The sequence below is a fragment of the Phyllobacterium sp. 1468 genome, from assembly GCF_031455525.1.
GTDB lineage: Bacteria > Pseudomonadota > Alphaproteobacteria > Rhizobiales > Rhizobiaceae > Phyllobacterium.
This window is the reverse complement of the sequence record NZ_JAVDSX010000002.1, coordinates 278,454-336,124: the sequence shown is the minus strand read 5'-3', so window position 1 is coordinate 336,124 and position 57,671 is coordinate 278,454. Positions and strand designations below refer to the sequence as shown.

Genomic DNA, 57,671 nt, shown 5'->3' with positions numbered 1-57,671 from the left:
GGCCCATGCCGATGGCAGTTTCAACTATTGCGCGATTCGCGGGCCCCTGACTGCCGTTGTCACCGATTATGCGAAACGCGACCTCGTATATTGTCCTGAATTTTATGTCCGGCCTACGTCGCGCACGACACTGCTATTGGAAGGGAGTGTTTCATCCATTGCGGCGCGTTGGCGTACAGCGGTGGACGTTGCCGAACGGATTCGGCTGTCCAAGCTGCGTTATTCTTTTCTCATTCAAAACAGCAATTCTGTTGCGACAGCCGTTACCGAAGGCATGGGACTAAAACCGCCATCGGCCGCCGTCGGTCGTGTCAAAGCACCGGGAAGCCATCGCCACCTGGTACTTGATGCGGCTTAAGTCGAATTGACCATCGAACCAGTATTCAAATAACAGGTCCAACGCACTTAATCGACGTTGATGGGGGCGTTGTTTAATTTGCCTTTCTTCTCGGCTCAATCCCGCCATTATTGCAGGGCTAATGACGCCGTCCCAATTTCATGGTGAAATCGACAATACTTCAATCCGTTTCTGGCTTCGGAACCCCTTATGACGTCCATTCCTGACAACGAAAAACAAACACGCAGGATTGAAGCGCGCGCGCAGTCAAAACTGCCGTGGGGCAAGAAGACAAAATCCGCGTTGTTCGCATTTTTCGGAATTGCCGTTGCCGTGATCGGCCTGCTGGTTCTGGATCACCTTTCCAGCGGCATTTCGATCCGTGATGTCAAGCAGTCCCTCCATGCCATACCAGGCAGCGTCCTGTTGACTGCGCTTTTCTTTACATTTGTGAGTTTCGCCGCCGTTGCGCTTTATGACGTGGTTGCCGTTGAAACGATCGCACCGGGGCGGGTGCCTTATCACATATCGGCGATGGCGGGTGGTGCCGGATATGCAATCTCGAACGCCCTTGGATTTTCCCTGCTTACCGGCGGTGCACTTCGCTATCGTGTCTATGCTGCAGAAGGGATCGATATTGCCGATATTGGCCGGATTATCGGTACCTCCTGGATGGCGATCTGGTTTGCTTTCACCATCTTGATTGCAGTGGCGCTCGTCATCGATCCCTCACGGATACCTTGGATACTATCGTTCGGACCGGTTCTTGATCAACTGATCGGCATATTGATTCTCCTTGCTGTGGCGGTCTTGTTGTACTGGCTTTCGCGCCGTGAGCGCACGCTTAACATCGGCCGACTATCTGTTCGCTTGCCCTCGTCGCAGGGCGCTCTGCTGCAGATTTTGGCCGGTCTGGTCGATGTGGCTGCGGCGGCCGCGACGCTCTATGTCCTGCTTCCGGCGGGCTCCGTGAACAGTGTTCCTGCGTTTGCTCTTGTCTATGTGGTCGCTGTTGCTCTTGGTATCATCAGCCATGCACCCGGCGGCATCGGTGCATTTGAAGCAACCATTGTTGCGGGGCTTGGGTTGGGGCAAAACCCCGACGCCATAGCGGCGCTTGTCGCATACCGCGTCATCTATACCCTCATTCCGTTTCTGTTGGCGATAGCAGGTTTCGTCGTTTCTGAAGTCTTGCGCCGCCGCCATCTCATCGCCGGTCCAACCATTTCCGCTGTGCGAATGTTTGAGCCGCTGATCCCGCCGCTCTCGGCTGGTATTGCCTTTCTGGGCGGTATTGTCCTGCTGATTTCGGCGGTCATTCCCGACCTTCACCACCGGCTGGAAATGCTTGCTGACATATTGCCGATGCCATTTCTGGAAATGTCGCATCTTGGCGCGAGTTTCGTCGGGTTGGCCTTGCTGATCGTCGCGCGGGGCCTCGCACGGCGTCTCTGGCGCGCCTGGTTCCTTGCGCTGATCCTCTTCAGCTTCGGGGCGGTCTTCGCACTGACCAAGGCCCTAGCCTGGGAAGAAGCGCTCATGCTTGCCTTGATGGCCGGCACGCTTCTACTGTTTCGCGATTCATTCTATCGCAAACCCCTGGGGGAGCATTTCAGCTTGTCCTGGGGGTGGCTGGCCAGCGTCGGTACAACGGCGTTTGCCATTCTCTGGCTCGGACTTTTCGCCTATCGGCATGTCGAATATGCGAATGAACTGTGGTGGGAGTTTGCTTGGGATGCGCAGGCATCGCGTTTCCTTCGCGTCTCCGTACTCGTCCTGACCGTTCTCGCGGCGATAACAATCAATACGATCATCAATGGCGTTGGCCGGAGCAAACTGCGCGCTCAGCCCATTCCGGAACAAGTGCCCGATATCGTTGGTATGTCTCCGAACGCTTCGGATGCGCTCGCTTTACTTGGTGATAAACGCTTCCTGATGGATCCCAAAGGCAGAGGCTTTGTCATGTATGCCCGTTCGGGCGGAAGCCTGGTTTCAATGGGGGAACCAGTGGGCAGCGATGATGTGATTGCCGATCTGGCCTGGGCTTTTCGAGGACTGGCGGATCGCACCGGTACAAGAACGGTGTTCTATGGGGTGGGGCCGGAAAGACTGCCTCTATTCCTGGACATGGGCTTGACTGCTCTGAAGCTCGGCGAAGTTGCACGCGTCGATCTCAGCGATTTCTCGCTTGAGGGCTCCAAGCGCCAGCCCCTGCGCTATGCCGCCCGGCGCTTGGAAAAGGAAGGGATCAGCTTCGAAATCCTGCCAAAGGGCCAAACCGCGGATAGCATGGATGAACTTCGCGCCGTGTCCGATGCCTGGCTCGAAATGAAATCCGGTTCCGAGAAGCGTTTCTCGCTCGGTTCGTTCGAAAATGCCTATCTTTCACACTTCGACATCGCAGTCCTGCGCAAGGAAGGCGCGATCGTGGCCTTTGCCAATGTGTGGCGCGGTGCAGGTAATCAGGAAATTGCCGTCGATCTGATGCGACATCTGCCTGATGCGTCCAGCGTCATCATGGATGGGTTGTTCGCCAATCTGCTGATGGCTGCGAAGGGCGAAGGCTACCGCTGGTTCAATCTCGGCGCAGCGCCCCTGTCAGGCCTTTCCGATAGCCATCTTGCCTCCCGGTGGAACCGTATCGGTTCCTTCATCTACCGCCGCGGCGCCGAATTTTACCGGTTTGACGGACTGCGCGCTTTCAAGGATAAGTTCGGCCCGAAATGGACTCCCTATTATCTGATTTGCCCCCCGGGCCTCGCGACACCTCGTTCGCTGATCGATGCGACAAACTTGGTGAGCGGCAGCCCCTTCGAGGTCTTTAAACGATGAAATTCATTCGCAGGCCCTACTTCTTCGCCATACTTGCACTTGTTCTCGTTAGCGTGGGTCTCTCCGCAGCGCTCCATTTTTTGCCTCGATTTGGTTTTGAGTCTTCGGGCAGCCGAATTCTCATTTCGTCGGAGCGTCTTACCGACGTCCCGCTTTTGAAACCGTCTGGCAAGCCGACTGGCATAGCTATCCTGGTGTCGCAGAAAGGTGGACTTGGCGCTGATGATGAAACCTTGACGAAACTGCTGCTGGATCGCGATTTTCTCGTACTGACCGTTGATCTGGAGAAATGGCGCAAGGAACTCGATCAGGACACGGGCGATTGCACCTATTTTGTTTCCGATCTCGAAGGGATAGCAAAGGAAGCCCAGCGTCAGATTGCCGTCGATACCTATATGCATCCGGTGGTTATCGGTATTGGCGAGGGTGGTGTCATGGCTTACGCTTCGATGTCCGATGCTCCGGCCGCCACGCTTGCCGGCGCGGTCTCAGTCGATCCGTCAGTAGCGCTCAAAACGAAGCTTCCCTCATGCGAAGGGGCGGACTACGAAGCCGTTGCGGGCGAGGGGTTCAGCTACTCCTATGACGCAGATCTACCCAATCCGGCGACGATTGTGCGGGAGAAGCCTGATACTGATCCCAAGGGTCCTCCGAGCGCCGGATTTTTTCTAGCGCAGGAAAAAATTGGTGCCACCAAAGCTGAGCGGTTTGTGATAGCGGCTGATGCAGCGGTCGATATTGCCAAGGAAGATGCTTCAGCGGAGGCCCTGCCCACCATCGACGTTCCAGCCGTTGATGGCCAGGCTAAATATCTCGCGGTATTCTTCTCCGGTGATGGCGGCTGGCGTGACATCGACAAGTCCGTTGGCGATATCATCGCGAAAAAGAGTGTGCACGTCGTCGGCGTCGATTCGCTCCGCTATTTCTGGTCGCTGCGCAAACCGGAAGATATTGCCAAGGACATTACGAGGATTGTCGCCAAGGCTGATCCCTCGGGCAAATTGCCCGTGGTTTTGCTCGGCTATTCCTTCGGCGCCAATACGATCCCTTTCTCTTGGCCCTTTTTGCCGAAACAGCTGCAAGACCGCATTAGTCTTGTCGGCTTGATCGGCACGGAAGAGACCACGCCGTTCCAGGTTTCGGTTGGTGCGTGGCTTGGCTTGGGCGGCGATAATGAGGTAGCACCGGCAGTTGCGAAGCTGCCGCTGGACAAGGTCCTGTGCGTTTATGGTTCGGAAGAGGATGACACGGCGTGCACGGCTCCATCGCTTTCTGCTGTTCAGAAGATCGAGCTTGCCGGCGACCATCATTATGACGAGAAATATGAGATGCTTGCTGGCAAGCTGATGGAGGCTGTTGCATCGCGGCAGCCAAAGTAACAATCGGGTCGCGGCCTCGGCTTCTGCCTGTGGGCCGCGACGCTACATTTCGCTCAATCCGCTAAAAACCAGACCTGTCATGCATTCCTTTGCCGAAGCCTTGATGGCGGCGATTGACGCGCTAACGCGGTTTACGTCGACCTGCATATGGCCTTGCGTGATTTCCAGTACCGCGACGCTGCAGCGCATCAGCGGGAATAGACGTTGGCCGCCAGTCCTGTCATGGGCGAGGATGACACCGGCGGCGCGGTCTTCCGGGCTGTAAAGTTCGCGAACTTTGGCGCTGAAATCTAGCAATAGTTGTGTCAGAACTGGTTCCAGCTCGCCGCGTGTTCCTCCTGTTATGCCGACAAAAAAGTCATCGCCACCGACATGGCCCAGGAATTTATCTTCTCCGACGAAATGGTGTCTGAGCAAAGAGGCGAAAAGAGCAATGGCGAGATCGCCCTTCTGAAAGCCATAGTGATCGTTGAAGGGCTTGAAATTGTCGAAGTCGAAATAGCAGAAATAGCGCGCGTCGGAACCGTCGCGCATGACATCCTGGACATAGTCGCGGATGGATCTGTTACCTGGAAGGCTGGTTAGCGGATTCTGGTCCTGGGCCGTCTTGAGTAGCTTTTCGTTGATAATTTTCAAAAGCGAAGACGCTGAAAGCACGCCCGCATAACGAAGACTTTCTGTCAGGATCACGCAATCGCTGCCGTTCATGCCAGCGAAGATTTTGAGCATTTGCTCCGCGGGCGTGTTGATATCTGCAATGGGGGCCTCGGTAACGAAGTGTGCGATCCCGCGCTGATAGATGCGGTTCTTCAACAGGTCACGACCGAATGGGTGATAAATTCTCCCCTTGACGTGATGCTCGTGCAGTACGCCGCGTGGCTCGTCATTAGCACCGAGGATGGGGAAGAAGCTTTGTAGCGGGTTGTTGCGGAAAAGCTCGAAGACCTTGTCTAGATCGTCATTTTCTCGCACGGCAGGCAGGCGCTGTACCTGCGCTCTGATCAGGATGCTGTCCAGCGTTGTGGTCTGCCTGCGTAAGGATCCCGCCTGTCCGAGATGAGGATACGAATCCTGCAGTTCTCCAAAATGCGTGGTAGGGCGTGCGATGAAATATCCCTGCACCAGATCACAGCCAAGGTCCCGGCAGATTACAAATTCTGCTTCGGTTTCGACTCCTTCAGCGATGATCCTGGCGCCAAGCATATGGGCGGTTTGAACGATCTGTTTGACGATGTGCCGTTTGCGCGGTGTCGAGTCCAGCTTTGACACGAAATGACGATCAATTTTGACATAGTCCGTTGCATAGTCGCAAAGCAGCTTAAGGCCATTGAAGCCGACACCAAAATCATCGATGGCCAGCTTGAAACCGGAATGGCGGAGCTTTTTGATGAATTCAGAAAATGCCGGATCCTCTGCGTTGTCGAAGCGTTCGGACAGTTCGAAGCAGATTGATGAGGGGCGTATCCCCGCTTTGGCTAAATGATTGGTGAGTCGTTCCACGATATCGCTGCCGAGGCCAACGAGCCTTGCATCCATGTTGATAAACAGCATTCGCTGGCTATGACCGGGAAGTCCGCCGAACTCGGCAAAGGCGCGACTGTTTACCATTTGCTCAAGCTCTAGCAATTGATTGACCTCGTGAGCTTTGTCCAGGATTTCCAAAGGCGATTGGAAGCCGAGCCGGTCATAGCCGCGCATCAACGATTCATAGCCAAATGTTGCGCCGCTTGCCGCTTCAACAACGGGCTGAAAGGCGGTTTCGACAGCTAGTTTTGCGAGCGTAACGAGCTGATCATCGCCAAAACGACGCAAAACCAACATTTCGGCTGGACGAAAACTCATGGGGAAACTCCGGAGCAGAGGTAATCATTTGGATTTATATTTTCCCTTGACCCTTCAATTTTCCGTTTCCCAAATATGACAGTTTTATGAAGTTACGGGCGCAGGCGCGCCATAGCCGCGCACCGGGAAGGTCGCGCGCAGGCTTATTTTGACATGCTCCACGCAGAGGCTTCATGGTGGCTGTTGCCCAGAACCAGCAGTTCTTCAAAGTGGTTCATGTCTTTGAAACTGCAAAAGGCGGGCGGGTGAATTTCGATAATGGGCGCTATCCTCTCAAGATAGAGCAGACACTCGTCCAACAGCTTTTGCCAAGCGGGAAGGCGGTCATCATCCAACCAGTCAACGGGATAAGCGAAGGTGACGTGAAAGACATAGGCATCGTGATCCGGATGGCGGTAGCCGAACGGAACGGCGAGAGCGTCGCGCCATTTCTTTATGACGGCGTCGTCTTCCGAAGTTGCCCCGCTGACGGTCAGACCCACAGGAGTAACGTCGATGACCTTGATTTGGAACGACCCGAGGCTTTCGAATTGTCTGAGACGATCCAGGTACAGCCCTGTCATCTCGTCAATGCCGGTATTGAGAGGTACATCCAGCGGCCAATATGGCAGCGCGCGACGATATTCGATGATTCCCTGAAACAAAGTCATGTGCAGGCTGGATACGGGTGTGAACGTCAGTTTGCCGGAATCGGGCATCGACAGCATGCGGTTTCGCACCTCAATCACAGCACGTTGGGAGGCCGAGCCGTTCACCAGATGGCAGACAACGGTATTTCCTGGCTCTGGCAGGAAGGTGCCCTGCCAATCATAGCGTGTTCCCAAATGTCGAGGAATGTCGAAATTATGGATGGCCGCGTATCGGGCGAGGGACGGTTTGATGAATTGAGACATAGTAAATTCCGTGGCATGCAGGCCGCATTGAGCGGGTGCGTTTCGGTCGAAGCCCGTGCGAATCGCACAGTGAACGGAATTTGCCCGATGTATTTATCAGCGATATGACCGCAATCCGGTGGAACAAAAACCGCTGGTGCATGCCACTCGGCAACCGTCTCGACGCGATATAAGTTGACAATTTTCATCATAAATGATTATCGGGAAAGCAAGTGTAGCTGTCCAAGCCGCATGCTCATAAGAAACGGAGGTCGCCATGAAATTCTCTCTATCGTCCCTGGCCGGAGTCGTGGCTTTTGCCACCGGTCTTGCCGGCTCAACAATGCTGGCAACGGCGCAGAGTGAGTCGGAAGGCATTGTTGTCTACAACGCACAACACGAAAGCCTGACCGAAGCCTGGGCCGCTGGCTTCACCAAGGAAACGGGAATCAAGGTAACCTTGCGCAATGGTGGCGACATGGAATTCGCCAACCAGCTTGTCCAGGAAGGTGCTGCCTCACCTGCGGATGTATACTTGACCGAAAATTCACCAGGGATGGCGCTCGTCGACAACGCCAATCTGTTCGAGCCGCTAAACGCTGATACGCTCGCTCAGGTGCCCGAAAATTATCGTCCGGCCAATGGTCATTGGGTCGGTGTTGCAGCCCGCTCTACCGTTTTCGTTTACGACAAGAACAAGCTGACCGAGGACAAGCTGCCGAAATCGTTGCTGGATCTCGCAGAGTCCAGTTGGAAAGGCCGTTGGGCTGCATCACCATCAGGCGCTGATTTCCAGGCAATCGTTGGCGCTCTTCTCCAGCTCAAGGGCGAAGAAGCGACTGCTGCATGGCTGAAGGCGATGAAGGAAAATTTCACTCCCTACAAGGGCAACAGCACAGCCATGAAGGCCGTCAATGCCGGCGAGGTCGAGGGTGCGGTTATCTACCACTATTATTACTTTGGTGATCAGGCCAAGACCGGAGAGAACAGCAAAAACATCGCCTCACACTACTTCAAGAATGAAGATCCGGGCGCATTCGTAAGCGTCTCGGGTGGCGGCGTTTTGGCCTCCAGCAAGCACAAGGAGCAGGCACAGGCATTCGTAAAGTGGGTTACCGGCAAAGGCGGCCAGGAGATCCTGCGAGACGGCACCTCCTTCGAATATGCCGTAGGTGAGGGAGCTGCATCCAACCCCAAACTGGTTCCGCTTGCTGATCTGCAAGCCCCTAGAGTAGAGCCGTCGAAGCTCGATAGTAAAAAGGTCACCGAACTGATGACCGCTGCTGGTTTGCTCTAGCCGTAACACGCTGGTCGAGCTAACAGTTCGCTAACGGCATCCCCGGTGCATCCATTGGGGATGTCGTTCAATTCCAGGCAGCTACAGTCGCTTGTTAACTGAACTGTAGCTGCAACGATGAAAGCAATTCAAGTTGCCGCCAAGCCAGTCACTTTACCAGCCAGGCGAACTTCTCCAAGCTTCCCACCCGCTTATCGGGCGCCGTTGGATGTCGAACGCGCCTGTGGTTCTGGCAGCAGCGATCGTTTCGCTTGTCTCACTGCTCCCCGTCGGGTTCGTCATCTGGATTGGGATACAGACTGGCTGGGAAACGGTTTCGGCTCTAATTTTTCGCCCGCGAGTAGGCGAGCTTCTGATCAATACCGCACTGCTGCTCACGGTCACGATCCCGATATCCATCATCCTTTCAGTCACTCTTGCATGGCTCACGGAGCGCACCGACCTGCGCGGAGCGCGCATCTGGTCGTGGTTGGCAGTGGCGCCACTTGCAGTCCCAGCTTTTGTGCAAAGCTACGCATGGGTCAGCCTGATACCCGGCCTGCATGGGCTTTTCGGCGGTGTTCTGGTGTCGGTTTTGGCGTACTTTCCATTCTTGTATCTGCCGGTCTCGGCCCAGCTTCGTCGGCTGGATCCGGCAATTGAGGACGCAGCCGCTTCGCTGGGCAACGGTCCATGGCGTGTCTTCTTTTTCGCAGTGTTACCCCAATTGCGTCTTGCTATTTGCGGGGGCTCCCTGCTCATCGGGCTTCATCTCCTTGCCGAATATGGTCTCTACGTCATGATACGTTTCGATACGTTCACGACGGCCATCGTCGATCAGTTTCAGTCAGCCTTTAATGGTCCAGCCGCCAATATGCTCGGTGGCGTGTTGGTAGTTTGCTGCTTCGGCCTTTTGGGCCTTGAAGCACTTTTGCGAGGCAATGAGCGCTACGCCCGGGTCGGCTCGGGTGCTGCACGCGACCCGGTCAAACACAGATTGGGTTTGCTGGCGATACCCGCCTTTCTGATCTGCCTGATCACAGCCGGGCTGTCACTCGGCGTTCCATTCATTACTCTCACCCGTTGGCTGTCTCTCGGCGGCATAGGCAGCTGGCGCTTGGACTTGATTGGCATGGCTCTTGGCCAAACCATCGTGTTTGCGGTCGCGGGCGCTCTCCTGACCACGATCATCACAGTGCCAATGGCTTGGCTTTCAGTTCGAGCGCCGGGTCCGTTTCAACGGATTATGGAGGCGTGCCACTACTATGTCGGATCTTTGCCGGGAGTGGTGGTGGCATTGGCACTGGTGACTGTAACCGTACGCGTCGCGCTTCCTCTTTATCAGACAGCCTTCACGCTCCTGCTCGCCTACGCCCTGCTATTTCTCCCCAGGTCCCTCGTTGGTCTGCGCGCCAGTCTTGCCCAGGTGCCGGTCGAGCTTGAGCAGGCCGCCATGGCGCTTGGACGGTCACCCGCGCAGGCAGTCTGGCAGATTACCATGCGCCTTGCTGCTCCTGGCGTTGCGGTCAGTATGGCGCTGGTAGGCCTGGGAATAACCAACGAATTGACAGCGACGCTGATGCTGGCACCAAACGGCACCCGGACGCTTGCGACGCAGTTCTGGTCGCTCACCAGCGAAATTGATTATGTGGGTGCAGCACCCTACGCGCTTATGATGGTGCTCTTGTCCTTGCCCATGACGCTTCTGCTCTACGCACAATCGAAAAGAATGGGCGGACGATGACATTTCTGACGGTCACTGGCATGAGCAAACGCTACGGAAAAGTTGTTGCTCTCGACGATGTCACAATCGAAGTCCCAGCGGGCAGTCGCACCGCTGTTGTCGGCTCCTCCGGGTCTGGCAAAACGACGTTGCTGCGTTTGATCGCCGGGTTCGAAGTACCTGATACCGGTCGGGTCACATTGGACGGAAGTGTTCTGGCGAACGGACCGTCCGTGGTGCCTGCACATCGACGCAGTATCGGCATCGTCGCACAACATGGTGCCTTATTTCCGCATTTGACTGTCAGCGACAATATCGGGTTTGGACTCGAACGAAATACTCCGCTACGCGATAAACGCATTCTGGCCCTGATGGATCTGGTCGAACTCGCACCGGCTATGCGGGATAGACGCCCGCATCAATTGTCAGGAGGTCAGCAACAACGTGTTGCACTTGCTCGCGCACTGGCCAGACAGCCGAAACTAATGCTTTTCGATGAGCCGTTTTCTGCTCTTGATGCAGGTCTGCGTGAAGGTATCAGGACATCGGTAGCCGAGGTGCTGCGCACTCAGAACATTACCGCCATATTGGTGACCCACGATCAGGCCGAAGCTCTCTCGTTTGCTGATCAGGTGGCCATTTTGCGGGAGGGCAAGCTTCTGCAAGTAGGTTCACCCGAAGATCTCTATATGAATCCCCGCGATCCATACACTGCCGCCTTTTTGGGTGACGTCATCATTATGGATGCGAAGCTCAACGATGGCTGGGCCGTTTGCCCACTCGGCCGCATAGAATCGAGTTCACTTCACTCCGGTCCTGCGAAGATCATGCTCCGGCCGGAGCAGGTGGTTCTTTCTCCGGTGTCTGCTGACGCCAAGGATGATTCGGGTTTTTACGGAAATATCGTCCGGACTGAATTCGGCGGTGCTTCATGTTCTATCGCCATCTCACTGGCCAGCAGGAGTCACGATACGCTGGATAAGCCTTTACTGGTAATCAAGACGACGAGTATCAATTTGCCGGCGGTGGGGAGTCGTGTTCAGATAGTCGTGCTTGGTAAGGCACATGTCTTCGAATAAACAGAAGTGCGAGATCTGAATCTATGGGCAATTTATTCAGCTGGTTGAATGAACCGGCGGCCGTCAGCGGTGATGCCGACGAACTGCACCTCGCGACCAAAGAAAAGACCGACTTCTGGCAGCAGACGTTTTACGGTTTCGAACGTGACAATGGCCATGCTTATTTGACGCCGGTCAGCGGTGATTTTACAGCCAGCGTTACGGTTTGCGGTGATTATCAACAGCTCTATGATCAAGCAGGGCTGATGCTGCGCATCGACCCGCACCGTTGGATCAAGACCGGTATCGAATACACGGATGGTCTGATGCATTTCAGCGTCGTCGTCACTAACCGCACGTCGGATTGGTCCGTCATCCCCCTTCATGGTTCGAATACTAGTGATGAGATCAACGTGCGACTGACGCGTCACGGGGATGCAGTGCGCGTGCAGTTCTCGCTCAACGGTGGAGCATGGCAACTCGCCCGTCTAGCCCCGTTTTCATCGGGTGACGCTTCGGTAGGTATCATGGCGTGCTCACCCGAGAGGGGTGGTTTCGAGGTGACGTTTCGCGATCTGACTGTCGGTTCTGCCATTTCGCGCAATCTTCACGACTAGCTCCCAAACAGTTCCGGGCGCTTATTTCTGAGATGCAAGAGCATTTTGCCCATCTGGGCTATATGTGCTTCCATTGTCTTGGCAGCCTTGTCGGCGTCCCCGTCGGCGATGGCCGAGATGATCGCCTCGTGCTCTGCCAATGTCTCGATCATCCGGGTTTCGTAGTGAAGCAAAAGTCTTCTGACGCGATCGATTTGACTGCGTTCCTTTGAAGCGATCTCTCTCAATCCCACTAGTCCTGCAGCATCGCAAATAAGGTCATGCAGCGCTTCGTCGAGTTCGTAGAACTGTTCAAAATCCTGCTTTTCGGCGGCTTTGCGCTGACGCTCCAGATTTTGCCGAAAACCAGTGATGATTTCAGGGGTTGCGCGTTCCACAGTGCGGCGAATCGCGGCCGTCTCGAGCGCGACACGGACGAATTGCGCCGTTTCGATCTTGTCGAGCCATAGTCGTGCGACGAAGGTACCGGTCTGAGGGTAGATCTCAACAAGGCCTTCGTCCGCGAGCCGATTTATGGCATCGCTGACCGGAGTACGGGAAACACCTAACTGCGCGGCAACAAGCTCCTTGCGAATTGTTTCGCCCGGTGACAACTGCGACGAAATGATCGCCTGTCTCAATATTGTGTAAACTTGGTCCTTGCGTGTGACCGAGACAACCTTTTGCTCTTTGAAGTTTCTGCTCGGTGAACGAAGCTGCAAGTTCCGACCCCCATTGTTTCCTGCGAAATCCTGGTGAACGCTCAAGACTAAAATATTTGACTCTGATCCAATAACATCTAACATGTTACACACCAACTTGAAAGAATGTTTTGGGAGGAGCATTTTGGAGAGCCAGTCCCCAATCGTCTCGTTACGCGGGATCAGCAAATCCTTTGCTCACGTCGTGGCCCTGCGTAGCATCGATCTTGACGTTTATGCTGGCGAAATCCATGCCGTAATGGGCGAAAACGGGGCAGGAAAGTCAACGCTCGTCAAGGTTTTGAGCGGTGTTCATCGCCGAAGCGGGGGGCAGATGACTGTTCGTGGACGGGAGGTCGATTTTGCGACGCCCAAGGAAGCGGAGCGCAATGGCATCGCGATCATTCACCAAGAACTCAATCTTATTCCAAGTCTGAGTGTTTCAGAGAATATTTTTCTGGGACGGGAACCGCTCAAGGCCGGGTTGTTTATCGACTACAGCGAAATTGAAACCCGAAGTGCAGAAATTCTCGCAAGGTTCGGCATTGATATCGACCCACGTGCGGACGTCGAAAATTTGCGCGTTGGAGAGCAGCAACTCGTGGAGATTGCACGCGCGCTTTCCCTCGATGCGGATGTGCTTGTGCTCGACGAGCCTACATCCGCCTTGTCGGAGGCGGAGGCACAGCGCCTCGCCAGCTTCGTTCGCGGACTGGCACGCCAAGGGGTGGCGATTGTCTATATTTCACACCGTATGAGCGAAGTTTTCGCTCTGGCGGACAAGATCACTGTGCTGCGGGACGGCAACTTTATTGCTACGCGGCGCTCGGGCGAAATCAGCGAGCGCGATGTGATCCGCATGATGGTCGGGCGAGAGCTGAAAAAGCAGGAAAAGAAAGTATCAGTGTGCGGCAATCCGGTCGTCTTGTCCGTTAAAAATCTCGGCCTTCAGAGACCGAATTCCCGCGGCCGGATTCACGATGTGGTCGATGATGTGAGTTTCGACCTTCATGCCGGTGAAATACTGGGCATCGGCGGTCTGCTCGGCTCGGGCAGGACCGAAGTCCTGGAGCTCATTTTCGGTTCGGCGATGGGCAAGCGCTCAGGTTCGATTCAACGTGGTGGAGCCAGTTCTGATGCTCACTCGCTCACTCCCGGAGGGTCGGTGGCCAGGGGGGTCGCGTTTCTCACAGAAGACCGCAAAGGTACTGGTCTTTTGATGCAGGCAGATATTCGGGCGAATGCCGTTCTTCCTTCGCTGCCATGGATCGCGCCGCTCGGCTGGGTGACGCGATTTCAAGAGAGCGCTGTTGCCAATCGAATAATCAAGACTATGCGCGTTCGGTGCCAGGGCCCGGATCAACAGATCGATGAACTGAGTGGCGGAAATCAGCAGAAGATCGTTCTTGGCAAATGGCTCGAAACAAATCCAAGGGTGGTCCTGCTTGATGAGCCGACGCGCGGGATTGATGTTGGGGCAAAGGACGAGATCTATGATCTTTTGAGAAAGCTAGCCGAGTCAGGGGTGGCCATCGTGATGGTCAGTTCGGAACTGCCGGAACTGCTGGCGCTTTCAAACCGTATTCTCGTTATGCGCGAAGGCAGGGCGGCGGGGGTAATTGAGAGCCATGAGTTCTCAGAAGAACGGGTAATGGAGCTTGCGACACCTTTGGGGAATGCACTCACGGGAGAGGCTGCATGACGAATACAAGCGAGCAGATCATGCAATCATCAAACAGCACTGAACGGTTGAAGAGCGTTCTCAAATCCACAAAACTTTATTGGGGTCTGGCATTGCTTTTTCTGGTGGGTGTTGTTTCCTCGCCCGTCTCATCAAAAGGCCATAACATCTTCTTGTCGTTCGGAAATCTGTCCGACGTATTCAGACAAATCTCCGTTACCGGAATCACAGCGGTAGGGATGACGCTGGTTATTCTGATCGCGGGAATTGATCTTTCTGTTGGCTCAGTGCTGGCTTTGGGGTCTGTCGTGTGCGCCATGCTCTTGACCAATGAGGGATGGTCCTCCGCTTATCTGCTTGGTGTGCCCGCGATATTCCTGCTGGCTTTTCTCGTGGTATTTGGCGTTCTCACTTTCGGGATAAAGTTGCAGCGAAGGGCCACAGCCGATTCAGGTACTCACCCGGCGGCCATCTCAAAACTGCTGCTGGGCATTGCCGCAGCAATTGCTCTTGTCCTGGCAGTTGGGGTGGCATTGACCTCGGAAGGGAAGGCAGGAGTATTCCTCGTCCTCTTGGTCGTGCCGGCAGTTGGTTTCATGCTTGGTACAATCAACGGATTGATCATCGTCGGGGGCCGGTTGCAACCCTTCATAGTCACCTTGGCCATGATGGTTGCCGGTCTCGGAATCGCACGATTGACTGCCGGCCAGAACACTGCCGTCTGGCCTGTGTATACGGGGAGCAATGCCACGGAAGATTTCGAGGCGCTGCGCTCACTGATATTCGGGATCATCCCGGTCCCGGGTGTCATCTTTGCCGGCATAATCCTCCTTTTCTGGGTAATCCTGAAATTTACGAAATTTGGTCGCTATGTGTACGCGATCGGGGGAAACGAGGAAGCTGCCCGCTTGGCCGGTGTGCCTGTTTGGCGCGTAAAGATCACCGTCTATGCCATATCGGGCTACCTGGCTGCTTTAGCCGGTATTCTTTATGTCGCGCAGTATCGGCAGGGCAAGCCCGATGCCGGGGCGGGACTTGAGCTTGATGCCATCGCGGCCGTTGTCATTGGCGGTACAAGCCTGATGGGCGGGCGAGGGTCGATGATCGGCACCCTCGTTGGCGTCCTGATATTTGGGTTTCTCAGCAATATCCTCCAACTCAACAACATCGACAGCAACACCCAGCTTGTTCTGAAGGGCGCGATCATCATCATCGCTGTTCTGCTCCAGGAGCGGCGTTCCAGCGGATGGTTGTTCTTTCTGTCACAACTCCGGGCGCGCGATGCGATCGACAAATCCGGGCCCAACCAAATCAAGAATCCGCAAGCATCGGACGACTAACTCACAGCAGTTAACCCAAAGGGAGAGAAAAATGAGCATTACCCGCAGACAATTTGCAAAATGGGCCATGGCGACAGCCTTGATCGTGCCGCTCGCATTCCACGCGTCCGTTGCCGGTGCGAAGGACAAGTATGTGATCGGCTTCAGCCAGACGACGACCGTCGAGCCTTGGCGCGTCCAGTTCAACAAAGACCTCGAGGCTGAAGCCAAGAAACACTCCAATGTCGAGCTCCTCGTTGCGGACGGGCAGGATAAGACGGAAAAACAGGTCGCCGATGTTGAAAACTTCATTCGTCAGGAAGTTGATGCGATTTTGATTTCTCCGAAGGAGTCTGCAGGTCTTACCGGCGTTGTCGAGAAAGCCATGGATGCAGGTATTCCGGTCATAGTACTGGACCGCAACGTCGACACAGAAAAGTACACGCAGTGGATCGGTGGCGACAATGTCGTCATCGGGGAAGCGGCGGGTAAATATGCCGTCGAACTCCTTGGTGGCAAGGGCAAAGCCAAGGGTACAGTCGTCGAAATTTGGGGCGGGCTCGGCACGCAGGCCAGCCACGATCGTAGTAACGGCTTTCATAAGAACACCGACGCTGAGCCCGGGATCAAGTATCTTCTCGACAAGCAGTCTGGCGACTGGAAGCAGGATCAGGCCTATAACATCATGGCGACTGCGCTGCGCAATCATGAAGACATAACGCTAGTCTATGGTCACAATGATCCCATGGCTTACGGCGCCTACCTGGCCGCAAAGGACGCCGGCCGCGAGAAGAACATTCTCTTTATCGGCGTGGATGGCCTGCCGAACGAAGGCGTTCAATGGGTGAACAAAGGAGAGTTGGCCGCAACATTCCTTTACCCAACCCCCGGGGCCGAAGGTTTGCGTCAGGCTCTAAAAGTGCTTGCAGGCGAGAAAGTGGAAAAGAAGATCGTCCTGGATACGCAAGCCATTACCAAGGAAAATGCTCCGGAAATCCTGAAAGCCAACGGGCTACAATAATCAAAAGAAAATGGCAGGTCGCGCTCGATGTGCGGCCTGTCAATATTTACTCTACCCTCCGATTTTATGCCGAATTCTATTTTATCACAGCAATATAGTGGTAAAATGTGTTGGTTGATCCCGATCATGTTCCATGCTGTAACTGATCCTGATCTTGTGGGCACTGAAGGGCAGGAGTAACGAAATGAACGTTTTTAAACCTCTCGCGGTCACAAGCGCACTTCTGATCTGTCTTTCTACTCAAGCCGAAGCAGAGCCGCTGAAGACAATGGACGATGTAGGGCGCGCTATCGACACGTGCTGGCAAGCCCCGGCTGACGCCAAAGGTTCCGTAACCTTGAGCTTCAGCTTCAAACGTGATGGAACGCTGATAGGCAAGCCGCGGCCAACGAGTATCGCTATCGATGGAGACGACAAGGTCCGTCAGCAATTCATTGCATCGGCAATCGATGCGCTTAGCAGTTGTACGCCGCTGACTTTCTCGTCGGGACTCGCCGCAGGAATCGCAGGGCAAGTATTCACTATGCCATTCACCGCGCCAAAAGGTTCGTCCGGCCCGATGGTCACCACGCAGTAGTGTTCATCTGCCGAATTCCCAGCGTTGTCTGGTAGCACAGATCAGGGGGCGTTGCTTACCAAGCCGGCATTTGGAGCATGGCTGGCCTTAGCCGTATCCATGAAACTTGTACCCACAAGCCAGCATGCCCCCAGAACCAAGACAAATAGAATTGCAAGGATCAGAAAGTCCCGAGGTTCAAGCTGTCTATGGTGAGTTCCACGCATTTGATTGCCATCATGTTGACTGTGCTCGCGAAACCCTAAGTAGATTGACTTAAGTTTGAGTTAAATTTGCATGAAGTATTTGCGTTGCTATACGGGGATTGCTGAAACGACTTTTGGCATCAGCCCGGAAATCTCTGGTTTTTGAAACAAACGTGATTCCTGGCGTCGGGTTACCGGACGAAGCCAATCAGCGATCGGACACGAACATCGCGCAGGTACAAGCCGCCCCAGACCATCAGACCGAGATAGACGCCAAACAACAGATGACTAAAGACGGGGCTGCCGACACGCAGTTGGGTGGCGATGGCGCCGCCAAGGTAGCCGGTCAATAGGATTGCGCCGAGGACCGAAGTTCGCGGGAATGCGTAAAGCGCTGTGCAGGCGAGGCCGAGGACTCCCAGGCCTCGCGCAAGACTGACGCTGTCCGGATATCCCAGTTGAGCATTGGTTTGCATGACAACGTCCAGCGGTACCAGTTTTATGATGCCGTCGAAGAGCATGAACAAGATGACGAGGCCGCTGAGAACCCGACCCGCCCAAACTGCTTTGTTCGAGACTGTTGCTCTCTGTGAAGTGAATTCCATAATATTTCCTCCAATGATTGAAATGGTCCAAGATTTCACCAAGGACGAGCCGGGTATGATTGTCCCGACAGCTCCGTCCGAATATTTTTTCCGGCTGCTCGGGTGTATCAATTTTGAAGTTTCAATTTAACAGTTTGACAAGGGGCACGCGTTATAACGCCCCTATGGAAAAAGCACCGAATTACTATGTCATCGGCCTTGCCAGCATGTTGGTGCTGTGGACATCAATATTATTGCTGATGCGTACCGCCGGCATCTGATCAAACTAATCAGGCCCCGGTGTCAGTGCGAGTCTGCTTGTCGCCGACCATCTTCGCAAATTGACGCGCACTGGGAGGCATAGGCGAACTGGCTTGCATTTCTTGCCGGTCGTTTTCAAACACGGCAGCGGAACTCAAATTGAATAATTGCGTTCAGTCAGTATGACGAGAATGGCTTTTGAACATGTCACCATTACAGATCGCATGCGCCTTATAAGGCGTGTGTCCTGTGTTGAATCGGCTGCTGAAGTTCTCGCAAAATACTGGCCAAAGAACTGCGGCGAAAAATATGCCGCAGCGCAGCAAGCATGCCTCGAAGCAGGGGCTGGTCAATTGGATCCCGACGAAGTCAGGCGTGCCTTCATTGACGCAGCCAAGGAGGCATCAATTTACGTTAATGAGCGGTCACGCTGATGATCCGTTCCTCCTGCAATATATTCCTTGAAATATAACACTAGCTATCCGCGAGACACCGATATATTTAGGAAAATATTTCGGAGTCTATCGGAGGTTGGATATGGGGATTCATCGTCGTCAATGGATTGAAATGATCGTCGCCGCATTTGCGGTCGCATGGCTTGGCCTAATTCCGCTGGCAGGCTCTGCACAAGCTGCAGAAAAGGTAACCGTTTTCGCAGCGGCGAGTCTTAAGAACGCACTCGATGACATAACGGCCGCTTGGCAGAAGGAATCCGGCAAGGAAGCTACAATCTCCTACGCAGCGAGTTCGGCTCTGGCAAAGCAGATCGAATCCGGCGCGCCCGCCGATATTTTCGTCTCGGCTGATCTCGACTGGATGGACTATGTTGCAAAGAAAAATTTGATCAAGGCTGACACGCGCAAAAATTTATTGGGTAATCGCATCGTGCTGGTGGCGTCGAAAGACAAGGCAGAGCCCGTCGAAATTAAAAAGGGTTTTGACCTCGTTAAGCTTTTGGGCGAGGGCCGTCTCGCCATGGGTGCTGTGGATTCGGTTCCGGCGGGCAAATATGGTAAAGCCGCTCTTGAATCTCTTGGTGTTTGGTCGTCAGTGGAAGGCAAGGTTGCAGGCGCGGAAAGCGTGCGCGCGGCGCTATTGCTGGTGTCGCGTGGCGAAGCGCCCTACGGCATCGTCTATCAGACGGACGCGGCGGCAGACAAAGAAGTCAAGATCGCAGGTACATTTCCCGAGGACAGCCATCCGCCGATCATTTATCCCATCGCAATTCTGAGCGACAGCAAAAATGCTGATGCGGTGTCGCTGTTTGATTACATCAAATCAGAAAAAGCTGTGCCATTCTTTGAGAAGCAGGGGTTCACAATAATCAAGTAAAATCCCGCTGGCTCCCGCTTCTAACGTTGCGGGAGCCTCGCCAGAGCACACAACCGGGCAGGGGCTGACATATTTGGACTGGTTCTCACTGAGCAATGAGGAATGGACGGCAGTTCACCTTACTCTTCGAATTGCGTCCGTCGCGATGCTCGCCAGCCTCCCTCTGGGCATTCTCGTCGGTCTGTTGCTTGCGCGAGGAAAATTCTGGGGCAAATCCATCCTCAATGGCCTCGTCCATCTTCCTTTGATTCTTCCCCCCGTCGTCACCGGCTTTATCCTTCTCATGCTTTTTGGTCGACGTGGCCCGATCGGAGCGTTTCTGGCCGATCATTTCGGCATCGTACTGTCGTTCCGCTGGACGGGCGCAGCATTGGCTTGCGGGGTTATGGGCTTCCCATTGATGGTTCGCAGCATCCGGTTATCTATAGAAGCAGTGGACCGCAAACTTGAGGATGCGGCCGGTACGCTTGGTGCAAGTCCGCTTTGGGTATTCGCGACTGTCACCTTTCCGCTCATCCTGCCAGGTATCATCGCCGGCATGATTCTTTCGTTTGCCAAGGCAATGGGCGAATTCGGTGCGACGATAACGTTCGTTTCCAATATCCCGGGGGAAACACAGACGCTGTCAGCTGCAATCTACACCTTCACACAAGTGCCGGGTGGCGACGCAGGTGCCTTCCGCCTGACCATCATATCAGTCATCATCTCCATGGCCGCGTTGATGGCTTCCGAATTCATGGGCTACCTTGTCGGTCGCAGGGTAGACATCGAATGACCCTAACCTTTGAAGCAAAACATATGCTGGGAAAATTCGTACTTGACGCCGCCTTCACGTCCGGCCGCGGCGTTACGGCGTTGTTTGGCCGTTCAGGTTCGGGAAAAACATCGATCATACGCATCATTGCAGGCCTTTCACGGCCGGAACAGGGTAGGGTCGTTTTTGACGGCGACATACTGGTTGATACGAAGAGGGGTATATATGTTCCCAAACATAAGCGCCGTTTTGGGTATGTATTTCAGGAAGGCCGGCTTTTTCCCCACCTGACGGTTCTGCAAAATCTCAATTACGGCCGCTGGTTTACTTCCAAATCGCGACGCTCGGAAGATTTGTCGAAGATTGTAGAACTCCTTGGTATTGGCGCTATTTTGGAAAGACATCCTGGCAAATTATCAGGTGGAGAAAAGCAGCGCGTCGCGATCGGCCGTGCCTTGTTGTCGTCACCCCGTATGCTCCTTATGGACGAACCGCTAGCGGCGCTCGATGATACAAGGAAGATTGAAATACTGCCCTATCTCGAAGCTCTTCGCGATGAAATGAAGATCCCGATCATTTATGTGAGCCACTCGGTGTCAGAAGTGGCGCGTCTTGCCGATCGCGTCATTGTGATGAGCGAAGGCAAGGTCGCAATGGCTGGCGCCGCAGCTGATGTCTTGAGCCAAACCTCGATTTCAATCGCAACCGATCGCCGCGAAGCAGGTTCATTGGTGGAGGGGAAGGTCGTAAATTATGATCCAAAGCACAAGCTGACCACCATCGGGTTCCAAACATCCAAAATTTATGTTTCAGGAACGGAAGTTGCAGTAGGAAAGGGCGTTCGCGTTCATATCCTTGCCAAGGATGTGATGCTTTCGACAATTCGACCTGAACAGCTAAGTGCGCTCAATATTCTTGAGGGGACCGTAAGCGCAATCACCGCCGACTCGGGCATAGTCGATGTTCAAGTCGATTGCCAGGGAACGATAATCTTGGCACGTATTACCGAGTTATCCTGCGAAAGACTTGGTCTGCGGCCGGGCATGCTGGTCTTTGCAATCATGAAGACCGTCGCGTTGGAGCCTCACTGATATCGCTCTCGGATGCCGAGGATTTGCTTTTGCTGCGATTGGCATCAAGCCAGGCAATATCCGACGCAACCGCAGTTTCGATTTTCTCTTCCATTGTACGAAAGCGGCTGAGCAATTTTTCGCCGAATTCTGTGACCACCGCGCCGCCGCCTTGTTTGCCGCCGCGCTGAGAATCCACCACCGGCTGGGAGAACATGGCATTCATCGCGCTGACCAGAAGCCAGGCGCGGCGGTACGACATATCCATGGCGCGACCAGCGGCTGAAATGGAGCCAGTTTCACGAATGTGCTCGAGCAATTGCATCTTTCCACGACCGATTTTCTCATCGTGAGGAAAATCAATTCGCAAAACTGTTCTCAAAGCGCTTTTTGAAGATGGACCCATTGTCGTGACCGCACCGTTGGACTGTCGCATTTATCTATAGCAATGCGCACAGTGATGTACACGGGCATCTCGACTTTATGCCTTCTCTTGGTCGCAGGTTGGCCATTTCCAGACGCGATGGTGGGGTTGTTTCCCCTATGCAGAATCACAAGCGGTTCTAATAAAAAACCGAGCGATATCGAACTCTCGATATCGCTCAGTGATTTGTCGGGCCCCTATCACGCGGGTATCCCCAACGCAATAACTCTGCTCGGCAAGTCAGATAACTAATTGAATTGTAACGATAAAAATACAACGTTTTGCTCGCTTTCTAGACAAAAACTCAACAGTATCGCTCGACGCAAATCCATCGGTCCCGCTCGATTTGGAATCTCGACAAAAAAATACCCGGTCGAAACCGGGCTGTATTGCTTAGCCTTAATTGCTCAAATGGGCGGAAGGGTTGCGCGATGGTAAAATGTCCCGCCAATTCTTTCGCGGTCGAATGCTAGCGGTACGTTGGCAGATTCCAGCTGTTTCTTCAGGACGTTGAAGTGTACGCCCGTTTCTTGTGCGAGCTTGATCAATGACACGTAAGTGGCTTTGAAAATCTCAATGTGTTCTTGGTCGACAACCGTCTGGGGGCATCGGTTAATGGGGTTCGTATCCGTCCTGGATGGTACAACGTTATTTTCGAGCAGCGCCATCAGCACGCCAGTGGATACGCCCAACAGCTTCTCTGTTTGACGCAACGACACCCCACCATGCTCCGATTTCCGTACCAACGGCAGTACTTCGTCCATGTCGACGAGAACCGACATAAAGCCTCTTTCTCCAGGTAGTTTACGTACTCGCGTCAATTTCCGATCAAGGATCAGTTGGATGATTTCCAGCGTGGTACAACAGGCGCGTTTCTTCGCGGCAAGGAGGGGAAATAGGCCCTCTTCATCACTTTGAAGGTCGGTTGCATCGCGGAGCAATCGCTCGAGAAATTCATCCAAGTCCGCCTTCACGAATGCATACTGTGTGAGGACTGCAGCATCAGTTCCAGCAATCGGTTTGATGATGCCATTCTCTACTAAGGCCCGATCAACCGGGCGAGGGACATTTAGATACGCCGCAGCGTCTTTCATAGACACGGACTCAACAAGCTGTTTAATGAATGGCTCCGAAGTAGCAGCTTCAAACAACACTTGATCATCAACCAGCGAAGCATCAGCATCAGCAACAAAACCATTCGCAATGAGGATCTTGCGTAGACGCTTTGGATGGCAACCATATTGAAGTGAAGCCGACCTAATCGAATGCATTTTTCGCTCTTGAACTGGATTTCCGAAAATTTCATCGCCGGGTCCGAGCGGCATCGTTTCCATAGAATGCCTGGTGATGATGTCTCTTAAGGGGTCGTATGCTTCGTCTTTTGACTGGTGAGCCAGCCACTCATAAAGACGAAAAAATACCGATTTCGGACCTGCCGCCTTTTTATCAAACCCAAACCGCATCTGCAGGTCGGAAAGAAATTTCCGAATCCCCACTTCGCCTGTTGCCGCGATTTCATAACCTCGCCCGCCCGATTCATACCATTGAGCTTCACTCAATTTCAGGACTCTGAATTTGGCACCAAGAATATCCGAAGCCCCGATCATTTCACAAACTCGTGCAGCTACATCTAGTCGTAGTGTGTCGAGCCAAGTTGCATCTCGCTCCGCTTGATTGATGCGGTTATGCAGGTAAGCTTCTAATTTTGAGAGCGGGCGGCTTACGGATTGATCCATCAGACCGTCAAGTTGACCAATCTGAGACCGAATGACCCTGGTGAAATCATGAAGACTATGGGGGTTTTCGCCGTCAATAATTTCCACCAGTGCTCTCTCGTGGACATGGCAAGTTCGAATGTGTCCAAGCAGCCACCAAGACCGCTGATAGGGCCGGGCTAGATCTGTACAACTGAAGCGACGTCGGTCGTCACGAATACAAAATGGACAGACCCGAACTTTACTCCGGGTTAAAGCCGTTCGATTCACGGGCTCACCGTTCAATTCGTAGAGGCGAGGGCCAACTCGAACAATTAAGGCTGTTTGTAAAGCCCCAGCAGCAAGGCCACTGATTTCTTCGAGTCTTTGAACGACAGATGGAATACCATCAACGATGTCCTGGAATTTGAAGCCCATATCAAGGCAAAAGTCCCTCGCGTCTCGGCCACAAATATGTGCGAGCCTTCCGCAATAGCTTGCCGGCAACTCGCTTTCGCCCAGCGGGGCGATCAATTTCGCATGTAGTGAAGGCATCATGCGTTCCTCTTGTCGAGAAGCCGCTTGGGCTGGGTAGTGTCCATTTCCTCCTCATCGGTTTCCGACAGGGCATTTTCGAGCGCCTTTGCGACATTGATCTTTTTCCAATCAATGGCTGTAAAAACGTTCGAATCTGGGTCGCACCCCGATCGCGAAGAGTAAGCTGCCTCAAAGTGCTTGCAGGAAACGGTGCCATCGCCGTTCAGGAGAGCTTGCTGAATGGCATCCTGAACGAATTCGACAGCGGACCCGAACTGATCTTGCGCAGCGTGGATCAGGCGTTCAACGAGTGAGCCGAAATTTGTCGTGTCCAGCTCAAGACCTGCCCGAATTTTAACAATCGCCTTGAGCATTTTGGGAACTTCGTATGCGAAATTTCGGCGAATTCCCTCAAAATGGACAAATCGGCTACGCCGCTTCAGCTGATTATCGCCTTCGATGAAACTCACAACCGATGGCAGCCCTGATAAAATCAACCAGACTGGCCAATCCGGCTGCTGCACAATGCTCTTGAGCGTATCACGCACTTTCTTGATGTCGTTGGCATGAGCGCGTTCAATTGTGTGTTGCAATTCATCGATGTGGACAAACCTAATGCCACGCGCCTTCAGCAATTTCTGAACGATATTCCAGATCACGTTCTCGCGAATGTCACGTTCAGTTTCGTAACCCAACTGAGCTGCGATGATGAGGCCGAGCTGTTTTAGGGTGCAAGGCGAGGGCGCGCGCACCGAAATCAGTAAACTATCGGCGTTTGGATCACTGTAACCCTTAAAGTAGTCCTCTCTATTGAATACACGTTGCAACGCACGGCTTTTGCCCGCCCCGGGCTCGCCAATAAGAACGAGCAACCGTCCTTCCCCAAGGCGACCGACTCTACTCGATTCTTCATCTGCATCGGTAACCAACTCGTAACTCTCGAAGAGTAAATCGACCTCAGAATCGAGAACAATGTCCCGCTTGAGCGGGTAGTGGACAGTGAGCACACTTTTCATCGTTTCACGTCGGGCAGCGCGGCCCTGCGCTTTCGTCAGGGGCACTTCAGTGGTGGGAGTGGCCTTTTCCATCTCAATTCTCCAATAGGCTGTCGTAATCGTCGTCATCGTCACCGAATTCTGGGTCATCGAAGGAGGACGCTAGTCCATCGGCCCCAGACGCGTGGTGAACGTGCGCTTCGGTTGAAGTAACATTTGCGAGTTCGTCGGATGAGTCCTCGCCGAAGAAGTCGCCCGCATCGTCTTCGGGGGTGTTGGTCGCCCGACCGTAGTTCATCGAGCGTTCCAATTGTTGTTGCTTACGCGAGCCATACCGATCGATATCAAGCTTCGCCTCGGCCGCGCCTTGTCGCACGTATTGCCTGATGTCCTCCAGGGCTTGGAGGCGGATATCATGTGTGATCTTGGCCTCATCCTTGAACTTAAGCCGAGTCTGCTCACAGGCGGCCTTCCATTCTTGAAGTGAAACCCCCTCCATCCCATCACGTGCACAGCCGACGGTCAGCCAACCGCTCGGAAGGCGCACGGAGATCCGCCCAAGGTTGGTTTCGTCAACGCGGATGAGGACAGATTTCTGTCCCTTCTCACGTCGAAAATCTTGAAGCTTGTCGTCGCGGTAAAATAGCTCAGAATACTCGATACCTTCTCGGCGAACTTCGCGCTCGTCTGTGACGCCGAAAATATGTCGCGCTAACTCATCGTCGATAGGCATGCGAGTTTCGAACTCGCGGTTCAATCGCAACCAAGCATTGCGAGGTGTTTCGCCTTGCAGACCTTCGTGTGGCGTATTGTGGTACACATCCACGATGTAACGGATAAGCAATCGCTTGAATTCTTCTGCATCAAAGATTGCGCTCGCATCGGAATCGTAATCGCCGCGGACCACTGGATTGATGAAGGTCCGTCCATGAAGCAGCGAAACAAACCTGGTGTGAATTGTCCCAAACACCCGTTCAATGCGACCGCGCATTTGAGGAAGTCCACCAGGCGGAAACATCATCTCACTACCGAGATCAGCAACCGCGGCTTGTGACTCCAAGCTGATGAACGCTGCGCCAGTATCAGAACAAATGGCATCGAAATGTCCGCCCATGTCCCAGGGTGTTTGGCAGCCTGCCTGACGCGCAATTTTGGACTTGTCGCTAACGACCATTTGTACGGTAGCAAGGGCCGATTTAGCCGATGGGCTGCCTGCGACCAGATGAATTGCCAAAACACATCGTGTGGCACGATCAATGGCCACCGAGATCCAAACCCTCGTTTTATCAAGCTCAAGGCGTTGCTCTTTAGTTAATTTTAAGCGGATGCCCGCCTTAACAACCAGCAGTCGTAACGAAACGTCCCACTCATCCATTTCCACTTCCTCCAATGGGAGGAAGACCTCGTGGCCCCTCGTCATTTTGTAGAAATGTTTCTTTGCGGCAGCTTCGCCTTCGCGCAGTGACATGACTTCAAACTGGTTTAGCTGGCGGATCCGATTGCTCAACGCCTGAATGCTTGGGGCAGGCAAATTCGGCTGACCCGAAATCGCCCTTTCGGCATTGATTTTCCGAAGCTCAATCAACAATTTGTCGTAGACCGCCACTTTGCTTGGCCTGCGAGGATCACCAAACCGCTCGGCCATGTCATGCAAAAGCTGATAGATTTCCGGCGATAGCCGGGGGTGCCTATTGCCACTCCTGCCAAAGTTATCCTTCAGAAATAGCGGGTTGTAGTCCCAGGCTTTATATTGGCGTAGCCAGCCACGCAGGGTGGACGGAGAAGGGGGCTTGCGTACGGTGATCTCCGCTTTGCAATTCTTTCCAGCCGTCTGTCGCTGAATCTCTGTGCTACAAATTGCTGCGTTGATCGTTTCGATCGCCGCCTTCATCGACAACTCTCCACGCGTCGCCTGCCGTTGGCTTTCCAGCATCATGAAGCGTTCGCAGAACTCCTTCTTCCAGAGAACTGTGGATTTGTCCTTCTTGGAAAGGTCAGCAAATCGCTGGGCTTCTGTTTCTTTACGCAATCTTGCATCATGGAGAGCGTGATAATTGTGCAGGCAAGTAAAGCGGCCCTCGCTTCGCATGCGATAGACTTCTTCGTGCGTGAGCGATTTAGCACGCCCCGTCGCTTCATCCTGAAAGCTGTGGGCTTCGGAATCCGAGTTGACCCAGAAATAATATTGGGCGTCGATCACACAACGATCGAGACGGCTCAAACGCCAGCGAGGAACCTGGAAGGGGCTCTTTCCCTGATTGTGAATATTCATGTTATTGCCCTTTCCCGGGTTGTGTGGATTGATTGAGCTGGACCTTGCTCCTGTAGGTGATCCGGTCACTGTCGAGGACTTGCACATGCCCGTCGCCGATGAGGCAGAGCACGGCCATGAAGCCTGGACTGTCGGGAATAGTTGCGGCGGCCAGAACATCTGCAATTGGGACGGGGGCGAGGAACAAGCGGAGAGCTCGATGCACCTCGACGATGTTCTCCTCGGAACGGCTTCGGTTCGCTCGAATAATCAATCGGGCATTGGCCGCTCGATTTCGGGTAATGTGCCGCTCGGTACGTAGCTGGATGATGTCCGCACAGCCAGGTGGTCTCTGCTCTCGGATAAGTCTTAGCTTTTCCTCGATGCCAGTCGCTTTGACTCTCGCCTCCGGCTTCACCGCGATTGCACGGCGCGATCCATCCTTCATCAACACTTCAAAATCGAACGTGTGGGTGTGCTCAACACCAAATCTATCGAAATAAGCGATCGCAGGTGGTTGTTCCTGGACATGAACAACATCCGGATGCGCGATGAGAATGTAGGCGGCGTCGCGCTCCAAGTTGCTTTCGTAACGCATCAACCTGTTGTTCTTCGGATTCACGATTGTTCCGCGAAAAGATGCCTTATTGCGCATCTCGATCTTTCGGCTCGCAAGGGACTCCGACGGGGGAATCCAAATGTGGCCAGGGCGCGCGCATGCGGGCGCAATTAGGGAACGAGCCCTGGCTCGGCCCGTTTTTCGTCGTTGCCTGTCGCTTGATGGGCGGACAGGTTTATCAAGTTTGCTGGTATCGTCGTCGTGATTGGACAAGGCACAAATCTCCACTTGGCGGTGCCGTCAGGCCCGCGCTGTTTAAGTCTGGGATCGTTTGGAAATCCCGATAGGAACCGATGGGCGGACGAGGTCCGCGGTCAGGTCGCTATTTCGGGAGGTGCCTCGTTACCGAAAGAAGTTCGTTTGGCAGTGAGGTATTTCATGATGGCCTCCTTCGGCAGGTCGCCACGACGGACGACGGGGTTGAGTTTTACCTCCCGCTAGGCGCGAGGGGCGGTGGCTTATGACGCAGGTGTTTCTGCGATTGCTTGTTCCGCTTCAAGTTTGCGAAATGATCAGCGCTAAAATGGATAGGACTAGCCCAGTCCTTCAGTGCTTGAGCCTCAAAGGTTCACTGCGACGCGACCGGACGGCAGTTCAGTTCAACCATGCGGGCCAACTCCAACACTGCGGCGTCGTCATATTGGGCCCCGTTTCGACGAGAGACCTTGACCGCATGGCCTGTATCTTTTTCTAGCCGCATCATGTGGTCCGCGAATACCTCGTCAATCCAGCTCGCATCATCAACCCGGTAAATCAGTCGAAGCGCAAGAAGTGAGATGGTCTTCTCCTTTTCATCGGTGACTTCGATCAGTCGCATCGACTGAATTTTGATCGCTCTTTTATCAGCGCCGGAGGAGGCGTCGATCGTTTCGAAGCCTCGAAATTCGTATTTGTAATCTTGCAGCATCGTGGTTGTCCTTTCGTGGACCTAAAGTTGGGCATGCAAACGCCGTCCCACCGCTTGGCAGCGGTGAAAAGTAAGATCAGTTGAAACCAACGGCCAAGATCACATGGCGGGGTGATCAATGACGCGAACAGATTGTTCGTGTTCATTGTCCGTGTGGACCAGGCAGATGGCAAAACTCCTTAAGACCGCCCGATCAAGAAGATCGACGATGACGTCTCCTGCGGATCGCAAGATACGATACGGCCCTGAGTAACCGCACAAAGAAAAGAGTGCGGATCCACGAGTCTTAAGTCTAAGTTGGGTGTTTTATGACCGGAACTTTTCGCTTGAAGTTATAACTTCCGAAAAGTAGCCCATACTGATAAGTATCGGCTTTAAGTCATACCGACGCCTTAGCTGGCTATTTGACGGATGTTCCGTTCAACTATCGATATGGGTGAATGGGTCATGGTGAACTTCCTTGTTGACTTGGTCGGAACCAAGGAGGCGGGTTCTATAACTGAATCTTGAAGTTGTCTAGATCCTTTTTATTGTTTTATCCAACACCAGAGAAAAATGTGCGCACTTTAGCGTGGTATATCTGGTTTGTTCTCGTAGCGTTCGCTGAAAATTCTGTATTTCTAAAGAAAATAAATTTGCAATAAGATATGATTTCACATCCGAAGCGGCTGAAAACTGTCTACAGATCGAGCCCCTCGTGGTAGGGAACCTCATCTGCTGTCACCAGCGCTGAAAGCATTTTTGCGGCCTTATGCAGCAAGTGCCACAAGCCACCTGTTAAGTTACGGCCAAGATTGCTCCAGTGTCGTACTGACGCACAAAATCTACCCGTGTGCCGTTCCAGTGATAGCAGTAGTGCCGCCCTTGGACAGGAATGGCTATGGCGTTCGGCCAGAAGATGCCGATACAACGTTGACCAGGCATTCGAACGCTGTTCCACAAGAGGCCATCGCTTCCCGCCGCCCTAAGTCCACGTCCCTCAACTTGGGAAGCGGTGTAATCATGCGGATGAAGAACGTCAGGCACCGCGTTCACGTAATCTAGTGCTCGGTCCACACTGCCCACCAAGACACGAAAGTCCGACGTCCAGCCGGGACGCTGAGGCGTTGAACTCATGAACTTCTGATGGTGATGGATTGTTTCGGCGACAGCGACTTCTTCACTGTCCCCTGCATAGTAGATACCATAGGTTCCGTCCGTAGAGCGACTCGGCCGCCCTGTTGAGCAATGGACAAATGGGGCCATTACATAACTAGCGCCGACACCCGAAACGCGACGGTTCGCGGGTACCTTGCCAAGATCGCCCACCTCAAATCGAATGCGCGGATTCGTTTTAGCCTCGACAGCGACAAGGCCCCCAACTCCTCCCATAATACAGCGCTACTCACCACGCCAGAACAGGCCCTTGGCCCTCCAGACGCTTTTGATCTTCTTTTCGATTTTATCCACGCTGCGATGAGGGAGATTGAGAGCGGCGGTGCAAAATTAGTCCACGGTAGCGGCGGGATGGTCCCGCTTCGGGCGGCGTAAAATCCGGCCACCTATCTTCCTTCTGTGCAACTACGGCAGGAGGGTCTGGGGATCTACACCGTGGAATTATATCTGAAGGTTCGACTGGCTTGCTCGGAAAGGCGCGCGATGCCAGGTCGCTGGCTCTTTCCGTTTTGGCGGATGTGGCGGTCGCACACGGAACGAAAGTATGGCTTCCGGACACCGCGACCACCCCCGCGCGCGGACAACCTTAAAACCTTTGTATGATACCCGGCAACGGAAGTGGGGGCTAAACAACTTCTTAGCTCGGACCATCGCGTGTCATGGTCCGCCATTCGCGGCCAAGAAGAGGATCAAATCACATGACAGCGAAACTGCCGAAAAAGGCATTGATTGCGATCACGAGCCACAGCGCACCGTTTTATCCCGATGGTGGGGTCAACGGCGCGTTTTATACGGAAATTCTCCATCCCTATGTCGCGCTGACCGACGCCGGGATCGAGGTCGACCTAGCCAGCGAGACAGGCAGCTTCGTCATCGACCCATATTCACTAAGCGAGCAGTTCATCTCGGGGGGCGACGTCGACATCGTCAAAGACGAAAGCCACCCGCTCAACAAAGCTTTGAAGGGCGGCGTCAAGAAGGCCTCCTCCGTCAACGCGAAAGACTATGGGATGTTTTTCGCCTCTGCCGGCTTTGCCAGCGTCTATGATTATCCGTCGGCAACGGCTTTGCAGTCTGTGGCGGCCGACGTCTGGGCTCGCGGCGGTGTCGTCGCCGCAGTGTGTCATGGCGGTGCTATTTTTCCAGGCGTGAAGGATGCTTCGACCGGGAAGTCCATCATCGAAGGCAAGGAGGTCACTGGATTTTCAACCGAAGCAGACGGCCTCGCGGGGGTTCTCGACAAGATCCATGCCGACGGCGTCCTCACCACTGAGGAAAGCGCAGTAAGCGCTGGAGGGATATACAAGGCCCCCCCCGAGCCCTTCGGAGACTTTGCTGTCACCAGCGGTCGCGTTGTCACCGGAGCCAATCCTTTCAGCGCTCACTCCACGGCTACCGCCGCCATCCAGGCGTTCGAAAGCCTCTGACACATTTGACTCTCGGCTCGGCAGGCGAAGCAGCGACAATCGGTGTTGCCAGATCATCCGTCCTGCCGGGGATCGCGCGACCGGAACGGCGATTGACGGTGACGAGCGTGTGTCCATCGCACGCTTGTCAACGGCGTAGCGGTGAATTCGAAGTTAAGCTGTGTATTGTGAATAGGGCTCTCCCTACTCTCGCGGATCCGACGGGACATCCGAGTAGAAGATTTCTGACAAACGGTATTGTTGCGGATCCGCGGAAGGACGCTGACGGTCCGCCAACTGCACAGAGCCCGCCCATGACAAGCGATACATGGCCGGACCATCCAGGCAGCGTCGGGACGAAACCCATCGCCGCGCTGCTCAAAATAAAGATGCGATATAGACCAATTGTGGCGCATCCGGGTTTTGGATTAGCGAAACACCAGACCAGCCCAGGTACAGAAGGATGCGATAACTTTCTGCCACCTTCTCCATACCACCTTCTCCGGCTACTTTAGCGGCGAGGAGGTGGGCTTTGTTTTTCAATAATACCTTAGTAGCATTCACCGCTGATGTGCAGAAGTATAAGAAAATGTGAATCCCACGATGCAAGCAAAAGAGAATGCGAGTGACTTCAAAAACTTTTCTGACGGAACATGCCGCGGTCTGTCTGGCGACAGGAAGCGATCCGTTTGCAAGAAGTATAGTTTGTAGGCGGACTGGAAGCGTTCTCGCGTGCCTTTGACAATGACGCTGTCCGACATAATCACCGATCCCATTATTCAGGCCGGAACACTTGCGGCCGTAGGTGCATTCGTCTCGCGGGTGGCACTTCGCAACAACCCGACATGGCACCTGATCTTTCAGGTTTCGTTCTTTGTCGTTTTGACGGCACTACTGCTTTACCACGGTATCGTGCCGTATGAACCAGGTCCGCCCGCGGCTTCGGCGGTCCAGAAAATTTTTACCGGAGTTGCAAAGGTGATCTGGTGGATCAACGCCGCCTGGGCGCTGGTTGGATTTGCACGCGTGTTCCTGATTTTCGAACGCCGTCCACGCGAGGGGCGGCTGATTCAGGATCTGGTCGTCGGTATCATTTATTTGGGCGCGGTTCTCTCTGTCGTCGCCAATGTCTTCAGTCTTCCCGTCGGCACACTTATCGCCACGTCCGGTGTCCTCGCCATCATTCTCGGCCTTGCCCTACAAAGTACATTGAGCGATGTCTTTTCTGGGATCGCGCTCAATCTGGGAAGGCCGTACGGCATTGGCGATCTGATCGTTCTTGGCGATGGCACCGAGGGGAGGGTTGTCGAAACCAATTGGCGGGCAACGCATCTCCTCAACAGCAAAAACGACCTTGTGATCCTGCCAAACAGCGATCTTGCCAAGGCACGATTGATCAATATGAGTAGCCCTGACCGGAGCCACGGCGTGAGTATCACCGTGCGTTTTTCGCCCACCACAGTGCCGGCAGCTGTTGTTGATGTCATGCGCTCCGTTCTCCTGAGCTCGACGACGATACTGAATTCGCCCGAGCCGAGCATCCAGATCAAATCGCTCGATGGTTCTGCGCTAGAGCTGGAACTGTCGTTTCGTGTGGCTGACATCGCCAACGCCGGAGCAGCGCAGAACGAAATATTCGATCTGATCTACCGCCACAGTATGGCCGCTGGCATACCGCTGGCATCACCTGCGGGCGACCCCGGCTCCCTGCTAGCCAAGGCGGACTCGCCATCCAGCATGCGCTCAATACAAATGCGGCTGCTCGACGCGATCCCGCTCTTCAAAACACTCACTGAGGACGAAAAAGAAGTTTTGGCCAACGCCATGTCGCGCCGGACCTTTCACAAGGGCGACGTTGTTGCCGAGCAAGGCTGTGAAATGCAATCGCTGATGATCGTTCGAATGGGCGTTTTGGTCGTCACACGCAAGGAAGACCATCGGCAGCTGACGTTGACCAAGTTGGCACCGGGGGATTACTTCGGCGAAGCCAGCCTTCTGACTGGAGCTGGAGAGACTGGTTCCGTGCGTGCCCTTGCCTACACCGTTGTTTACGAGATCGCCAAGTCCACCCTGGCCCCGCTGCTGCGCGATCGACCAAGCCTGGTGGAAGAGCTCGGTCTTATTCTGTCGCGGCGGGCCGAAGCGGAGAAGCATCTTTTCGGTAACAGTGCGGAGATTGCGGGTATTCATGCAGTACCGGGCTTGGTGAAAAGAATCCGGCACCTGTTTGAGATTTCGCATGTTGAGAGACGATAGTCCGAATTAGTCAATGACCGCCGTTGGCCGAAAGTACGCGAAGCGATCCCGAAGGAGTGCGAGAGGTGGGCTTGCAACTATGTCGGGTCTTTTTCGTACGTTTTTGTCCCCTGCGGCAGGCTCCCGCGACCACGGGAATGTTGCTAGTGGTTCACTTTTGCGTGGTGCGTTTTGCTCATTCCCCAGATGTCTACAGCCTGACAGATCCGATGGTAAAGGGTTCTGACTAAGCTATGGGCAAAAGCCGGAGTGCTGCCCCAAGCTTCGCAAAGATGCCTCTTCTCGCGTGATGCCATCCTCGACGTATTCGATTTTTTTACGCTCCTGAAACTTCAGTTCTCCTATGTTTTTCTCGTCGAGCGGGGCTGGCTTTAGGATCTGGCTCTAACTTCATGATATGATTTCATTTCGCGATTCACAATGATACCGACAAAATGTGGCATTGCCTGCTGGCGGTGTCGGGCGCAAGCTCGAATGGCCATAAGGCAATGATTCGCCGTGCTAATCCGTGGTACCGAAGGCGAAGAACCAGGGTGTCACTCGATGCGAAGGGACACGCTATCATGTTGAAGTGGGCGGACGTTTAGAATGTCACTGCAGAGGGATGCTAAGACTCTCAGCCTAAACTCTATCGCATCTTTGCGGCGAGCAATGTCGGCGTTTAATTCCTACGATGATGATGGTCGCACGACTTCCGTCTTACTACACCTTCAGCATTCAGCCGAAATGCTCTTGAAGGCGGTGCTGTGCCAAAATCGAGTTAGGGTGTTCGATAAGGACACAAGCCGATCGCTGGGGTTTGAAAAATGCCTTGGGATTTGCCAAGCACACCATGATTTGAAAGAGTCAGAGGCAGGAATTTTCCGGGCTGTGGATGCTCTCCGCGATGCCGCGCAGCATTGGATCATCGTAGTCTCCGAAGATCTCCTTTATATGAATACTCGCGCTATCATAACGGCTTACGATGCTTACTTGAAGCGCAGCCTTGATCTCGATGTCAGTTCCCACATTCCTCCGAGAGTGTTGCCTGTGTCCACCAAACCTCCCGGAGATTTCGATTTTCTTGTCGACCGCGAATACAAACTGATCGCTGAGCTTCTCCAACCTGGCAAGCGACAGAGGGACGAAGCTAGAGCGAGAGTGCGTTCCTTGCTCGCGATGGAGGCAATAGTTACCGAAAAAGTCGAGGTTTCCGAGAGAGATATCGATCGTATCGAAAAAGCGATTAAAGACGGCAAGGAATTCAACGAGGTGTTCCCACGTTTAAATACAGTTGGCACCGCGACAACAGGCGAGGGCACCACTTTCACGGTCCATTTTTCGAAGAAAGAGGGAGCTCCCGTAAAATACATTAAGGGGGACGACCCTGAAGGTCATGCTGCCGTTCGTGAGGTCGACCTAAGGAAAAAATTCCATATGCTCCCTAGCGATTTGGCAAAAAAATTAGGTCTGACCGAACCCAAATCGAAAGCACTTCGTCAGCATCTGAATATTGATAGTGATCCAGACTGTCACTGGGTGTTCGAGTTCGGCAAGTCGAAGCACGGCTGCTTTTCGGACAACGCCCGCAATAAGATGAAGGCGGCGCTAGACGGTGGCTTGGATATGAATTCGGTTTGGGAAGAAAATCGACCGGGTAAAAGGAAGGCAATCGTGGCTGCCGTTGCTGCCGTTGGCGAGATTCCAGGAACATGATTGCCGAGCAACCTTGTCTACGGCGTCAGCTAGGACGGCAATTTCAATGCTTGCCCGTTGTGCAGAACAAGTACCCCGCGACACGTTCTCGATGCTGTTGGACCCGTGCTGCTAGTCCTTTGATGGACACCACCGTCTGGCGAATGTAGCCTCACGGATATATTGGGCTCCCGGCGGATACACGCCGAGAGCCTTTTTTTCACTTAGCCAACGCGGCTTTCTCGATCACGGCGGCGACCTCCTTCGCATGAACAACTAGCGATGCATGGCTGCCTGCCACTTCCGTTGTCTCCGCCTTGATCCTGGCGGCGAACATTTTCTGGGCTTCAGGCGCGATGACCTTGTCCTTCGTGCTGACGACATAGAACGTCGGTTTATCATGCCATGCCGCCGTAGTGACTGGGGCCTCATATGCGGTATGGTTCAACGGCAGCTGCGAATTTGCCAAGGATTCTGCAATTTTGAGCGGAAGGTCCGCGGCGACGGCAGAAGGGAAGACCTTGGGGTCAATAAAAAGATTGCCATTTTCGTCAGGATGAATGGCCTTAGCACCTTCGGTCGCCGGGCCGCCCTTGGCAAGAGCCGCCAAGGATTCGCCGATGTCCGGAGCGAAAGCGGAGACATAGACCAGCGCCGTAACCTTGGGATCGTTTCCTGCCTGTGTGATGACGACGCCGCCCCAAGAATGGCCGACGAGAACGGTCTTGCCGTCCTGCTTGGAAAGCGCCTGCTTTGTCGCGTCAACGTCAGCGGCGAGCGAAGTGAGCGGGTTTTCGACGAGCGTTACCTTGTAGCCCTTCTTGGTCAAGATGTCGGCAACGGGCTTCCAACTAGTCTCGTCCACAAACGCGCCGTGAACTAGGACGATATTATGGGCAGCGCCCTCAGGGAGGCGCGCTGCGTGGGCGGGAGCGGCTAAACTCGCGCTCGCAAGTAGGGTTGTGATTGCTGAGAATATCAAAGTTCGCATTTCAATCTCCTGGCCATGGGCCTGTTGGTACATCTGCTCGATTGGGCAGGCGTTCGAGGCCGACCGATGAGCGGCCGGCGGGGTTTTCCGGTAGAAGCCGGAGGTTTGCATGGGGGCAGGCCGCCCACGCGATACTTGATGTGTTCCGGCCTGATAAACGACACAGACTGGGCGGGACTTTTGAGTGCTTCCGTAGATGAGCTAAACGCGCCTGCCGTTACTTTAGGAAATCTTTCAGATATCCGATGAGTGCGTCAGGCTTTTCTTCCGCGATGAAATGTCCGCTACCTTCGACATGAATGGTGGTCGAGCCGGGAGCTCTGTCGTCAAGGGAAGCCTTGAGGCGCTTGTACCCGGGACCGCCGAGACCGAGAACGGGCATGGAGAGTTTGCCGTATTTGGCGTCGTCCGCGATGTCCTGAAGAAATGCCTGGTACCATCCGTTGCTCGCACGGATAGCATCGCTGCTTCCGTAGGCGGCGGCGTATACCGCCCTGTCGGTGGCGTCGATCGCGGATTCGTCCTTGGCCATATAGTGGAAGAACCATTCCTGCTCGAGATGCTCGCGCCCTTCCATGAGCTTCTCGGGAAGTCCCTTGACCTGATGGAATGCGAACCACCAGAGATAGACATTATCTTCGTCGACCTGGTCGTTGAACGAGCCCGGCTGCGGAAGGAGCGAAAGCTTCATGTAACCCGCCGACGGATGGCCGACATCGAGCAGAACCAGCTTGTGGGTCTGCTCGGGATGGTTCGCCGCGAAACTGAAGGCCACCATCGCCCCGATGTCGTGGCCAACGATGTCGGCCGACTTGTAGCCGAGCTGGGTCACAAGTTCCGAGATGTCGCTGGCCATCGTCTTTTTATCGAAACCATCGGCTGGCTTGTCGGAAGAGCCCATACCCCGCATGTCAACCGAGATCACCCGGTAGTGTTTTGCAAGTTCCGGCATGATCTTATGGTAGGACCACCAGGTCTCGGGCCAGCCGGGAAGAAGGACGAGTGGCTTGCCTTCGCCGCCTGCGACGTAGTGAAGGCGTATGCCGTTAACGGTGGCAAAATTGTCGGTGAATCCAGGCAGGTTTTTGACCAGGGCAGCGTCGGAGATGTCCTGGTTCTCGCCAGAAGTCGTCTGTGCGTAAGCACCGGATGCGGCCACCAGTGCGATGGCGAGAGCGGCGAAGTATTGGCGGATTTTCATGGAAATGTCCTGTGGTTTTCGTGAATATCGGCAGCGGCCGCGTGGTTATCGAAGAGGCCAAGTGGGGAGGACTTTGGTGCCGCCTGCGAAGATAAGCCGTGCTACCACAAAGAAACTTCAAAGTTTGAAGCTCCATTGTCCCTCAATCGGTGTTCGCTGTGGTTTATCCCGAATTATGTCCTGGCCGTCCGGGAGGGGCCCGAGAACTTGCGCGGGCCCGCTGGGATGGCGACGTTGGTTAACCCTTAGTCGTGGCCGGGAAGACATTTCCCATTTCGGCACCGAGATTGTACTCGAGCGGACTCCTGGTCTGAAGGCCCCGTTCTAGCAGTTGCGACGTAATTGAGGGAAACTCCGGCCGAGCAGCTGCGCCCCAGAAAGCGTCGGACTGCGGCGGGAATTCCGCGTCCGGCAGGAGCGTGTACTTGTTCACATAATGCTTGATCTCGGCGATTACGCGCCTGTCCCAATTGGATACCCTTGTGGCATAGGCATCGACGAACCCTTCAAACTTCTCATCCGGAATTGCCCGGTTGACATAGCCATACTTCTCGGCAAGTTCGGCCGTGTAGTCCTCGCCGCCCAGAAGGATTTCGAAGGTACGTCCGCGGCCCACTTGCGCGGGAAGTCTGCCCGCCGCGCCGCCGCCGGGAAGGGCGGTGAAGCCTACTTCCATCTGGCCGAGGATGGCCTTTTCGAGACTTGCGAACCTAAGATCGGTGGACAGCACAAATTCACTACCCGCACCTCGAGCAATGCCGCGGATAGCCGAGATAGTGACGGCTGGCACATGCGACATTCGGACGAGCACATCGACCCAAGCCGCGAAGCCCGTGGGGCTGGGAAGGGCCTCCGCTTCGGCGGGATTGGCCACCAGATCGTAGTGAGCGAGGAAGAAGTCAGGATCCGCACTTTCGAAAACGACGACGTTTACCGTCTGGTTTGTCTCGAGCTCAGTGAGTAGCTGCTTGAGTTCGCCAATCATGGCGGGTCCGATGACGTTGACCGGAGGATTGTTGAAAGCGACCTTCCAGTAACGGGGCGTAACCTCGGTCAGTGCGAATTGCGAGGGTTTGAAATCGTTGATGAACATGATGTATCTCCAGGTTATTGACTCGCAGAAGAGCGATTTCTTCTAAGAGTTTGGTGGCACGAGCCAGACTTTGGACGCGGCATAATCCAACACCGCCTTTTGCTGCGTGAAACAAATCGGCTCCACGAACGAAACTTCCGCGTTACGGCAGCAACGTCGCCTTCATGCCAATGTCGATTTTCAAAATTCTAGCGATCGTGCAGGTGGTGCGCGCTCGTTCAGCGCAGTACTCGAACTGCTCCTGTGTTACGCCGGGTGCCTTCGCTTCGACCGTAACGAAAGAGCTTTTGATCGCGGGATGGCCATCGTCGCCATAGCCGAGTTCGACGACGACCGAAGTATTGATACTCTCGGATTCGAAACCAATCATACCGAAATTATTGGCGAGCGCTTGATTGAAGCAGCCTGCCTGTGCCGTCGCGAGGAGTTCCTCAGGACTTCCTCCGGGAGTGCCTTCGAAGCGGCTAGAGAAGCTGTAGGGTTTGTCTTTGAACGTGTCCGTTTCCGTCGAAATCGTTCCGCTGCCCTGTTTCCAGGATCCTTTCCAAGTGGAAAATCCGGTTGCAATCATTGTAGTTCTCCTATGTTCATCTGTTGGGCACGGTGACTGCGGCGTCGCCTGGGTCGGGCGATGGCTCAAGCCGGAGATGTGCAATCTCTCCGGGCCAGGGTGCGATGGCTTGTTGGTTGACGCGTCGTCAGGACGCCGCACCGCGTGTTGCCTGCGCTGCGGCGGAATCGGAAGAGTATTGTGCTAACCCATCATAAGTCGGTGACCGAAATCGTGAAGATGGCGGCGTCCCGGGCATCTCCTGCTTTCGGTCGTTACACCTGCGTGGTATCGGCCGTGATCGGGGTATGGACGTCCATAGTAGTCGCCTTTTTCTGCAACGTAATGAGACAGTGCTTACCCTCTCCATGTACGAAACCTTTGGGGGCCGCGGCTATCATACAAAGGTTTTAGACGGCCGTTCCGGGATCCGGGACTGCGGAACGGATGTTCTTAGGCGTTGTTGGAGCCTTCTATAGCGGGTCTCAAACCTTCGGCTCCGGCGCTGTCCTCCGCATCGCCACGAAGGAAAAGCAGGACGACCGTGGCCGTGATGAGGGTTATGGCCGTCAGCAGCCACAGTAGTGAGGTGAAAGCATCACTGTAGTCCCGGACAAGCTCCATAGAGGTAGAGTTCGGCAAAAGCATATGGGCTCCAATGAGATCGCCCGTAACGAGCCGCTGTGCCGCCTCGGCGGCGGCGTTGGTCCCCGAGCCTTCGTGAAAATAGCTCTTTGTCAGAGTGGATAGCACGGCGCTGACGACCGCCAGCGCAACCCCCTCTCCAGCGACGCGGGTGGTGCTGAAGATCCCTGTCGCCATTCCGGCCCGCTCCTTGGGAACGACGCTCACGGCCAGACCGTCCATCAGTCCCCAAGGTAGGCTGATGCCAACGCCAATAGTGAACAACGGCAGTATGAGGGCTCCCGGCGACGATCCTATAGGGGTCTGACTTAGCCAAAAAAGACCGATAGCCGAAAGAAGAAGACCTCCGCTGCAGACGGTCGCTGGAGCAAGCCAGCGCGTAAGCAGGCCCGCAGCGATCGGCAACACAAGCAGCGGTCCCGAAAGGGCTATCATGAGCTGCCCTGCCTCTATCTCGCTCATCCCCTCGACCCCGACGAAACGAACTGGGAGAAGCACCAGAAGAACCACGAAGGCGTATGCGGGCGCTGCCGCGAGTAGCTGGACGCCAACGAAGCGCGGATAGCGAAAGAGGGTCAGATCGAGCATCGGATGAGGGGTTGAGCGCTCGATGAAGTAGAAGCCGGACATCAGCAAAGCAGCGCCGACCAAAAGGCCGATAACCGTGGTGTCGCTCCAGCCCGAACCCGGGGCCCGCAGTACACCGTAGGTGAAAAGGGTAAGCGCCAGCGTGAAGGTCACGGCCCCAGCCCAGTCGAGGCCGCCCGCGTGGGGATTGCGGGATTCGTGCATAAAGGCGATGCCAAGCGTGAGTGCGATCAACGCCAAGGCCACGACGAGCGCGAAGATCGATGGCCAGCCGAACGCATCGATCATGGCACCGGACGCGATGGGTCCGAACGCAAGACCAACACCGAAACTCGCTCCGACGATGCTAAAGGCGCGCATCCTCGCGGCTCCCTCGAATTCCTGCGCAAGTGATGCCATGCCTCCCGAAAACGCCGCAGCAGCACCCAGACCCTGAAGGGCGCGGAGAAGGTCAAATACGAAGATGTTTGGGGCGAAGGCGAGCGCTGTCGAGAAGAGGGCGAAGGTGACGAGGCCCAAGACGAAGATGCGCTTGCGTCCGAAGTTGTCGGCCAGCGCTCCGCATGCCATCAACGTGCTTCCGAACGTCAGCATGAATGCGTTCGTCACCCAATTCAAAGCGACCGGGTCGCCGCCGAGCGTGTGGCTGATTGCGGGGAGGGCGACGGCCGGGCCCGTAAAGGTAAGCGGCATGGCCGCCGAAGAACAGCAGATGCCAAATAGGACGATCAGTTTTGTCGCGAGGCCGCGAGGATTCTCGTGGAAAGGTGTAACCATGGGGGTTCCGCCGGGTTGAGAGAAAAAAGATTGATGGCATCGACGAATCCAGAACAGGCTGGACACCATCGGCCCTATAAGGATAGTTTTGCTTCAATCCCCGGATTAGCCCCACAACTTTCCAATTATTCAGGAAGGATACGCTCGAATGAGGTCGGCATGGATCAGTTCAACCACTTAGCAGCTTTCGTCCGTACAGCTGATCTCGGAAGTTTCGTCGCTGCTGGGCGTGTGATGGGCCTGTCCGCGTCCGCTGTAGGGAAGGCCGTCACGGCGCTCGAGCGGCAGCTTGGTGTGCGGCTGTTCCAACGATCGACACGCAGCATTCGCCTAACGGAGGAAGGCCGCCTTTTCCACGAGCGATGCCGACGGGTACTGGACGATCTCGAAGATGCCCGAGCATCTCTCGCACACGCGGTCGCGACGCCAAGGGGAAGACTACGGGTCAGCGTTCCGCTCGTAAGCTACCATCTGCTGTTGCCTGTGCTACCCGATTTTGTGAGGCAGTATCCGGAAGTCGAACTCGACCTCGATTTCAACGATCTTATAGTTGACATGATCGAGGGGGGAATCGACGTGGCAATCAGAAGCGGTGACCTGCCGGATTCACGTCTGATGTCGAGGGCACTCAGACCGTTTCAGCTCCTGCTCTGCGCAGCGCCCTCGTATCTCCAGAGTCATGGAACTCCGATCCGTCCGCGCGACCTCGACGATCACCTCGCCATTCGCTTCCGGTACCCGAACAGCGGAAAACTGCAGGCCTGGCCGCTGAACTTCTCCGACGGTGATTCCGATCTTCGCGCCCGGACTGTGATGATCTGCAACAACATGGAAGCGCTGCGGGGAGCAACCGAGAGCGGTCTTGGCATTGGTTTCATGCCGGACTTCCTAGCCAAGTCGGCGATTGCCGAAGGGCGTCTGCAGGCCTTGCTCGCGGACTACCTCGACGGCCCCGGACAGTTCCACCTCCTGTGGCCGTCAAACCGCCATCTCTCGCCCAAGGTTCGTGTTTTTGTCGATTTTCTCAGCGAACGTCTTTTCGCGAACCAGTGCGAATTACCGGAGAGGTCGCAATCCAACTTGGCGGTACCGCTTCCGAACGTCGTCCGCGGCGATTGACCGTCAGCTCGTTAGACCGCATTTGCCTCGATCGATCACGCAGGCTCGAGCTGCGTAAGCAGGTCGCTTCGGCGTATGAGCTCGGCCACCGACCTGACCTGCATCTTTCTCATGACGTTGCCGCGATGGATTTTAACGGTAATCTCCTGGATGCCGAGTGCATAAGCGATCTGCTTGTTCATAAGCCCTTTGCAAACGACAGCCATCACCTCTCGCTCGCGGGGCGTCAGCGTCGCGGCGAGGGCCCTCGCTACCTCAACCTCCGATGCGCTTTTGCGGGATTCCTCGCTGCGGGCGAGCGCTGTCGTAACGGCGTCGAGCAGCGCCTGTTCGCGGAAGGGCTTCTCGATGAAGTCCGATGCGCCAGCCTTCAGAGCGCGAACGGTCATGGGTATATCGCCGTGGCCCGTGATGAAGATAATGGGAATTCTGCTGCCAATCCTTTCCAGTTGGTCTTGCAGGTCGAGACCGCTCAAACCCGGCATTCTGACATCCAGAAGGATACAGCCGGGACCGTCGTGAACGGGCTGAGCGAGAAACTGGCGTGCCGACTCGAAGGACTTCGTCAGCATGTTCATGGAACTTAGGAGGGCGACGAGGGCCACACGGAAATCCTCATTGTCGTCTATAACGAAGATCGTCGGGTCACTTGTGACGGAAGGCTTGGCCGTATCCAGCATCCTAAGCCCCTATTCCATGGGAATGTATCGCAACATAGTTTGGACCCGGCGGGAAGCGGGCGATCCGGACCCGCGTCAATGTCATCGATTTCCGAGCAGGCGTCCGAGAAGGCCGATCAGCAGTTCCATGTCCACGGGCTTGCCAAGGAAAGCGCAAGCTCCACCGTTGACGGCTGTGTCCCTGATGATGTCTTCCTGATGTGAGGTCATAAAGACTATCCGGTTGGAAATCGGGGAGTCCCTGAGAATTTCCTGCAGCTCCAATCCGGAGAGCCCGGGCATCTTGACGTCCAGTAGGATGCAGTCGATTGAAGACCTTTCCCCATAGGTCAAAAAATCCTCCGCGGACGAAAAAGCCCGACTTTCGTAGCCGTACGAGCGCAGGACGTCGCCCAGCGCTTCGCGGATGGCCTCGTCGTCGTCCACGATGGCTATTATGCAATTGGATTTCATGGATATGTGGGCCTTTGGCTTCATGCGAACAGGTCAATGTAGCGGTCCTCCAGCTTGCAGAACATCATACAAACGTTTAGGGCGAACCTCGATTCCCACGGGGAGAACGATCTGGAAGGTCGCGCCTGCTCCGTCGTTGTTTCTGACTGAGAGCTTGCCTCCCCGCGCTTCGATCGTCGATTTGCAGATCGCAAGGCCCATCCCCATTCCCGCAGGCTTCGTCGTAAAATAAGGGGCGAATACCTTGTCAAGGGAGTCGGGCGATATGCCTGGACCTGTGTCACTGACGGATATGGAGACATGGGAATGTCCCGCTGAAGCCAGTTTTACCGCGATCTCCCTAGTCGGTGATCGGGCCTCCTGCATAGCTTGCATGGCGTTCGTTATTAGATTTATGAGAACCTGCTGTAGCTCGCTTTTCGCCGCCGGCACCGGGGGAAGCTTTGCGCCCGTCCTGACCTCGAGCGATACGCTCTGGCGATCGAGTTCGTATTCCAAAAGTGCTTTCGTCTCTTCCACGAGTGGGGCCAAGTCGATCTTCTCCGTGGCGACAGGAGTGCGTGCGAGCATTGCTTTTGTCGTCTTCACGATCTCGCTGGCGCGTTGTCCGTCCCGCATCATGCGCTCTGCCGCCTTTCCGGCAGCAGCCAAGTCGGGTGGATCGCGCCGCAACCAGCGGAGGCACGCCTCCGCGTTCATAAGCAGGGCTCCGAGAGGCTGGTTCAATTCATGGGCTATCGAAGCGGACAGCGCACCCACAGTCGATGCGCGGGACGCTCTGGCCAGCTCGGTCTGCGCCGCCATCATTGTGGCCTGGGCCGCCTCGTGCTGCGTTAGGTCGACAAGGCCGACGACGATCCGATCGAGCCCGGTTTGATCCTCCGGAAATTCTACCGCCAGAAGGACGACCGACTCGTTCCCGTGGCTGTCGCGTATTCTACCTTTCGCTTCGTATCGGCGCTGTCCTTCGAAAAAGGCTTTGACGAAGCCAAAAAGCGCAGGGCAGTCATGTGGTATAAAGCGGCCAATAGGGCCGAGAGCTTGATCGTGGGTGATATTTCCGAGAATTTCTAAGGTGGCCTCATTGACCGCGACGGTCCGTATCGCCGACGTACAGGCGGCCGGGAACCGGGGGTTGTTCCGGGCATATTTTGCGATGTCGGTGACGCCGTCCGCCCTGAGGCGATCAAGAAGTGTCTTGAGTTCGGTGAGGTCCTGCTCCCATAGTGCGATGCGACTTTGCTGGAAAATCGACCTGTAACGGTATTCGCTGCGTCTTGTCTGATTGTGCGAGGCAAGGAGTTCGAGTCGGCTGGTTTCGTTCTTGAATAGCAGAGCGGTAGTGATCGCAAGCGCCGAAAGGGATCCGACCAGCCTCAGAAACGTCGCGAGGTCATCGTCCACGCCGTGCGAGACGAAGTAAGAGGTGACGCATAGGGCGGCGCAAAGCGCCCCGCCCGCAACTATCCCCCTTCGGGTGAGGAAGTCCGACGCCATTAGCATAACGATGACATAGAAGACAGCGACCGCGCTTTCTATGCTTGTGAACGTGTCGATGATGAAAACAGCCGCCGCATTCGAAAGCGCGGTGAGTGCCATTGCGACGTCGTTCTGTTCCTGCGTCGCAGACCGATCTCCCGCTTGCCATTTCCAGAGTCGCATCACGAGTTCGTCCTTTGTCACCGAGTGCAGGGCGAGGCAGCCACGGGGATGGTCGGTACCAATTTGTAGTGACTTCAATTTTTAAAGCCTTACAAGGGTATTAGTCAACGGGCTTTTTGGTATAGTCGACGACGCGAGCGATCTGGACCGAAATGCAGCCGAAGATCGTCCTCCGGAAACTAACGGATTTGTTCGAGCATCATTGTTGAGACAGCGAAAAGACCGCTCCCAAAGGCTGGAGCGGTCTTTGGCGGATTTCTCCGCGGAACCAGGCGAGGGGTGACGCCTGGGCCCTTAGGTGGATGGGACGGAAGCTCCACCTGCGCCCAGCTGGGAGGTGCGGGGCGATGGAGGCAACCTAAGGAATAAATGCAGAGTTCGATATTATACGATGGTTTTAGGCACTCAAACTTTATTAGACTTGCTTCAAAAATTGAAGTCACTATTTTAATCGATCGACCTTGGCAATGAGTCCGCCAGGATACGAGACTTCAAACCAAGCGACTGCGGCCCATCTTTTCGCGATGGAAGGTGCGGCTTTCGATGAAAACCAAATTCGGAGACCTTAATGATATTCTTTCTCGCATTGTTGATCGGCGTTGTCGCGGGCCTGCGGGCCGTCACCGCTCCCGCCTTTGTCGCGTGGGCCGCGTATCTCGGATGGTTTGACCTGAGTCAGACCCCACTAGCATTCATGGGGTACCGTTTCACCCCATGGATATTCAGTATTCTGGCCCTCGTCGAACTGGTGACGGACCAGCTTCCGTCCACTCCCAGTCGCAAAGTCCCCGTGCAGTTCGGTGCCAGAATCGTCCTCGGCGGGCTGTCCGGCGCGGCGATCGGCGCTGCCGGAGGCTCTCTGGCCGCTGGACTTGCGCTGGGTATCGTAGGTGCCACGATCGGCACGCTTGGTGGTGCGTCGGCGCGCGCGCGTATGGCCGCCGCATTCGGAAAAGATCGTCCCGCCGCAATAATCGAAACCGTGGTCGCCATTGTAGCCGCATTCTCTATCGTATCGACTGTCGCATGAATCGGTAACCAGCGAGGCGGTTTGGGACCGCTTCACCGCGGCCGACTGCCCACCAACAGGCCAGCGGGAACTTCCGTCAGAATTTCGTCGGACGGTCTTTGTCGCGATCGGCGTTGGTAAGGACCGCCGCGCCGACCATGTGGCCAAGTTTTTCGGCAAGTTTGCTGCCGGATATCTCGCCTCGAACTCTTGGTAAGATTTGCGTTGACACCATACATGATAATCGTCATGGATCGACACCAACCATGACATCCATCATGTTTGCACTCGACCCGCCACGAAGTTGGTTCAGGGCCATTCCGATAGAAATCTCAATCCGGGCCAATTGCTTTCGGCCCAAATGGAGCAACAATGACAATGAATGACAAGAAGGGCACCGCCGTCGTAACGGGGGCTTCTGCCGGAATCGGCAAGATCTACGCTCGGCGTCTGGCCAAGCGCGGATACGATCTCGTGCTGGTCGCCCGTAGGGAAAACCTGCTCGACGAAGTCGCCAGCTCGGTGCGTGCGGAATTTGGAGTGAAAGTCCAGACCTTGGTGGCGGACCTCGCCATTGCAGCCGACCTCGACAATGTCGAAAACCTGTTCGCCTCGGACGACAGCATCACACTTCTCGTAAACAACGCAGGCACTTCGACCCTCGGCTCCTTGACCGCCGTCAAACAAAGCGAAGTTGATGCGATGACGGGTCTGAACATCGGAGCGCTGGTGCGGTTGAGCCTTGCGGCTCTGCGCAAGTTCAATGAAAAGGACAGCGGAACGATCATCAATATTGGCTCCGTGCTTGGCTTCCATACTCTCCCCATCAGCAGCATCTACAGCGGTACGAAAGGTTTCGTGAATAACTTCACGCGAGGCCTGCAGGATGAAGTCGCCGGAACTAACGTCAAGGTCCAGCTGGTTCTACCCGCCGCCACCGCGACCGATATCTGGGAGCTCTCTGGCGTTCCATTGTCCGCTCTCGATCCCACGAGCGTAATGGAAGCCGAGCAAATGGTCGATGCCGCCCTTGCGGGCCTCGACCAAGGTGAAACCATCACGCTTCCTTCGGTGGAGGATGTCCAGCTGTTCGCCGACTACGATGCCGCACGTCTCAAGCTGCTGGAAGCGTCCCAGAACGGGAAGTCCGCTTCTCGGTACCTTTCCGCGAGGTGAATCGAGATCGGGCGAGTTTCACGATCGAAACTGGCCCGATCGCCAATGGATCTAGCAGTAGGAGCAACCAAGGCCAGTCGATGCGACAGTCGGCAAGCTCCCACCGAACTGTGTCGTTCTGAAAGCGGACTTGTATCACCCAATCTCGTTTGGCCGGCGGCTCTGAAAGGCGTGTCCATCGACATGGCCTTGACATCCTGATAACTTCAATATTTGAAGCCTTGGGTATTTAGGAATATTCTAGGCCCAGAGCAGAGGGGATAATCATGAGCAACAACGAGTACGACGCTAGCCATACCGCACTTCTTATTGTCGATCCGTACAACGACTTCATGACCGAAGGTGGCAAGCTGTTCGAAGCTATTAAGGAAACGGCCGACGCCACGAACATGTTTGCGAATTTGAGGAAGATCATCCCGGCGGCCCGCGCCGCTGGTTTCAAGGTCGTGATTGTGCCTCACCACAGGTCGGACCCGCATGGCCATGATTATGACGACTGGAAACATGTCAACATGTTTCAAGAGGCCAACAAACCAGTAAAGGCCTTCGAGGCTGGTACCTGGGGAGGCGAATTCAATCCGGAGTTCGGACCGCTGGAGGGCGATGTCGTCGTCAAGGAACATTGGGCCCAGAACGGCTTCGCCAACACCGATCTCGACATGCAGCTTAAGCAGCGCCGGATCGAGAATCTGATTTTCGTTGGCCTTGTCGCCAACAGCTGCATTGAGTCCACAGCAAGATACGGGATGGAACTTGGCTATCACGTAACCCTCGTCAAAGACGGCACTGCCGCATTCAGCCAGGACGGCATGAAGGCTGCAGCGACGAACGGGCCCATGTTCGCGCACGCAATTTTGTCGACGGAAGAGCTCTTGGAGCGCATCCCGGCCGCGGCCTGAAACGGGCCAAGACTTGCCCACCGAATCTAGATGGTGGCTTAGGTGACCAGACTTTGAGGACCGAGCATGAGAGCTGCATACTATGAGCGCCAGGGAACGGCCGCCGACGTCCTCGCTCTTGGCGAGCTTCCAGATCCCCAGCCAGGACCGGGAGAGGTTCGCGTTCGGATCCACGTTTCTGGAGTGAATCCGACCGACATCAAAGGCCGAACAGGCTTTGGCGGCGCGCCGATGCCCTTTTCCCGCATCATTCCCCATCAAGACGGAGCGGGCATAATTGACGCGGTAGGCAAAGGGGTGTCCAACTCCAGACTCGGTGAACGGGTTTGGGTCTACGAAGCTCAAGCGGGCCGGCCCGGGGGAACTGCCGCTGAGCTGACTGTGGTACCGTCCGAAAGAGCAGTTCCGCTTCCAAATGGCGTACCTTTTGAAATCGGCGCTTCCTTAGGCATCTCGGCGCTGACTGCTCATCGTTGCCTCTTTGCAGACGGCGACCTGAAGGGTCGCCGCGTTCTTGTGCAAGGTGGTGCTGGGGCTGTCGGTACCGCCGCGATTCTCTTGGCAAAATGGGCTGGAGCTTGGGTCGCGACCACAGTTAGCCGTCCTGAGCAGGAAGATGTCGTGCGCGCAGCCGGGGCCGATCTCATTATCAATCGCCGTACCGACGACATCGCGGCGAAGGTTCGGGCAGCAACGAACGACGCGGGTGTCGACCGTATCATCGAGGTCGATGTTGTGGCCAACATTGAGGTTGATATGGCCTGCATCGCGCCGAGTGGAGTAATCAGCAGCTATGCGACCGAAAATCCAGCTGCGAAGCTCTCTATTCCATTCCTGAAGGCGATGTTCAAGGGCTTGGTTTTGCGCTTCGTATTCGTTTATTCCGTGCCAGCGGCTGCCAAGCTTGAAGCGATCCAGGACATCAACAATTGCATGGTTGCAGGGGCTTATCATCCCGCTGTCGGCGCGTGTTTTCCGCTTGATGCTATCGTGGAAGCGCATGAAACCCAGGAGACTGGGCGCGTTGTTGGCAAGGTCCTGGTCAAGGTCTTCAGTTGACGAGACGCACAGGAAATCCTTTTTGCTGGCCAATCTCGCGATTGGCGATCTAGCTCATTCCCGTCGTTTTTTCGTGCGTTTGGGCCAGCGATCGCCCCAGAATGTGTCAAAAGTTCCGCATTCGTTCCTCAAACATTGACAATATCGCAATAAAATATCAAAAAAAACAATTCTATGGTTCAATTTTTGAAGTTGCTCTTGTTCTTGGGAAGTGAAGGAGTCATTTAAAGAAGAGGGGTGTAAATTATGCAGGGAAAACGAGCCGTCGCTGATGCTTTGGCGCTTCAGATCGTTGCGTAGAGTAACAAAGGGAAGATGTCATGAGTTGGGATGGGGTTTCGGACACCTTGTGTCCTATTGCCCGTGGGTTGTCCGTCGTGGGTGAACGGTGGACGCTCCTGATAATGAGAGAACTGAGCATGGGAACTCGACGGTTCGACGATATCCAGGCCCAGACAGGCATGTCTTCTCATCTGTTGTCGTTAAGGTTGAAGCAGCTCGAAGAAGATGGCGTGATCGAACGCCGCGCCTACAGCGAGCGCCCCAAACGCTACGAGTATTTTGCCACCCAAAAAGGAAAGGAACTCGATCCAATCCTGTTGGCCATTCGGGCGTGGGGCCTCAAGTGGGGCGAATACGGGCCCGATGCCGAGACTGCTGTCAAGATAGTCTCCAAAACGACGGGAGAAGTCATAGACAAGTCGCTTCGCATATTGGGGAAATCGGATATTTTCTCATTCGACGATACCGAGACGACGCTTAGCAATGCCTACTCGAACGAGAGGGAGCAAAGGCTCGACGCCTTCAAGCAGCAAAAATATGGCAGACGGTAACGAATTCATCGGGTGGCTGACACCCTAGTTTGATGCCAGCGACTGCCCGGGCGTCGAGCTCGTATCAACGGAAACGACGACCGAAAGTCCCGGGGACAGCTGCTCGGATAAGGCTTGGGAGGGGTTGATGGCGACTCTTACCCCGACCCTTTGAGCCACTTTCGTGAAGTTTCCCGTGGCGTTGTCGGGCCTTATCACGGCGAATTCCGATCCGGCAGCCGGCGAAAAGCTTTCAATCTGTCCCTTGAGTTTGGCATGCCCGAGGGCGTCAACCGAAAAGGTGACAGGCTGGCCGATCTTCATACCTTCGAGTTGGGTTTCCTTAAAGTTCGCGATGACCCAGACGTCGCGTGGCACAAGGGCGACAAGCTGCGTTCCTGCGGTCACGTATTGACCGAGCCTGACACCGACCTCACCGAGCCGTCCCGACTTGGCGGCGGTGATCGAGGTATGTTGCAGGTCGATATCGGCCAGCTGAACCGCTGCCTCAGCGCCGCTCACGGCAGCTTCCAACGATTTGCGGTTGACGATGATCGTTGCGAGGTTTTGCTTCGAGACCTCCAGCGCGGCCTTTGTCTCATTTACCGCCGCTTTGGCCTGATCGAGCGTGGCTTGCGCCGTATCTGAATCGCTTGTCGCAGATATCCCCTTTGACACCAGATTTTGGATGCGGTCCCATGACAGCTGCGCATGTTTGGCCGCTGCGTTCGCACTGTCTATCTGCGCTTCGCTCGAGGTGATGCCCGCGCGCGCCGATAATTCCTGCTGTCTTGAGTTTGCCAAGGCCGCCTTCTGGCTCTCGAGGGTGGCCTTGGCTTGATCCAGGCGCTGGGAGTAAATGCGGTCGTCGATTTTCACGATCAACTGCGCTTCGCTTACCTGCTGGTAGTCTTTTACAAGGACATTGGTAACGTAGCCGCTCACCTGCGGGCTCACAATCGTTACATATCCTTTGACGTAGGCGTTGTCGGTCGTTTCTACGGAACTGTCAAAGGGTGGCAGGTGCCACGCATACAGCAGCAACAGCACACCGCCGATGCCGACGAGGACCGCGATGACTTCGAGAGGGGAGCGTATTAATCTTTGCATCTGTTCGTCTCTCTCAAGCGGCGGCTGGGGCAGCGGCGCTGGTTCTGGTGAATTTCAAGGCGAAGGCCTGCAGGCCGAGATGACCGAGCATGATAATGAGCGCCGCCACTGCGATCGAGCCCGCGACTAGATACGCATCACCGAACGCGAGCACATTGGCCTCCCTTGTCACCTGTGCGGCGAGCAACGTCAGAGCTTCGCCGTTCATCAGGCTAGGGTCCCCCATCACCTTGGCATATGGCGTAATCAGCGCGCTGACACGGTCCGCGACGATTGGATTGGTCAGGCGTATCTGCTCGGCGAGAACGTTGGAGTGGAATTTCTCGCGGATCGTGATGAACGTGCCGTAGGACGCTGTCGCGACCAGCGCGCCAATGACCTGAGTGAACATAAACACGACGAAGAATGTAACAATATAAGCAGGACCCTTGGCAAAAGCCGCGTTGAAGAAATCCGCGAGAGTGGGGGGTATGAACATCGCGGACCCCATCGCGATGAGCGCCTGGCTCAAATACATCTGCTCAGGTCGCGTGAGATTCGTCGTCTGGCTGTCAATAAAGGCTCCGGTGGCAAGCAACATCAGGGCAACGACCTGTATGCTGCGACTGAGGCCCCGGTTCAGCAAGGCCGCGCAGACGAAGCCGCCTACGACCGTAAACGCGAGAATGATCAGATAGAGCGTCTGCAACTGATCGAACAACAGACCGATGTTTTGATACCACAACATCACGACGGCGGATTGTTCACCAGTCATCAAGCGGAAAATCAACAGGATTCCAAAGATATGGACGTTGCGCCACGTAAGCAGCCAGCGAATGTCGATCAAAGGGTGTTCGCGATTGAGCTCAACGAGCGCCGCCACACAGAGCGACGCGACCGCCACAACGAGAACCACACCGAGCCATGAAGCTTCGAACCACCAGTATGCACGGCCAACGGAAAGCGCGACGGCAAAACAGCCATAGCCGATAGCGATAAACATGTAGCTGAGGATGTCGGTGCGGACGATTACTTTCACCCGGGGCGGCGCTGTCAGCGGAAGTAGGAAGATAATCGGCAGCACAAGGAGTGCGAGTGACATCTCAAGCGTATAAAGGCCACGCCATCCGCCGTAATCGATCAGCGTCGGCGAGACCAGCCGCGTAAGAGGGGCACCGAGCATGGAGTTCATAGTCACTAGGCAAAGTCCCACTGTTCCGCGTTTCTCCGGTGGGAAGATTTCCAGCATGTATAGAAAGCCCAGTGTAGCCAACGGGGCTGCGGCGATACCGCTCAGAAAGCGGACGAAAATCGCCGACTGCAGGTCGGAAATAAACAGGTTCAACAGCGACGCTACTACGAAACTGATGACGGCCGCCTTTGCGAGGGCTCGGACGCCGAACTGCATGCGAACCTTGACAAGGAGGATGCCCAGGCTGACGTTTGGGGCCATGTAAGCGGCCGATAGCCAAGCGGCTTCCGTGGTAGTGGCGGCAATCGAGCCCTGTATTTGATTCAGGTTTGCGAGCGCGAGGTTCATCCCGAGGCCCTGGGTGAGGAAGAACATCACAGACGCCGAGAAATACAGTAACGCTTTCCAAGCCGCCATCGGAACGAATGGCGGCGCAACCGGGGCGACTTCGGGCTTCACCAGGAGCGTAGCTGCCGTCACGTCCGGAACGGCAGCTACGAGACGAGCCACGGGTACGGCCGGGTGGTCAGGCTCCGGTAAGACGGCGCGTTCACTCGACATCCCTACCTCCAATCACCCGGTTCAAGCGGCGGGCAGGGGCGTTAAGGAAAGAAAGCGATGCAGCGCAGCTACAACCTGCGCGCCTTCTCCGATGGCCGCTCCCACCCTTTTGGTAGAGCCCGAACGAACGTCGCCGATCGCGAAAACGCCAGGCACGGATGTTTCCAGTTCATTCGAAGCGGGCGGTAATACAGATCCTCCGGTCGACACAAAATTGGCGCGGTCCAGCGAAACGCCACATCCTGACAGCCATTCGGTGGCTGGGTCGGCTCCGATGAAGAGAAACAGATTTCGGGTTTCGGCGTGCGATTTCTTGCCCGTGCGACGGTCGACCAAGGAAAGCCCAGTCAAACCGGATCCGTCGCTTTGAAAGGCATCTATCTCGGTATGATAATGCACCGTAACGTTCGGTGCCGACTGGATGCGGTTGATCAGATAGCTCGACATGCTGGCCGCAAGGCCTTCGCCCCGGACGAGCATCTGAACGGACCGAGCATGTGATGAGAGGTAGATGACTGCTTGACCCGCCGAATTGCCACCTCCGACGACGTAGACGTCCTGATCCTTGCAGAGCCGTGCTTCAATGGGCGATGCCCAGTACCAAATTCCGCGACCTTCCAGATCTTTCAGGCCGTCGATATCTGGACGTCGATAGTAAGCACCGGAGGCGATCACGACGGAGCGGGCGCGCACCACGTGTCCTTCACGGGTGTTCAGGACGAAATAACCGCCCGGCTTTGTGCAGTCGAGAGACTCGATCCCCGTTGGTATCATCATTTCCGCTCCAAATTTCTGGGCCTGGCTATAGGCGCGAGCGGTGAGGGCGAAGCCTGAAATTCCCGTTGGGAAACCGAAATAGTTTTCGATACGGGCGCTCGCACCTGCCTGGCCTCCGAAAGACCTCGCGTCGCAGACAGCCACGGTCAAGCCCTCGGACGCAGCGTAAACGGCGGTGGACAGGCCCGCCGGACCAGCTCCGACAACGGCGACGTCATAGTGGTTCCTGCTCGGTTCGGATGACATTCCGAGAGAGGCCGCGACCTGCTCGACATTCGGATTTTGAAGGATCGAACCGTCTGCGAGCACGACAAGCGGCAGGCTCGCCAGCGATGTTCCTGCGCGGGCAAAGAGCTCCGCTGCGTCGGCATCCTTGACAGGGTCGATGATTACAAAAGGGTGTCCATTTCGTCGAAAGAAACCCTGCAGGCGGATAACGCCCGCATCATTTTCTGAGCCGACGATGGTCGGCCCCACCGTCGCCCCCTCGATAAGATTGACCCTACGAAGGATCAGTGCCCGCATGATGCGCTCGCCTATTTCGGCATCAGCGATCAGAAGTGACCGCAAGCGGTCCGGTTCCAGGAGCAACGCAACCGTATCACCTTCGGCATATCCGTCCACCAGCGCGGTCCGGCCGGAAAGATTCCCGGTCTCCCCGATGAAGCCGCCTGGGCCGTATTCCGCGATCGGCGTAACATGGCCGAAGATATTCTTGACCGCTATCGTCGCACACCCCTCAAGGATCACGAACAGACCTGGGCTTTTCTCTCCCGCGCGCAGAACCCGTTCGCCGTCCCGGAAGCGAACGACCGTGCCGAACGGTCTCAGGCGATCGATTTCGAATGGCCTAAAGACAGGAAAGGTCTGATCATGTCTCGCACTCGAGGCTTGAGGTGAGCTTACTTTGGTCATCGGTATCTCCAGGTCCGTTCAGCAGTTGGTCAGCCGAACAATCAACTTTTCAAAATTCCTGCCTTCCAAAGAGCCGATGCGGCCCCTGAATGCGTCTCCAGACCGTCGATGAAATCTGCGCGATAGCTAGTAGCGACAGCTGCCTTAATGGTTTCTCCGAGTCGGATTTGGTCCGCGTATTCGAAATTGTGATATCCGCGTAACGGGGCATATAGCGACTTACACCGGAGTTAACCAATAGAAACTTCAAAAAATGAAGTGTCTATTATACAAAGATGTTATTGTCCTCTCTTGTCTGACGTTGTCCCGTACTGGTCGAGCGAAATCCAAAGCCAGCTTCACCACGATCAGATATTGAATTGACATGTTCAAACGCTTGTTTTAAACACATGTATGACTGAGGAGGAGCTGATGTCAAGTTTCAAGTATTCGACGACTAACGCGACGGGAATGGTTAGAGGGCGAGGTGGATTGACGGCGAAGGCGCGAGAGCAGAGCTGATGAGTGGCGATGCCCTTCCGCGTGACTTTCAGGGTCCAAAATCCGTCGGCACTAGCGTCCCTCGTCTAAACGCCGAGGCATTCGTGACCGGGGCGGCGGTCTATGCAGCCGATGTCATACCTTCCGACGTCCTTCATCTCCGTGTGGTGCGGAGTTCATACGCGAGAGCGAAAATAATTAGCATTTTCACGAAGGACGCCGAGCGGATTCCCGGATTTGTCACGTTCGTTTCGGCATCCGACATGTGGCAATTCACGCGGCCCACGCCATCGCGTTTCTCGAAGGACCGATTCCCGGGACCCCTCGATGTTCGGCCCCTCGCGCTTGACGAGGTCAAGTATGTCGGAGAGCCAGTCATCGCAGTGCTTGCCGAAAGTCCCGCCGCAGCGAGACTTGCGGCTGAGCTTATAACAATAGAATACGAACCGCTTGCGCCGATTCTCAATCCGATTGCCGCCTTGACCGCTGTGGAATATGTGCACCCCCAGTGGAAGACGAACGTTGCTGCCCACGATGTCATCCGGGTAGGCGATCCGGAATCTGAATTTTTTAGGCCGGACGTCGTCACGGTTTCGGGAAAGCTCACCGTCGAGTGTTCAACGAGCGCGCCGATCGAAATGCGCTCCTATGTGGCTGAATGGGATCCGCGAGCGGCGCGCCTCAAAATTCAAGGGGCGTTCCAGATGCCCCACCCGTCGAGGTGGACCATCGCTCATGCGCTGGGTCTCAAGGAGAGCCAGGTGCAAATCGTGGCTCAGAACATCGGCGGAACATTCGGGCTCAAGATGGTCGGCCATCCCGAAGAGGTCCTCGTTGGATTCCTTGCGATGAAGACTCAGAGGCGCGTCGCGTTCGTCGAGGATCGTGACGAATGTTTCCTCGCGCGAGGGAGGGAACAGACCCACTCATTTCAGATTGCCGCCACTCGCGATGGCAGGATAACGGCTTTCCGCGATCGCATGGTCGCCGACATCGGAGCAGTCGGTGCTGGCGGCGGCTGGCAGATGGCCTTGGTGACGGCCGCCGTCATGCCTACTGTATACAAGATAGAGAATTGCCTCATCGACTGTTCGCTGGCGACAACCAACAAGTCACCGTGGCAGGGTATCAGGGGATACGGAAAGGAAATCGGAAACCTGGTGGTCGAGCGGGCTGTCGAGCTTCTTGCTGCGGCGTTGTCCATGGACCCGAACGAGCTTCGCCGGCTGAATCTCAATCCCTCCGATGCATTTCCCTACCGACTTCCGTCTGGAATGATCGTGGACAGCGGCGACTACGCGCCCGCGCTCAAGAAACTCGAAGGAATGCGGCGTGGATGGCCGGCGCAGAGAGCCGCCACCGCTCATGACGAGACCGCCATCGGACACGGGTTTGCGTTCGAGTTGACCCCGGAAGGCGCGGCGTTCCCCGGTGCTGTGCCGAGCGGTTTTGAGACCGCGACCGTCAAAGTCGATCCGAGCGGCGAAATTACCGTGCTGGCAAGTATCACCTCACCAGGTGGCGGTAACGAAACCGGACTGGCGCAGCTTGTCGGCGATGTGTTCGGAGCGGCTCCCGACGTGATCACGGTCAGACAGGGCGACACCGAGGTCACGCCGTTCGGTGGCGGCAACAGCAGCAGCAGGAGTCTGATGCTGTGTGGGGCGGCGGCGGTCGCCGCAGCACAGGACGTACTGTCGAAACTCGCTAGATGTGCGGCAAACCTGCTGCAATGCGACCCCGCGGAAACGGTTTTTCACGATGGCGAGGTCTTCTCGATCCGCTCGCCTGAAAAGAGGCTGATATTCGGCGCGGTCGCACTTGCGGTTTACACCCACCCCTTTTCCTCTGGTGACGGTGTCGAGCTGCCTCTGCAATCGACAAAGAGCTATAAAGCCCAGAATGTCCGCCACGTTCCCGACGAACAAGGCCGCATCAATGCGTATCCGTCCTATCCCTATTCGGTCCACGCCGCAGCAGTTGAGGTGTCGCATGATACGGGCGTGGTTCGGGTTTTGAAATATTCCGTCGTCCACGATTGCGGAACCGTAATCAATCCGGCTCTCGTCGATGGGCAGATGCGCGGCGCGGTGGTGATGGGTATCGGAGCTGCACTTTGGGAGCGGATGGAAACGGACGAGAACGGTCGCAAGGTCAACGACCGCCTGAAGAACTATCTTCTGCCAAGGGCGCTGGACGTTCCTGCCATCGAGATTGGTAATCAACTCACTCCCAGCATGTTTCATCCGCTCGGAATGAAGGGCGCTGGAGAATCTGGTGTCGGAGGGGCGATGGCTTGCGTGATAAACGCCGTCGGTGACGCGATCGGGGCCGAAGCCGCCAGCCGGCTCGACACCATCCCGGCAACACCCCTACGAATACTCAGGGCCCTGAGGGGAGCGAACTCATGATCGCTCATTCCTTCGAGTATGTCGCGCCATCGTCGATGGAAGAAGCTGTTTCTTACCTGACGATTTCTGGCCATTCCGCTGCAGTTCTCGGAGGCGGCACGATGCTGCTGCCCGCCATGAGCCGATCGGAGGAAAGGCCGTCCCTTTTGGTTGATCTCCGTCGACTGGGGTTGACGGAGATCACCGAGCGCACGGCCGATATCATCATCGGCGC

Annotated in this window: 48 protein-coding genes (2 of these 48 cut by a window edge); 26 read left to right on the top strand and 22 right to left on the bottom strand. The window is 55.3% G+C overall.

Going from position 1 to position 57,671, the window contains the following annotated elements:
• The 3 genes from J2X72_RS07050 to J2X72_RS07040 form a co-directional block, all read left to right on the top strand.
• Positions 1 to 358, top strand: partial view of a hypothetical protein gene (locus J2X72_RS07050; RefSeq protein ID WP_310070109.1) — the 3' portion only. The gene continues 119 nt to the left of window position 1, outside the view; only the last 358 of its 477 coding nucleotides appear in the window; its start codon lies off the left edge, out of view; the stop codon is at positions 356 to 358.
• Between the two features lie 189 nt (positions 359 to 547).
• A complete protein-coding gene (mprF, locus tag J2X72_RS07045; RefSeq protein ID WP_310070108.1) occupies positions 548 to 3,169 on the top strand; it encodes a bifunctional lysylphosphatidylglycerol flippase/synthetase MprF in 2,622 nt (873 codons plus the stop codon).
• Positions 3,166 to 4,548 (top strand): AcvB/VirJ family lysyl-phosphatidylglycerol hydrolase, encoded by a 1,383-nt coding sequence (locus J2X72_RS07040; RefSeq protein WP_310070107.1) that lies wholly within the window; start codon positions 3,166 to 3,168, stop codon positions 4,546 to 4,548. Before mprF ends, J2X72_RS07040 begins: the two co-directional genes overlap by 4 nt.
• A 42-nt stretch (positions 4,549 to 4,590) precedes the next feature.
• Here the strand turns inward: J2X72_RS07040 and J2X72_RS07035 are convergent, their stop codons facing one another.
• Together J2X72_RS07035 and J2X72_RS07030 are read right to left on the bottom strand one after the other, a co-directional pair.
• The gene (locus J2X72_RS07035) at positions 4,591 to 6,390 is read right to left on the bottom strand and encodes a GGDEF domain-containing protein (RefSeq protein WP_310070106.1); all 1,800 of its coding nucleotides are present in this window, start codon (positions 6,388 to 6,390) and stop codon (positions 4,591 to 4,593) included.
• A 143-nt stretch (positions 6,391 to 6,533) separates the two neighbouring features.
• Entirely contained in the window at positions 6,534 to 7,283 is a 750-nt protein-coding gene (locus J2X72_RS07030; protein ID WP_310070103.1) for a DUF1868 domain-containing protein, read from the bottom strand.
• A gap of 256 nt (positions 7,284 to 7,539) precedes the next feature.
• On the opposite strand from J2X72_RS07030, the gene J2X72_RS07025 reads away from it, so the two are divergent.
• From J2X72_RS07025 to J2X72_RS07010, 4 genes are all read left to right on the top strand, one after another.
• On the top strand, positions 7,540 to 8,559 hold the full coding sequence (locus J2X72_RS07025; RefSeq protein ID WP_310070100.1) for an iron ABC transporter substrate-binding protein: 1,020 nt from the start codon (positions 7,540 to 7,542) through the stop codon (positions 8,557 to 8,559).
• A gap of 208 nt (positions 8,560 to 8,767) precedes the next feature.
• Positions 8,768 to 10,282: an iron ABC transporter permease gene (locus J2X72_RS07020; RefSeq protein WP_310070098.1), complete on the top strand. Its 1,515-nt coding sequence runs from the start codon at positions 8,768 to 8,770 to the stop codon at positions 10,280 to 10,282.
• Positions 10,279 to 11,340 (top strand): ABC transporter ATP-binding protein, encoded by a 1,062-nt coding sequence (locus J2X72_RS07015; RefSeq protein WP_310070095.1) that lies wholly within the window; start codon positions 10,279 to 10,281, stop codon positions 11,338 to 11,340. The genes J2X72_RS07020 and J2X72_RS07015 overlap by 4 nt, the downstream gene beginning before the upstream one ends.
• Positions 11,341 to 11,363: 23 nt before the next feature.
• Entirely contained in the window at positions 11,364 to 11,936 is a 573-nt protein-coding gene (locus J2X72_RS07010) for a DUF1349 domain-containing protein (protein ID WP_310070092.1), read from the top strand.
• Here J2X72_RS07010 and J2X72_RS07005 read toward each other — a convergent pair.
• Positions 11,933 to 12,637, bottom strand: a complete 705-nt coding sequence (locus J2X72_RS07005; RefSeq protein ID WP_310070090.1) for a GntR family transcriptional regulator — start codon at positions 12,635 to 12,637, stop codon at positions 11,933 to 11,935. The two genes, J2X72_RS07010 and J2X72_RS07005, sit on opposite strands and share 4 nt — an antisense overlap.
• Positions 12,638 to 12,719: 82 nt before the next feature.
• On the opposite strand from J2X72_RS07005, the gene J2X72_RS07000 reads away from it, so the two are divergent.
• The 4 genes from J2X72_RS07000 (at position 12,720) to J2X72_RS06985 (ending at position 17,214) form a co-directional block, all read left to right on the top strand.
• A complete protein-coding gene (locus tag J2X72_RS07000) occupies positions 12,720 to 14,318 on the top strand; it encodes a sugar ABC transporter ATP-binding protein (protein WP_405044660.1) in 1,599 nt (532 codons plus the stop codon).
• A gap of 20 nt (positions 14,319 to 14,338) precedes the next feature.
• Entirely contained in the window at positions 14,339 to 15,637 is a 1,299-nt protein-coding gene (locus J2X72_RS06995; RefSeq protein ID WP_310071012.1) for an ABC transporter permease, read from the top strand.
• Positions 15,638 to 15,704: 67 nt separating this feature from the next.
• Positions 15,705 to 16,637 carry a substrate-binding domain-containing protein gene (locus J2X72_RS06990; RefSeq protein WP_310071009.1) on the top strand — a complete coding sequence of 311 codons (933 nt, stop codon included), beginning with the start codon at positions 15,705 to 15,707 and terminating at the stop codon, positions 16,635 to 16,637.
• A gap of 184 nt (positions 16,638 to 16,821) precedes the next feature.
• Positions 16,822 to 17,214, top strand: a complete 393-nt coding sequence (locus J2X72_RS06985; protein WP_310070084.1) for a hypothetical protein — start codon at positions 16,822 to 16,824, stop codon at positions 17,212 to 17,214.
• A gap of 376 nt (positions 17,215 to 17,590) precedes the next feature.
• Here J2X72_RS06985 and J2X72_RS06980 read toward each other — a convergent pair whose 3' ends face one another.
• A complete protein-coding gene (locus tag J2X72_RS06980) occupies positions 17,591 to 18,004 on the bottom strand; it encodes a DoxX family protein (RefSeq protein ID WP_310070083.1) in 414 nt (137 codons plus the stop codon).
• Between the two features lie 422 nt (positions 18,005 to 18,426).
• Between J2X72_RS06980 and J2X72_RS25055 the strand changes: the two genes are divergently transcribed.
• The 4 genes from J2X72_RS25055 (at position 18,427) to modC (ending at position 21,421) form a co-directional block, all read left to right on the top strand.
• Positions 18,427 to 18,678 (top strand): DUF982 domain-containing protein, encoded by a 252-nt coding sequence (locus tag J2X72_RS25055; RefSeq protein WP_112528288.1) that lies wholly within the window; start codon positions 18,427 to 18,429, stop codon positions 18,676 to 18,678.
• A gap of 103 nt (positions 18,679 to 18,781) precedes the next feature.
• On the top strand, positions 18,782 to 19,576 hold the full coding sequence (gene modA, locus J2X72_RS06975; RefSeq protein WP_310070081.1) for a molybdate ABC transporter substrate-binding protein: 795 nt from the start codon (positions 18,782 to 18,784) through the stop codon (positions 19,574 to 19,576).
• Positions 19,577 to 19,649: 73 nt separating this feature from the next.
• Positions 19,650 to 20,351 (top strand): molybdate ABC transporter permease subunit, encoded by a 702-nt coding sequence (gene modB / locus J2X72_RS06970; RefSeq protein ID WP_310070079.1) that lies wholly within the window; start codon positions 19,650 to 19,652, stop codon positions 20,349 to 20,351.
• A complete protein-coding gene (gene modC / locus J2X72_RS06965; RefSeq protein WP_310070076.1) occupies positions 20,348 to 21,421 on the top strand; it encodes a molybdenum ABC transporter ATP-binding protein in 1,074 nt (357 codons plus the stop codon). The genes modB and modC overlap by 4 nt, the downstream gene beginning before the upstream one ends.
• On the opposite strand, the gene J2X72_RS06960 is transcribed toward modC, so the two are convergent.
• From J2X72_RS06960 to J2X72_RS06930, 7 genes are all read right to left on the bottom strand, one after another.
• On the bottom strand, positions 21,390 to 21,806 hold the full coding sequence (locus tag J2X72_RS06960; protein WP_310070073.1) for a winged helix-turn-helix domain-containing protein: 417 nt from the start codon (positions 21,804 to 21,806) through the stop codon (positions 21,390 to 21,392). The genes modC and J2X72_RS06960 overlap by 32 nt on opposite strands.
• 425 nt (positions 21,807 to 22,231) lie before the next feature.
• Positions 22,232 to 24,076 carry a TniQ family protein gene (locus J2X72_RS06955; protein WP_310070070.1) on the bottom strand — a complete coding sequence of 615 codons (1,845 nt, stop codon included), beginning with the start codon at positions 24,074 to 24,076 and terminating at the stop codon, positions 22,232 to 22,234.
• Positions 24,073 to 25,143, bottom strand: a complete 1,071-nt coding sequence (locus J2X72_RS06950) for an ATP-binding protein (protein ID WP_310070066.1) — start codon at positions 25,141 to 25,143, stop codon at positions 24,073 to 24,075. Before J2X72_RS06950 ends, J2X72_RS06955 begins: the two co-directional genes overlap by 4 nt.
• A 1-nt stretch (position 25,144) precedes the next feature.
• Positions 25,145 to 27,322, bottom strand: coding sequence for a Mu transposase C-terminal domain-containing protein (locus tag J2X72_RS06945; RefSeq protein ID WP_310070063.1), 2,178 nt, complete (start codon positions 27,320 to 27,322; stop codon positions 25,145 to 25,147).
• Position 27,323: 1 nt separating this feature from the next.
• On the bottom strand, positions 27,324 to 27,923 hold the full coding sequence (locus J2X72_RS06940) for a TnsA endonuclease N-terminal domain-containing protein (RefSeq protein ID WP_310070061.1): 600 nt from the start codon (positions 27,921 to 27,923) through the stop codon (positions 27,324 to 27,326).
• A gap of 565 nt (positions 27,924 to 28,488) precedes the next feature.
• Complete coding sequence (locus J2X72_RS06935; RefSeq protein WP_310070060.1) at positions 28,489 to 28,827, bottom strand: hypothetical protein; 339 nt, start codon at positions 28,825 to 28,827, stop codon at positions 28,489 to 28,491.
• A gap of 777 nt (positions 28,828 to 29,604) precedes the next feature.
• A complete protein-coding gene (locus tag J2X72_RS06930) occupies positions 29,605 to 30,198 on the bottom strand; it encodes an RES family NAD+ phosphorylase (protein WP_310070059.1) in 594 nt (197 codons plus the stop codon).
• 482 nt (positions 30,199 to 30,680) lie between these two features.
• Between J2X72_RS06930 and J2X72_RS06925 the strand changes: the two genes are divergently transcribed.
• The 3 genes from J2X72_RS06925 to J2X72_RS06915 all read left to right on the top strand — a co-directional run bounded on the left by J2X72_RS06925 (position 30,681) and on the right by J2X72_RS06915 (position 35,339).
• Complete coding sequence (locus J2X72_RS06925; protein WP_310070057.1) at positions 30,681 to 31,409, top strand: hypothetical protein; 729 nt, start codon at positions 30,681 to 30,683, stop codon at positions 31,407 to 31,409.
• Between the two features lie 723 nt (positions 31,410 to 32,132).
• Complete coding sequence (locus J2X72_RS06920) at positions 32,133 to 33,644, top strand: cyclic nucleotide-binding domain-containing protein (protein ID WP_405044671.1); 1,512 nt, start codon at positions 32,133 to 32,135, stop codon at positions 33,642 to 33,644.
• A gap of 588 nt (positions 33,645 to 34,232) precedes the next feature.
• Positions 34,233 to 35,339 (top strand): hypothetical protein, encoded by a 1,107-nt coding sequence (locus J2X72_RS06915; protein ID WP_310070054.1) that lies wholly within the window; start codon positions 34,233 to 34,235, stop codon positions 35,337 to 35,339.
• A gap of 199 nt (positions 35,340 to 35,538) precedes the next feature.
• Here J2X72_RS06915 and J2X72_RS06910 read toward each other — a convergent pair whose 3' ends face one another.
• From J2X72_RS06910 to J2X72_RS06890, 5 genes are all read right to left on the bottom strand, one after another.
• Positions 35,539 to 36,309 (bottom strand): alpha/beta hydrolase, encoded by a 771-nt coding sequence (locus J2X72_RS06910; RefSeq protein ID WP_310070051.1) that lies wholly within the window; start codon positions 36,307 to 36,309, stop codon positions 35,539 to 35,541.
• A gap of 217 nt (positions 36,310 to 36,526) precedes the next feature.
• Positions 36,527 to 37,510, bottom strand: a complete 984-nt coding sequence (locus tag J2X72_RS06905; RefSeq protein WP_310070048.1) for an alpha/beta hydrolase — start codon at positions 37,508 to 37,510, stop codon at positions 36,527 to 36,529.
• 238 nt (positions 37,511 to 37,748) lie between these two features.
• Positions 37,749 to 38,603 carry an enoyl-CoA hydratase/isomerase family protein gene (locus J2X72_RS06900; protein ID WP_310070046.1) on the bottom strand — a complete coding sequence of 285 codons (855 nt, stop codon included), beginning with the start codon at positions 38,601 to 38,603 and terminating at the stop codon, positions 37,749 to 37,751.
• Positions 38,604 to 38,745: 142 nt separating this feature from the next.
• Positions 38,746 to 39,174 carry an OsmC family peroxiredoxin gene (locus tag J2X72_RS06895; protein ID WP_310070043.1) on the bottom strand — a complete coding sequence of 143 codons (429 nt, stop codon included), beginning with the start codon at positions 39,172 to 39,174 and terminating at the stop codon, positions 38,746 to 38,748.
• 432 nt (positions 39,175 to 39,606) lie between these two features.
• Positions 39,607 to 41,163 (bottom strand): MFS transporter, encoded by a 1,557-nt coding sequence (locus tag J2X72_RS06890; protein WP_310070041.1) that lies wholly within the window; start codon positions 41,161 to 41,163, stop codon positions 39,607 to 39,609.
• A 159-nt stretch (positions 41,164 to 41,322) separates the two neighbouring features.
• On the opposite strand from J2X72_RS06890, the gene J2X72_RS06885 reads away from it, so the two are divergent.
• Positions 41,323 to 42,282: a LysR family transcriptional regulator gene (locus tag J2X72_RS06885; protein WP_310071006.1), complete on the top strand. Its 960-nt coding sequence runs from the start codon at positions 41,323 to 41,325 to the stop codon at positions 42,280 to 42,282.
• Between the two features lie 35 nt (positions 42,283 to 42,317).
• Here the strand turns inward: J2X72_RS06885 and J2X72_RS06880 are convergent, their stop codons facing one another.
• From J2X72_RS06880 to J2X72_RS06870, 3 genes are all read right to left on the bottom strand, one after another.
• Entirely contained in the window at positions 42,318 to 42,962 is a 645-nt protein-coding gene (locus tag J2X72_RS06880; protein WP_310070038.1) for a response regulator transcription factor, read from the bottom strand.
• Between the two features lie 81 nt (positions 42,963 to 43,043).
• Positions 43,044 to 43,415 (bottom strand): response regulator, encoded by a 372-nt coding sequence (locus J2X72_RS06875; RefSeq protein WP_310070036.1) that lies wholly within the window; start codon positions 43,413 to 43,415, stop codon positions 43,044 to 43,046.
• A gap of 33 nt (positions 43,416 to 43,448) precedes the next feature.
• Positions 43,449 to 45,155 (bottom strand): ATP-binding protein, encoded by a 1,707-nt coding sequence (locus J2X72_RS06870; RefSeq protein WP_310070034.1) that lies wholly within the window; start codon positions 45,153 to 45,155, stop codon positions 43,449 to 43,451.
• Between the two features lie 490 nt (positions 45,156 to 45,645).
• Here J2X72_RS06870 and J2X72_RS06865 point away from each other — a divergent pair, with 490 nt between their 5' ends.
• The 5 genes from J2X72_RS06865 (at position 45,646) to J2X72_RS06845 (ending at position 50,053) form a co-directional block, all read left to right on the top strand.
• Positions 45,646 to 46,107, top strand: coding sequence for a DUF4126 domain-containing protein (locus J2X72_RS06865; RefSeq protein ID WP_310070031.1), 462 nt, complete (start codon positions 45,646 to 45,648; stop codon positions 46,105 to 46,107).
• A gap of 351 nt (positions 46,108 to 46,458) precedes the next feature.
• Positions 46,459 to 47,262 (top strand): SDR family NAD(P)-dependent oxidoreductase, encoded by an 804-nt coding sequence (locus J2X72_RS06860; RefSeq protein WP_310070027.1) that lies wholly within the window; start codon positions 46,459 to 46,461, stop codon positions 47,260 to 47,262.
• A 266-nt stretch (positions 47,263 to 47,528) separates the two neighbouring features.
• Positions 47,529 to 48,161 (top strand): isochorismatase family cysteine hydrolase, encoded by a 633-nt coding sequence (locus tag J2X72_RS06855; protein WP_310070025.1) that lies wholly within the window; start codon positions 47,529 to 47,531, stop codon positions 48,159 to 48,161.
• 66 nt (positions 48,162 to 48,227) lie between these two features.
• Positions 48,228 to 49,220, top strand: coding sequence for an NADPH:quinone reductase (locus J2X72_RS06850; RefSeq protein ID WP_310070023.1), 993 nt, complete (start codon positions 48,228 to 48,230; stop codon positions 49,218 to 49,220).
• 320 nt (positions 49,221 to 49,540) lie between these two features.
• Positions 49,541 to 50,053 carry a helix-turn-helix domain-containing protein gene (locus J2X72_RS06845; protein ID WP_310070021.1) on the top strand — a complete coding sequence of 171 codons (513 nt, stop codon included), beginning with the start codon at positions 49,541 to 49,543 and terminating at the stop codon, positions 50,051 to 50,053.
• Between the two features lie 24 nt (positions 50,054 to 50,077).
• Here J2X72_RS06845 and J2X72_RS06840 read toward each other — a convergent pair whose 3' ends face one another.
• The 3 genes from J2X72_RS06840 to J2X72_RS06830 form a co-directional block, all read right to left on the bottom strand.
• Complete coding sequence (locus J2X72_RS06840; protein ID WP_310070019.1) at positions 50,078 to 51,142, bottom strand: HlyD family secretion protein; 1,065 nt, start codon at positions 51,140 to 51,142, stop codon at positions 50,078 to 50,080.
• 13 nt (positions 51,143 to 51,155) lie between these two features.
• Positions 51,156 to 52,730: an MFS transporter gene (locus J2X72_RS06835; protein ID WP_310071003.1), complete on the bottom strand. Its 1,575-nt coding sequence runs from the start codon at positions 52,728 to 52,730 to the stop codon at positions 51,156 to 51,158.
• A gap of 165 nt (positions 52,731 to 52,895) precedes the next feature.
• Complete coding sequence (locus tag J2X72_RS06830; RefSeq protein WP_310070017.1) at positions 52,896 to 54,566, bottom strand: FAD-dependent oxidoreductase; 1,671 nt, start codon at positions 54,564 to 54,566, stop codon at positions 52,896 to 52,898.
• A 500-nt stretch (positions 54,567 to 55,066) separates the two neighbouring features.
• Between J2X72_RS06830 and J2X72_RS06825 the strand changes: the two genes are divergently transcribed.
• The gene (locus J2X72_RS06825) at positions 55,067 to 57,457 is read left to right on the top strand and encodes a xanthine dehydrogenase family protein molybdopterin-binding subunit (protein WP_310070015.1); all 2,391 of its coding nucleotides are present in this window, start codon (positions 55,067 to 55,069) and stop codon (positions 57,455 to 57,457) included.
• Positions 57,454 to 57,671, top strand: partial view of an FAD binding domain-containing protein gene (locus tag J2X72_RS06820; protein WP_310070012.1) — the 5' portion only. It continues 637 nt past the right edge of the window; only the first 218 of its 855 coding nucleotides appear in the window; the start codon lies at positions 57,454 to 57,456; its stop codon lies beyond the right edge, outside the window. The genes J2X72_RS06825 and J2X72_RS06820 overlap by 4 nt, the downstream gene beginning before the upstream one ends.

Excerpts from the sequence above, each read along its gene's own strand:
- mprF (WP_310070108.1), top strand. The coding sequence starts at position 548 with ATGACGTCCATTCCTGACAACGAAAAACAAACACGCAGGATTGAAGCG.
- J2X72_RS07030 (WP_310070103.1), bottom strand. The coding sequence starts at position 7,283 with ATGTCTCAATTCATCAAACCGTCCCTCGCCCGATACGCGGCCATCCAT.
- J2X72_RS06955 (WP_310070070.1), bottom strand. The coding sequence starts at position 24,076 with ATGATGCCTTCACTACATGCGAAATTGATCGCCCCGCTGGGCGAAAGC.
- J2X72_RS06900 (WP_310070046.1), bottom strand. The coding sequence starts at position 38,603 with ATGTTCATCAACGATTTCAAACCCTCGCAATTCGCACTGACCGAGGTT.
- J2X72_RS06895 (WP_310070043.1), bottom strand. The coding sequence starts at position 39,174 with ATGATTGCAACCGGATTTTCCACTTGGAAAGGATCCTGGAAACAGGGC.
- J2X72_RS06880 (WP_310070038.1), bottom strand. The coding sequence starts at position 42,962 with ATGCTGGATACGGCCAAGCCTTCCGTCACAAGTGACCCGACGATCTTC.
- J2X72_RS06990 (WP_310071009.1), top strand. The coding sequence starts at position 15,705 with ATGGCGACAGCCTTGATCGTGCCGCTCGCATTCCACGCGTCCGTTGCC.
- J2X72_RS06905 (WP_310070048.1), bottom strand. The coding sequence starts at position 37,510 with ATGAAAATCCGCCAATACTTCGCCGCTCTCGCCATCGCACTGGTGGCC.
- modA (WP_310070081.1), top strand. The coding sequence starts at position 18,782 with ATGGGGATTCATCGTCGTCAATGGATTGAAATGATCGTCGCCGCATTT.
- J2X72_RS07015 (WP_310070095.1), top strand. The coding sequence starts at position 10,279 with ATGACATTTCTGACGGTCACTGGCATGAGCAAACGCTACGGAAAAGTT.
- J2X72_RS06985 (WP_310070084.1), top strand. The coding sequence starts at position 16,822 with ATGAACGTTTTTAAACCTCTCGCGGTCACAAGCGCACTTCTGATCTGT.
- J2X72_RS06875 (WP_310070036.1), bottom strand. The coding sequence starts at position 43,415 with ATGAAATCCAATTGCATAATAGCCATCGTGGACGACGACGAGGCCATC.
- J2X72_RS06915 (WP_310070054.1), top strand. The coding sequence starts at position 34,233 with ATGTCACTGCAGAGGGATGCTAAGACTCTCAGCCTAAACTCTATCGCA.
- J2X72_RS25055 (WP_112528288.1), top strand. The coding sequence starts at position 18,427 with ATGACGAGAATGGCTTTTGAACATGTCACCATTACAGATCGCATGCGC.
- J2X72_RS06885 (WP_310071006.1), top strand. The coding sequence starts at position 41,323 with ATGGATCAGTTCAACCACTTAGCAGCTTTCGTCCGTACAGCTGATCTC.
- J2X72_RS06930 (WP_310070059.1), bottom strand. The coding sequence starts at position 30,198 with ATGGGAGGAGTTGGGGGCCTTGTCGCTGTCGAGGCTAAAACGAATCCG.
- J2X72_RS07040 (WP_310070107.1), top strand. The coding sequence starts at position 3,166 with ATGAAATTCATTCGCAGGCCCTACTTCTTCGCCATACTTGCACTTGTT.
- J2X72_RS06835 (WP_310071003.1), bottom strand. The coding sequence starts at position 52,730 with ATGGCGGCTTGGAAAGCGTTACTGTATTTCTCGGCGTCTGTGATGTTC.
- J2X72_RS06910 (WP_310070051.1), bottom strand. The coding sequence starts at position 36,309 with ATGCGAACTTTGATATTCTCAGCAATCACAACCCTACTTGCGAGCGCG.
- J2X72_RS06935 (WP_310070060.1), bottom strand. The coding sequence starts at position 28,827 with ATGCTGCAAGATTACAAATACGAATTTCGAGGCTTCGAAACGATCGAC.
- J2X72_RS06865 (WP_310070031.1), top strand. The coding sequence starts at position 45,646 with ATGATATTCTTTCTCGCATTGTTGATCGGCGTTGTCGCGGGCCTGCGG.
- J2X72_RS06925 (WP_310070057.1), top strand. The coding sequence starts at position 30,681 with ATGACAGCGAAACTGCCGAAAAAGGCATTGATTGCGATCACGAGCCAC.
- J2X72_RS06840 (WP_310070019.1), bottom strand. The coding sequence starts at position 51,142 with ATGCAAAGATTAATACGCTCCCCTCTCGAAGTCATCGCGGTCCTCGTC.
- J2X72_RS06890 (WP_310070041.1), bottom strand. The coding sequence starts at position 41,163 with ATGGTTACACCTTTCCACGAGAATCCTCGCGGCCTCGCGACAAAACTG.
- J2X72_RS06995 (WP_310071012.1), top strand. The coding sequence starts at position 14,339 with ATGCAATCATCAAACAGCACTGAACGGTTGAAGAGCGTTCTCAAATCC.
- J2X72_RS06980 (WP_310070083.1), bottom strand. The coding sequence starts at position 18,004 with ATGGAATTCACTTCACAGAGAGCAACAGTCTCGAACAAAGCAGTTTGG.
- J2X72_RS06845 (WP_310070021.1), top strand. The coding sequence starts at position 49,541 with ATGAGTTGGGATGGGGTTTCGGACACCTTGTGTCCTATTGCCCGTGGG.
- J2X72_RS07010 (WP_310070092.1), top strand. The coding sequence starts at position 11,364 with ATGGGCAATTTATTCAGCTGGTTGAATGAACCGGCGGCCGTCAGCGGT.
- J2X72_RS06960 (WP_310070073.1), bottom strand. The coding sequence starts at position 21,806 with ATGGGTCCATCTTCAAAAAGCGCTTTGAGAACAGTTTTGCGAATTGAT.
- J2X72_RS06850 (WP_310070023.1), top strand. The coding sequence starts at position 48,228 with ATGAGAGCTGCATACTATGAGCGCCAGGGAACGGCCGCCGACGTCCTC.
- J2X72_RS07035 (WP_310070106.1), bottom strand. The coding sequence starts at position 6,390 with ATGAGTTTTCGTCCAGCCGAAATGTTGGTTTTGCGTCGTTTTGGCGAT.
- J2X72_RS06945 (WP_310070063.1), bottom strand. The coding sequence starts at position 27,322 with ATGAATATTCACAATCAGGGAAAGAGCCCCTTCCAGGTTCCTCGCTGG.
- J2X72_RS07025 (WP_310070100.1), top strand. The coding sequence starts at position 7,540 with ATGAAATTCTCTCTATCGTCCCTGGCCGGAGTCGTGGCTTTTGCCACC.
- J2X72_RS06830 (WP_310070017.1), bottom strand. The coding sequence starts at position 54,566 with ATGACCAAAGTAAGCTCACCTCAAGCCTCGAGTGCGAGACATGATCAG.
- J2X72_RS06855 (WP_310070025.1), top strand. The coding sequence starts at position 47,529 with ATGAGCAACAACGAGTACGACGCTAGCCATACCGCACTTCTTATTGTC.
- J2X72_RS07000 (WP_405044660.1), top strand. The coding sequence starts at position 12,720 with ATGTTACACACCAACTTGAAAGAATGTTTTGGGAGGAGCATTTTGGAG.
- J2X72_RS07020 (WP_310070098.1), top strand. The coding sequence starts at position 8,768 with ATGTCGAACGCGCCTGTGGTTCTGGCAGCAGCGATCGTTTCGCTTGTC.
- J2X72_RS06860 (WP_310070027.1), top strand. The coding sequence starts at position 46,459 with ATGACAATGAATGACAAGAAGGGCACCGCCGTCGTAACGGGGGCTTCT.
- J2X72_RS06920 (WP_405044671.1), top strand. The coding sequence starts at position 32,133 with ATGACGCTGTCCGACATAATCACCGATCCCATTATTCAGGCCGGAACA.
- modC (WP_310070076.1), top strand. The coding sequence starts at position 20,348 with ATGACCCTAACCTTTGAAGCAAAACATATGCTGGGAAAATTCGTACTT.
- J2X72_RS06950 (WP_310070066.1), bottom strand. The coding sequence starts at position 25,143 with ATGGAAAAGGCCACTCCCACCACTGAAGTGCCCCTGACGAAAGCGCAG.
- J2X72_RS06825 (WP_310070015.1), top strand. The coding sequence starts at position 55,067 with ATGAGTGGCGATGCCCTTCCGCGTGACTTTCAGGGTCCAAAATCCGTC.